56 protein-coding genes, 1 tRNA gene and 1 pseudogene (2 of these 58 cut by a window edge) are annotated in these 56,343 nt (G+C 68.7%); 37 read left to right on the top strand and 21 right to left on the bottom strand.

Annotation, left to right across the window (positions count from 1 at the left end; genetic code table 11):
- The 11 genes from OG381_RS34385 to OG381_RS34435 all read right to left on the bottom strand — a co-directional run.
- Positions 1–872: the 5' portion of a transglycosylase SLT domain-containing protein gene (locus tag OG381_RS34385; RefSeq protein ID WP_327719882.1), read on the bottom strand. The gene continues 424 nt to the left of window position 1, outside the view; the window shows 872 of its 1,296 coding nt (coding positions 1–872); its start codon is at positions 870–872; its stop codon lies off the left edge, out of view.
- Position 873: 1 nt separating this feature from the next.
- Positions 874–2,163: a C40 family peptidase gene (locus OG381_RS34390; protein WP_327719883.1), complete on the bottom strand. Its 1,290-nt coding sequence runs from the start codon at positions 2,161–2,163 to the stop codon at positions 874–876.
- Positions 2,164–2,166: 3 nt separating this feature from the next.
- Positions 2,167–3,033: a hypothetical protein gene (locus tag OG381_RS34395; protein ID WP_327719884.1), complete on the bottom strand. Its 867-nt coding sequence runs from the start codon at positions 3,031–3,033 to the stop codon at positions 2,167–2,169.
- Positions 3,034–3,041: 8 nt separating this feature from the next.
- Positions 3,042–7,937 (bottom strand): hypothetical protein, encoded by a 4,896-nt coding sequence (locus tag OG381_RS34400; RefSeq protein WP_327719885.1) that lies wholly within the window; start codon positions 7,935–7,937, stop codon positions 3,042–3,044.
- On the bottom strand, positions 7,937–8,128 hold the full coding sequence (locus tag OG381_RS34405) for a hypothetical protein (protein ID WP_327719886.1): 192 nt from the start codon (positions 8,126–8,128) through the stop codon (positions 7,937–7,939). The genes OG381_RS34400 and OG381_RS34405 overlap by 1 nt, the downstream gene beginning before the upstream one ends.
- 1 nt (position 8,129) lies before the next feature.
- Entirely contained in the window at positions 8,130–8,366 is a 237-nt protein-coding gene (locus OG381_RS34410; RefSeq protein ID WP_327719887.1) for a hypothetical protein, read from the bottom strand.
- Positions 8,367–8,582: 216 nt separating this feature from the next.
- Positions 8,583–8,810 (bottom strand): hypothetical protein, encoded by a 228-nt coding sequence (locus tag OG381_RS34415; RefSeq protein ID WP_327719888.1) that lies wholly within the window; start codon positions 8,808–8,810, stop codon positions 8,583–8,585.
- A complete protein-coding gene (locus OG381_RS34420) occupies positions 8,810–9,028 on the bottom strand; it encodes a hypothetical protein (RefSeq protein WP_327719889.1) in 219 nt (72 codons plus the stop codon). The genes OG381_RS34415 and OG381_RS34420 overlap by 1 nt, the downstream gene beginning before the upstream one ends.
- The gene (locus tag OG381_RS34425; RefSeq protein WP_327719890.1) at positions 9,025–10,854 is read right to left on the bottom strand and encodes a hypothetical protein; all 1,830 of its coding nucleotides are present in this window, start codon (positions 10,852–10,854) and stop codon (positions 9,025–9,027) included. The genes OG381_RS34420 and OG381_RS34425 overlap by 4 nt, the downstream gene beginning before the upstream one ends.
- 33 nt (positions 10,855–10,887) lie before the next feature.
- On the bottom strand, positions 10,888–11,595 hold the full coding sequence (locus OG381_RS34430) for a peptidoglycan recognition protein family protein (protein ID WP_443061956.1): 708 nt from the start codon (positions 11,593–11,595) through the stop codon (positions 10,888–10,890).
- A 10-nt stretch (positions 11,596–11,605) separates the two neighbouring features.
- Positions 11,606–13,540, bottom strand: a complete 1,935-nt coding sequence (locus OG381_RS34435) for a phage terminase large subunit family protein (protein WP_327719891.1) — start codon at positions 13,538–13,540, stop codon at positions 11,606–11,608.
- Between the two features lie 1,938 nt (positions 13,541–15,478).
- On the opposite strand from OG381_RS34435, the gene OG381_RS34440 reads away from it, so the two are divergent.
- The 23 genes and pseudogenes from OG381_RS34440 to OG381_RS34550 all read left to right on the top strand — a co-directional run.
- A complete protein-coding gene (locus tag OG381_RS34440; protein ID WP_327719892.1) occupies positions 15,479–15,724 on the top strand; it encodes a hypothetical protein in 246 nt (81 codons plus the stop codon).
- A gap of 3 nt (positions 15,725–15,727) precedes the next feature.
- The gene (locus OG381_RS34445) at positions 15,728–15,946 is read left to right on the top strand and encodes a hypothetical protein (protein ID WP_327719893.1); all 219 of its coding nucleotides are present in this window, start codon (positions 15,728–15,730) and stop codon (positions 15,944–15,946) included.
- A 130-nt stretch (positions 15,947–16,076) separates the two neighbouring features.
- On the top strand, positions 16,077–16,397 hold the full coding sequence (locus OG381_RS34450; RefSeq protein ID WP_327719894.1) for a hypothetical protein: 321 nt from the start codon (positions 16,077–16,079) through the stop codon (positions 16,395–16,397).
- A gap of 127 nt (positions 16,398–16,524) precedes the next feature.
- Positions 16,525–16,809: a hypothetical protein gene (locus OG381_RS34455; RefSeq protein WP_327719895.1), complete on the top strand. Its 285-nt coding sequence runs from the start codon at positions 16,525–16,527 to the stop codon at positions 16,807–16,809.
- Positions 16,809–16,955, top strand: coding sequence for a hypothetical protein (locus OG381_RS34460; protein ID WP_327719897.1), 147 nt, complete (start codon positions 16,809–16,811; stop codon positions 16,953–16,955). Before OG381_RS34455 ends, OG381_RS34460 begins: the two co-directional genes overlap by 1 nt.
- A gap of 143 nt (positions 16,956–17,098) precedes the next feature.
- A complete protein-coding gene (locus tag OG381_RS34465; RefSeq protein WP_327719898.1) occupies positions 17,099–17,608 on the top strand; it encodes a hypothetical protein in 510 nt (169 codons plus the stop codon).
- Positions 17,609–17,655: 47 nt separating this feature from the next.
- The gene (locus tag OG381_RS34470; RefSeq protein WP_327719899.1) at positions 17,656–17,895 is read left to right on the top strand and encodes a hypothetical protein; all 240 of its coding nucleotides are present in this window, start codon (positions 17,656–17,658) and stop codon (positions 17,893–17,895) included.
- Between the two features lie 2 nt (positions 17,896–17,897).
- Positions 17,898–18,122 carry a hypothetical protein gene (locus OG381_RS34475; protein WP_327719900.1) on the top strand — a complete coding sequence of 75 codons (225 nt, stop codon included), beginning with the start codon at positions 17,898–17,900 and terminating at the stop codon, positions 18,120–18,122.
- A gap of 2 nt (positions 18,123–18,124) precedes the next feature.
- Positions 18,125–18,316: a hypothetical protein gene (locus OG381_RS34480; RefSeq protein WP_327719901.1), complete on the top strand. Its 192-nt coding sequence runs from the start codon at positions 18,125–18,127 to the stop codon at positions 18,314–18,316.
- Positions 18,317–18,449: 133 nt separating this feature from the next.
- Positions 18,450–18,872 carry a hypothetical protein gene (locus OG381_RS34485; RefSeq protein WP_327719902.1) on the top strand — a complete coding sequence of 141 codons (423 nt, stop codon included), beginning with the start codon at positions 18,450–18,452 and terminating at the stop codon, positions 18,870–18,872.
- Between the two features lie 432 nt (positions 18,873–19,304).
- On the top strand, positions 19,305–20,888 hold the full coding sequence (locus OG381_RS34490; RefSeq protein WP_327719903.1) for an ATP-binding protein: 1,584 nt from the start codon (positions 19,305–19,307) through the stop codon (positions 20,886–20,888).
- A gap of 57 nt (positions 20,889–20,945) precedes the next feature.
- The gene (locus OG381_RS34495) at positions 20,946–21,188 is read left to right on the top strand and encodes a hypothetical protein (RefSeq protein ID WP_327719904.1); all 243 of its coding nucleotides are present in this window, start codon (positions 20,946–20,948) and stop codon (positions 21,186–21,188) included.
- 88 nt (positions 21,189–21,276) lie between these two features.
- Positions 21,277–21,531: a hypothetical protein gene (locus tag OG381_RS34500; RefSeq protein ID WP_327719905.1), complete on the top strand. Its 255-nt coding sequence runs from the start codon at positions 21,277–21,279 to the stop codon at positions 21,529–21,531.
- Between the two features lie 3 nt (positions 21,532–21,534).
- On the top strand, positions 21,535–21,861 hold the full coding sequence (locus tag OG381_RS34505) for a hypothetical protein (RefSeq protein WP_327719906.1): 327 nt from the start codon (positions 21,535–21,537) through the stop codon (positions 21,859–21,861).
- A 47-nt stretch (positions 21,862–21,908) separates the two neighbouring features.
- Entirely contained in the window at positions 21,909–22,139 is a 231-nt protein-coding gene (locus OG381_RS34510) for a hypothetical protein (RefSeq protein ID WP_327719908.1), read from the top strand.
- 210 nt (positions 22,140–22,349) lie between these two features.
- Positions 22,350–22,424: transfer RNA gene (locus tag OG381_RS34515), tRNA-OTHER, on the top strand.
- A gap of 24 nt (positions 22,425–22,448) precedes the next feature.
- Positions 22,449–22,676, top strand: a complete 228-nt coding sequence (locus OG381_RS34520) for a hypothetical protein (protein ID WP_327719909.1) — start codon at positions 22,449–22,451, stop codon at positions 22,674–22,676.
- Positions 22,648–23,580, top strand: a complete 933-nt coding sequence (locus OG381_RS34525; RefSeq protein ID WP_327719910.1) for a hypothetical protein — start codon at positions 22,648–22,650, stop codon at positions 23,578–23,580. Before OG381_RS34520 ends, OG381_RS34525 begins: the two co-directional genes overlap by 29 nt.
- Entirely contained in the window at positions 23,577–23,828 is a 252-nt protein-coding gene (locus tag OG381_RS34530; RefSeq protein WP_327719911.1) for a hypothetical protein, read from the top strand. The genes OG381_RS34525 and OG381_RS34530 overlap by 4 nt, the downstream gene beginning before the upstream one ends.
- A 311-nt stretch (positions 23,829–24,139) precedes the next feature.
- The gene (locus tag OG381_RS34535) at positions 24,140–24,415 is read left to right on the top strand and encodes a hypothetical protein (protein ID WP_327719912.1); all 276 of its coding nucleotides are present in this window, start codon (positions 24,140–24,142) and stop codon (positions 24,413–24,415) included.
- Positions 24,345–24,809 carry a hypothetical protein gene (locus OG381_RS34540; RefSeq protein ID WP_327719913.1) on the top strand — a complete coding sequence of 155 codons (465 nt, stop codon included), beginning with the start codon at positions 24,345–24,347 and terminating at the stop codon, positions 24,807–24,809. The genes OG381_RS34535 and OG381_RS34540 overlap by 71 nt, the downstream gene beginning before the upstream one ends.
- A gap of 317 nt (positions 24,810–25,126) precedes the next feature.
- Positions 25,127–27,199, top strand: a complete 2,073-nt coding sequence (locus OG381_RS34545; RefSeq protein ID WP_327719914.1) for a recombinase family protein — start codon at positions 25,127–25,129, stop codon at positions 27,197–27,199.
- Positions 27,100–27,450 (top strand): annotated as a pseudogene (locus tag OG381_RS34550) (LLM class F420-dependent oxidoreductase); the annotation flags it as partial. The gene OG381_RS34545 and the pseudogene OG381_RS34550, both read left to right, overlap by 100 nt.
- 79 nt (positions 27,451–27,529) lie before the next feature.
- Here the strand turns inward: OG381_RS34550 and OG381_RS34555 are convergent.
- A complete protein-coding gene (locus tag OG381_RS34555; protein ID WP_327719915.1) occupies positions 27,530–28,309 on the bottom strand; it encodes an SAM-dependent methyltransferase in 780 nt (259 codons plus the stop codon).
- 170 nt (positions 28,310–28,479) lie between these two features.
- Between OG381_RS34555 and OG381_RS34560 the strand changes: the two genes are divergently transcribed.
- Positions 28,480–29,967, top strand: a complete 1,488-nt coding sequence (locus tag OG381_RS34560; RefSeq protein WP_327719916.1) for a 3' terminal RNA ribose 2'-O-methyltransferase Hen1 — start codon at positions 28,480–28,482, stop codon at positions 29,965–29,967.
- A complete protein-coding gene (locus tag OG381_RS34565) occupies positions 29,964–32,507 on the top strand; it encodes a polynucleotide kinase-phosphatase (protein WP_327719917.1) in 2,544 nt (847 codons plus the stop codon). Before OG381_RS34560 ends, OG381_RS34565 begins: the two co-directional genes overlap by 4 nt.
- A 3-nt stretch (positions 32,508–32,510) precedes the next feature.
- Here OG381_RS34565 and OG381_RS34570 read toward each other — a convergent pair whose 3' ends face one another.
- Together OG381_RS34570 and OG381_RS34575 are read right to left on the bottom strand one after the other, a co-directional pair.
- Positions 32,511–33,401, bottom strand: coding sequence for a hypothetical protein (locus tag OG381_RS34570; RefSeq protein WP_327719918.1), 891 nt, complete (start codon positions 33,399–33,401; stop codon positions 32,511–32,513).
- Positions 33,398–34,402, bottom strand: coding sequence for an SPFH domain-containing protein (locus OG381_RS34575; protein WP_327719919.1), 1,005 nt, complete (start codon positions 34,400–34,402; stop codon positions 33,398–33,400). The genes OG381_RS34570 and OG381_RS34575 overlap by 4 nt, the downstream gene beginning before the upstream one ends.
- Before the next feature lie 118 nt (positions 34,403–34,520).
- Between OG381_RS34575 and OG381_RS34580 the strand changes: the two genes are divergently transcribed.
- Positions 34,521–35,744, top strand: coding sequence for an arginine deiminase (locus OG381_RS34580; protein ID WP_327719920.1), 1,224 nt, complete (start codon positions 34,521–34,523; stop codon positions 35,742–35,744).
- Positions 35,745–35,826: 82 nt separating this feature from the next.
- Positions 35,827–36,834 carry an ornithine carbamoyltransferase gene (argF, locus tag OG381_RS34585; protein ID WP_327719921.1) on the top strand — a complete coding sequence of 336 codons (1,008 nt, stop codon included), beginning with the start codon at positions 35,827–35,829 and terminating at the stop codon, positions 36,832–36,834.
- A gap of 3 nt (positions 36,835–36,837) precedes the next feature.
- Here argF and OG381_RS34590 read toward each other — a convergent pair whose 3' ends face one another.
- Positions 36,838–37,290 carry an ATP-binding protein gene (locus tag OG381_RS34590; protein ID WP_327719922.1) on the bottom strand — a complete coding sequence of 151 codons (453 nt, stop codon included), beginning with the start codon at positions 37,288–37,290 and terminating at the stop codon, positions 36,838–36,840.
- A gap of 287 nt (positions 37,291–37,577) precedes the next feature.
- Here OG381_RS34590 and OG381_RS34595 point away from each other — a divergent pair, with 287 nt between their 5' ends.
- Together OG381_RS34595 and OG381_RS34600 are read left to right on the top strand one after the other, a co-directional pair.
- A complete protein-coding gene (locus OG381_RS34595; RefSeq protein ID WP_327719923.1) occupies positions 37,578–38,405 on the top strand; it encodes an enoyl-CoA hydratase family protein in 828 nt (275 codons plus the stop codon).
- Complete coding sequence (locus OG381_RS34600) at positions 38,390–40,774, top strand: bifunctional salicylyl-CoA 5-hydroxylase/oxidoreductase (RefSeq protein WP_327719924.1); 2,385 nt, start codon at positions 38,390–38,392, stop codon at positions 40,772–40,774. The genes OG381_RS34595 and OG381_RS34600 overlap by 16 nt, the downstream gene beginning before the upstream one ends.
- A 246-nt stretch (positions 40,775–41,020) precedes the next feature.
- Here the strand turns inward: OG381_RS34600 and OG381_RS34610 are convergent, their stop codons facing one another.
- A complete protein-coding gene (locus OG381_RS34610) occupies positions 41,021–41,833 on the bottom strand; it encodes a PaaX family transcriptional regulator (protein ID WP_327719925.1) in 813 nt (270 codons plus the stop codon).
- 15 nt (positions 41,834–41,848) lie between these two features.
- On the bottom strand, positions 41,849–43,525 hold the full coding sequence (locus tag OG381_RS34615) for an AMP-binding protein (RefSeq protein ID WP_327722624.1): 1,677 nt from the start codon (positions 43,523–43,525) through the stop codon (positions 41,849–41,851).
- 51 nt (positions 43,526–43,576) lie between these two features.
- Between OG381_RS34615 and OG381_RS34620 the strand changes: the two genes are divergently transcribed.
- Together OG381_RS34620 and OG381_RS34625 are read left to right on the top strand one after the other, a co-directional pair.
- Positions 43,577–45,100 (top strand): acyl-CoA dehydrogenase family protein, encoded by a 1,524-nt coding sequence (locus tag OG381_RS34620; protein ID WP_327719927.1) that lies wholly within the window; start codon positions 43,577–43,579, stop codon positions 45,098–45,100.
- A complete protein-coding gene (locus OG381_RS34625) occupies positions 45,097–45,495 on the top strand; it encodes a RidA family protein (protein ID WP_327719928.1) in 399 nt (132 codons plus the stop codon). The genes OG381_RS34620 and OG381_RS34625 overlap by 4 nt, the downstream gene beginning before the upstream one ends.
- Before the next feature lie 10 nt (positions 45,496–45,505).
- Here OG381_RS34625 and OG381_RS34630 read toward each other — a convergent pair whose 3' ends face one another.
- Positions 45,506–45,688, bottom strand: coding sequence for a DUF5999 family protein (locus OG381_RS34630; protein ID WP_327719929.1), 183 nt, complete (start codon positions 45,686–45,688; stop codon positions 45,506–45,508).
- 236 nt (positions 45,689–45,924) lie between these two features.
- Here OG381_RS34630 and OG381_RS34635 point away from each other — a divergent pair, with 236 nt between their 5' ends.
- Positions 45,925–46,341 carry a DUF6299 family protein gene (locus OG381_RS34635; protein ID WP_327719930.1) on the top strand — a complete coding sequence of 139 codons (417 nt, stop codon included), beginning with the start codon at positions 45,925–45,927 and terminating at the stop codon, positions 46,339–46,341.
- Positions 46,342–46,573: 232 nt separating this feature from the next.
- Here OG381_RS34635 and OG381_RS34640 read toward each other — a convergent pair whose 3' ends face one another.
- The 3 genes from OG381_RS34640 to OG381_RS34650 form a co-directional block, all read right to left on the bottom strand.
- Positions 46,574–48,103, bottom strand: a complete 1,530-nt coding sequence (locus tag OG381_RS34640) for a helix-turn-helix domain-containing protein (RefSeq protein WP_266886956.1) — start codon at positions 48,101–48,103, stop codon at positions 46,574–46,576.
- A 73-nt stretch (positions 48,104–48,176) separates the two neighbouring features.
- Positions 48,177–48,377: a DUF4236 domain-containing protein gene (locus OG381_RS34645; protein WP_327719931.1), complete on the bottom strand. Its 201-nt coding sequence runs from the start codon at positions 48,375–48,377 to the stop codon at positions 48,177–48,179.
- A gap of 36 nt (positions 48,378–48,413) precedes the next feature.
- A complete protein-coding gene (locus OG381_RS34650; protein ID WP_327719932.1) occupies positions 48,414–49,196 on the bottom strand; it encodes a DUF6985 domain-containing protein in 783 nt (260 codons plus the stop codon).
- Positions 49,197–49,492: 296 nt separating this feature from the next.
- On the opposite strand from OG381_RS34650, the gene acnA reads away from it, so the two are divergent.
- The 5 genes from acnA to OG381_RS34675 form a co-directional block, all read left to right on the top strand.
- On the top strand, positions 49,493–52,207 hold the full coding sequence (acnA, locus tag OG381_RS34655) for an aconitate hydratase AcnA (protein ID WP_327719933.1): 2,715 nt from the start codon (positions 49,493–49,495) through the stop codon (positions 52,205–52,207).
- 153 nt (positions 52,208–52,360) lie between these two features.
- On the top strand, positions 52,361–53,086 hold the full coding sequence (locus OG381_RS34660) for a response regulator transcription factor (protein WP_327719934.1): 726 nt from the start codon (positions 52,361–52,363) through the stop codon (positions 53,084–53,086).
- Entirely contained in the window at positions 53,083–54,579 is a 1,497-nt protein-coding gene (locus OG381_RS34665) for a sensor histidine kinase (RefSeq protein ID WP_327719935.1), read from the top strand. Before OG381_RS34660 ends, OG381_RS34665 begins: the two co-directional genes overlap by 4 nt.
- Before the next feature lie 245 nt (positions 54,580–54,824).
- On the top strand, positions 54,825–55,907 hold the full coding sequence (locus OG381_RS34670; protein WP_443061957.1) for a lytic polysaccharide monooxygenase auxiliary activity family 9 protein: 1,083 nt from the start codon (positions 54,825–54,827) through the stop codon (positions 55,905–55,907).
- 155 nt (positions 55,908–56,062) lie between these two features.
- On the top strand, positions 56,063–56,343 hold the 5' portion of the coding sequence (locus OG381_RS34675) for a hypothetical protein (RefSeq protein ID WP_327719937.1). It continues 142 nt past the right edge of the window; only the first 281 of its 423 coding nucleotides appear in the window; its start codon is at positions 56,063–56,065; its stop codon lies beyond the right edge, outside the window.

The raw sequence follows: 56,343 nt of genomic DNA on the forward strand, positions 1-56,343 counted from the left end.
ATCTTGTCGAAGGCCTGGCCGGCCTCCCCCCACATGATCCCGCCATGGGTGGTGGCCTTCGTGCCCAACCAGTCCTTGATCCGCGCATCACTCCAGCCCAGCGCGAGCGAGTTGTAGATCGCGGCCTTCAGCAGCTTGCTGCTCTTGCCCTTGGAGATCTGGTTGCCCAGACCGACCGTGACCGCCAAGGCGTTCACCTTGTACTGGGCGGCACCCCAGTTCTGCTTGAAGGTCGCCGGGTCCGTCGCCCGGGTCGTGATGTACTTCCGCAGCGTGCTGCTCTGGCTCTTCCACCACTTGGAATTCTTCAGGCTGGCCTGGAACTTGGCGGCCGACCAGCCGCCGGACACCGCCTGATTGAAGAGCTTCTTAAGCTCCTTGGAGGAGTTGATCAGCGCGGCCGAAAGGCCGTACTGCTCCATCAGCTCGTCTTCGTCGAGCTTGGGCACCGCTGGCACCGTCCCTCCGCCGCTTCCACCGCCGCTGTAGGGCGTGCTCTGGCCCGAGTAGCCCCCGGCATGGCCCATCACGGACGACACGTACTTGTAGACCGGCGGGTTGCCGTACGTCTTGGACGGGTCCGGCTGGCCGGAGTACCACATGGCAGCGGCGCCCTGGGGGCCGTACTTGCTGTAGTAGCTCTGGAGCTGACCGCGGGCCACGGCCTCCTGGGCCTGCGGGTTGTTCAGGAACTGCTGTGCGGTCAAGGCCTTGCCGTAGTACTTCTTCGTCCAGGGCGCCACATTCGGGGCCAGGACTTGGTACTTGCCGTAGGCGTGCCCGTACTTGGTCTGCGGACCAACGGCCTTGTAGTTGCCGCCGGACTCCTGCGTGGCGATGGCCCAGAAGAAGGCCTCGAAGCTCACTGCCATCTCAGAACCCCAATCCCATGTCCGCCAGCACCTGGCGCCCAATGTTCATGGTCTTGTCCGCGACGCCCGGCTGACGCCTCCACTTGGGGTCGTTGCGCACCAGCTGCGTGAAGCTGTTCAGGTCCATCGGCTGGGGCTGCCCCTGCGCGTTGGACCTGTTCAACGCCTGTTTCACACGCGGGGAGAAGACGTTAACGTCCGTCTGCGGGAGCCCCAGTTCCTGTGAAACGACCTGGATATAGGGCTGCGCAAGGTCTTGGATGTCCGCTCCGGCCTTGATCTGCTCGGCGAACGCCGGGTACAGACCGGCGCTCTGTTCACGGATCGAGGCCTGGATCTGCTCCATCGTCGTCAGGCCGCGAACAAGGTATTGCGCGTTGTTCAACACGGACTGCTTGGTGACGGAGACGCCGTTCTTGTAGGCCTCTTCCTTGATGGCCCTGGCCGCCTGGCCGGCTGTGCCGCCCAGTGTCTCCTTCTCCCCGAACTTCACGTACTGGCCCAGGAAGTTCTGGACCTGAGCTTCCTGCCAGCCAAACCAGACCATGTTCTTGGCCAGCTTCTCCGCGTTCTTGTCGGAGAGGATCGCCCCGGACTGAACGGCCATCTGCTTGGCCGCCACCCGGGCGGCCTCCATCTGCGCCTTGTAGGTCGCCGGGTCCGTCTTCTGCAAGACCTGCGCCTGACGCACCGTCTCAGAGTTCTTCTTCCACCAGTTCGAGTTCTTCACCTCGGCCTGGAACTTCTGCGCGGTCCACTGGCCCTCAACGGCGCCGTTGAGCATTTTCCACAGCTCGGGCTGGCTCTTGAAGAACGCGTAGCTCATGCCGTACGTCTCCGCCAGCTCGTGTGCATCGAGCTGCGGGGCGACCTCTTCGGCGTACCCGCCACCGGAGGAGGCGTCAGCGGAGACGCCGGAGATCCGGCGCCCGCCCATCCACCGGTCCATGTAGTAGCCCTCGGCAAGGGACGAGATCTTCACGCCCTGCCCCGGCCGCGGGGCATGGATGAATTTGCCGCCCCCGATGTAGATGCCCACATGGTCCGGGCCGGACTGCTTGCGGTCCGTGTCGAAGTAGACCAGGTCGCCCGCGCGGAGCTTATTCGGCTGGACCGACGCACCCACGTTGATCATGTTGTAGGTGGTGCGGGGAAGGCTGATGCCGGCCTGGCCGAAAGCCCAGGTCACCAGCCCCGAGCAGTCGAAGCCGGACATGTTCTCGCCGCCCCAGACGTACTGCACGCCCAGGGCCTTCCGCGCCGTCTCCACGATGTCCTCACCACGCGCCATGGCTTACTCCGCAGCTCCGTAGATCAGGGACTCGAAAGCGTTCTGATAGGTGGTCACAGCCTGAGTGACCCCGTATTCCTTCTTCTTCTTGATCTGCTGCTCGCCGATGTAGGCCTTACCGTCCGCCGTCAGGCCGCCGGTCTGCGTGGTGTCGCTGCCCAGCTGCTGGCCGGTCTCCATGTCGTACTCAGTGGTGGTCGTGGAGACGACTGGCGAGTTCTGCTCCGCCTGGTGCAACGCATTGGCGAACGCGCCCAGCTCGCCCGCCCCAGGGTCGCGGCCCATCAGGTTCTGGAAGAGCTGCGTCGACAGGGCCCGCGCCGTATCCGGGTCCGTCAGGTCGATACGGGTGTCCGTCTGCTGCGCCTTGCCGCCGCCCAGGTAGGTACCGGGCCCGGTGTACTTGCGCTCACCGGTCTGCGTGTTGATCTGCCACACACCGGCCGACGTCCAGGCGTTGGCACCGCCGGAGGCCTGAACGTAGGAGGCCATCAAGTCGAAGGGGGACACCTTCTTCTTCAGCGCGCCGTACTTCGCGGCCTCCTTAACGAGCTTCTCCCAGAGCTTGGCCCCCTCCAGGGGGCCGTCCCCGAGCTTGAGCATCCCGGAGAGGATGCCTTGCGCCATGAAGTCGCTCTGCTTCTTCGTGTTCCAGTTGCGGAACTCCGCCTCTGCTTCTGCCTGCGAGACCCACAGGTCTTGCTTGCGCTTGCCCAGCGAGGCCTGGGCGGCCGGGCTCAGGTACTTGTCGTTCTTGCCGTACATGCCGGAGACCTGGCCCATGTAGACCTGGCCGCCCGCGGCGGCGCTGGCCCCGGCGAACGCCTCCAGCCCCGCCTGGTACGGGTCCGGCTTCGGGGTACCGCTCATGATGGCCATTACGCCTCCTCCTCCAGGCCCAGATCCACGCCCAGGTCCCTGGACAGGTAGCGCGACCACAGATCGCCGAACCGGGTGTCGGACTCCGTGAGGTCATCGACGATCCGGCCCCAGCCGGACGCCAGGTCGGCATTGCTCTTTGCGTTCAGTGAGGCGGAGCCTCCCGCCGCGTCCCGCTGCGCCAGGGTCTGTGTCAGCGCCTTGCGGTAGCCCAGGTATTGCTGGAGCACCCGTAGATCGCTGCGGTTCTTCAGCCGGGACAGCTCGCTGTGCGCCACCGCGGTCAGGCCCGGGATCAGCCGGTCATAGCGCTTGGGGTCGATCGTGTAGTAGTCCTTGCTCCACTGCTCGTTGTAGAGCTTGTTTTCGCTCCCATCGGGAAGCAGCGGGTCACCCAAGACCTTGGCGATAGCCGAGCGCATGTTCTTGAACTGCTCCGCGCCCGGGTCCTCGAAGGAGGTGAAGCCGGCCGAGTGCATCTGCGCCGTCACGGAGTTGTTGAGCTGCGTGAACTTCGCCCAGCCCAGGCGGCGCTGGTTCTCCGCCATCGCCTCGTCCGCGCTCAGGCGCGTGCGCTGCGCCTCCGCCCCGCCGGGGACGAGCGGGGAGGAGAGCTGATAGGCGTACGCCTCGGGCGAGAAGGGGCCGTTACCCTCGGGGCCGATGATGAGCGCGGCCAGCTCCGGGTTCGCCGCAAGGACGTCGGCGTACTTCTGCGTCAGCTCCACGGCTTTCACCGTGGCGGGCACGCCGCCCGTGTTCTCCGTGGTCGCCTGAGCGAACACGAAGTAGCTCTCGCCGAAGCGGTCAAGGAAGGCCTCGTCCGCGGTGAGCGGGTTCTTCCTGCGCAGGTTGTTGTACTGGTCCCGGAAGAACTGATACTCGTCCGTCCGCTGCGTCGCGAACGGCTGCGTCCAGGCCGTCGCCGCGGAGAAGAGCCAGTAGTTACGGGTGCGGTCCGCGATCTCCTGAGCAGTCGGCATGGGTGTGCCGAAGTTCGCATGCTCATACGCGGCCTTCTGCATGATCTGCAACTTGACGCGCTGGTAGCGCTCGTCCGAGGTGTCGAGGGCGGTCACGAAGTTCTTCGCGTAGGCGGGCAGGCCCTGCTGAAGGACGGTTTCCCCCAGGCCGCCGGGCGTGGGCCCGAAAGGCAAGACGCCGAGATGCCGCAGGATCTCCGCCTGCTTGGGCTTGTCCTTCACCAGGAGGGATGCCGGGATGCTCACCACAGGGCCCGTGCCGGGGTTGAACCACGGATCACCTTGGGTGATCAGGTTCATCGAGTCCTGCGAAATCTTCCAGTTCTTCAGCTGGTTGTCGACGCTGTCCAGGCCCCAGGACTTGCCGATGTCGGAGCCAACCACGAACTTCGGCACCCTAGCGATGATCATGCGCTCGCCCTTGGGGACGAAGCGCTGCACCATCTTGCCCGTCTCGTCGTCCACGACCGTGACGGTGCCATCCCGCTGCACCTTGTTGCCGTCGCGGTCCTGCATCCATCCCCACGACAGCGGGGCGTTGAAGAACTGCGAGGCGTAGCCGACCACCTGGGGGCGGTCGGCGATGATGCGCGCCCAGCGCTGCCACGCCTCCGTCGTCGCCGCGAAGAACGGCGACATGAAGCGGAGCATGTGCCCGGCGTCGGAGCGGTGCGCGATGTCGAAGACGAGCTTGCGCGTGTCCTTCAGCGCCAGGCGCCGGGCGGTCTCCGCCAGGCGGTCTGCATCGGACTGCGTCAGGTGCACGCCCTGCCGCATCTCCTGCGAGGCCAAGGAGCGTGCGTGCCCCTCGTAGAGCTGGTTGAACAGGGGGTGGCGGGACATGCGGTCGGCAGGCAGCGAGGCCGCCCACTTGTACCACCAGTCAATGACGCCGTCCGCGGCCCGGCTGGCCTGGTTGGAGCCGGCCAGGGCCTCACCCAACTGCGTGGAGTGCACATACTGCGGATAGACGCCGACCTTGGCCACCTCGGTCAGGTAGTCGATGTCTGCTTCGCCGCGGGCCACGGCCTCACGCAGGCCGGGGGCTGCGTCGGAGAGAGGTATGTACTCGTCGACCTCATGCCACACGGACTGAGCGATGCGCTCCGGGGTGTCGTAGGTGATGCCCAGACGCTTGCGGTACGCCCGCCCCTGCGGCGTGGTGCGCAGCCACCGCGCCATCTCGCCCGGCGTGGAGCCGTTGACCGCCATCCTCGCGAACGGATCTTGCATGATCTGATGGTTGATCGCCTTGTGCCAGGCCTCCACGAACCTCTCTTCGGTGCCCGGGTACGAAATCGGCGCCGCCGCCTTGGAGTTGTAGGAGCGCTGAAGGTTGGAGTGGATCAGCTGCTTGTTGCGCTGAAGCAGCGTCCTCAGGGAGTCGTCGGACGAAATGAGCTTCATGTAGTACTCGCCCTGCTCACCCGCCCCGGAGGCGGGCAGCCGCACGCCGGGGGCCACCTCCACCTGGCGGTCCAGCTGCGAGGACTGGCGGAACCCGCGGGCCCGCGCTTCCAGCGCGGTGCGCTCGGCCAGCTCCAGGCCCTCGCGGTGCCCGGCAAGCTCCTGCATACGGACTTCGAGGTCGTAGTCCACCCGGTTGGCGCCGCTGGCCAGGTAGGTGCGCTCACTGACCACCGCGTCCCGCTGCTGAGTCAGGCGCTGAATCAGCGTATCCATGGCCGCGGTCTGGCCGGGTGCGCCCTGGGCGCCCTGCGCTGACCGGCGGTACTGCATGTGCTGAAGACGCGCCTCGGCGCGCTCAAGGTCCGTAGCAAGGACGGCCAGGCGCGTGTCCCGCCTGGCGTTGCGCGCCTCGATGCGGGGTGCGATCTGGGCAATCTCCTCGTCCGCGTAGCGCATACCCTCCCGGGCCACCGCGGCAGCGCCCTCGTAGTGGGAGGCCGGGCGGTAGTGGAAGAGGTTCGTTGCCAGGTTCTTCACGCCGAAGCCCGCGCGTGCCGCCATGGTGGCGGCGCCCAGGCGGGCCGTCTGCCCCAAGAGGTCGTCCGAGAGGACGCGGGGGATGTAGCCCAGGCGGAAGAGTGTGGCAAATTTCCACAAATGTGACATGTAGTCCAGGCCGTCAACGATCCAGTCCGGGTTCCCGGCGCGGGCGGTACGGATCGCCGAAAGGGCGCTGGAGTGGCGGGCGAGCGTGGTGTCCAAGGCCTTGAGGTCGATCAAGATCTGGTCGTTCGCGAGCTTGGTCACCATGTTGGGGTGGATCTTCAGACGGCCATCGTGACCGGCGAAGATGTCCGCACTCTGGCGGGTCTCGCCCTCCACCATCGGGCGGTTGGCGCCGGAGTAGCGGCGCAGCTCCTCCTGCCCGCGGGTGATGTTGGAGCGGTACTCGCGGTACAGGGCCAGGCCCTCGTCATACGTGAGGCCGTGCTTCTGCGCCACGGCCGTGACGCCGTGGCCCTGGATCTGCTCCAGGGCCTCGATCCGCTGCCCCTCGGTCGTGGTCTTGAGGTAGTTGTTCAGATACTCCGCGCGGATCTCCGGGCCGATGCCGGGGATGCGGGAGATCAGGCCGCGCAGCTCGTCCACGCTCTCCGGGTGGATGTCGTCGATGGCGATCAGCCCATTGGGGTGCGCCTCGGCGAAGGAGCGGACGAAGGTGGCGGAGGAGCCGAACATGTCCGACGCATAGATGCGCGTCTTGCCGATCGCGTTGACCTCGCGGGAGGTCGACCCCATCGCGGGGCCGGTACGGAACAGCCGCTGGTTCGCCGTGCGGGCATACGCCCGACTGCCCGAGAGTCGGGTCAAGTTCAGGGCGTCCAGCTCCGCGTAATGGCCCAGCGTCGCGTCATAGCGGGCCACCAGGTCTTCATCCGCCGCGATACGCGTGCGCAGCTCGTCCATACGGTTCGTGACCATGGCCTCGGCCTGCGGATTCGCCTGCGCCTGGACGCGGGGGAGGGCCTCCACCTCCAGGTTCGCCAGGCGCGAGGTGTCCTGCTCCATCCGCATCGCCGCGGCAGCGTTCTGCGACTGGAGCTGTGCGCGCGCCTCGACGTCGCCCAGCGTCGTACGCAGGAAGAGAGCCACTTCGTCCGGGCTCTTGAGCTGGGAAATGATCCCGCCGGCCCGGGGCCCCAGGGCCGACTTCTTGAACATGCTCAGGTTGTTGATCAGGTCCGGCTGGGCCCGGTTGTTCCAGATGAATTCTTGGGCACGCGCCATGCGCGAAGAGGCCATCATCTGGTTCAGGTCACCGGCGCTCCAGCCCTCGCGCGGGCGCGGCGTGACCACGAATTCCTTGCGCGCGGCGCCGATCGCCTTACCGGCGAGAATCGTCGGGTCCAGCCACCAGCGCGCGGCGAAGTCCGCTGCGCCCGAGGCGTACTTGAAAAAGGTCGAATCCCGGCGCAGCTGCTCGACCGCCCTGTTGCCGACCACGGGCATGCCGCCACGCTTCAGCAAGTCCTGCTGCTCGTCCTCGGTCAGGTCGTCCCACCCGGGCGGGAGGTACGCCTTGGGCGGGGTGGCGTACAGCGGGCGGTCCTTGAGGATCTCTTCCACCTCACCGTGGTCCGCCCAGAAGGCCTGACCAGGGCTGACGTGGTTGGCGACCTGCCATGCTTTGCCCCATGCGGAGGCAGAGAGCAAGTCGCCCATGTTGCCGTTCTCCGCGTGCGTGCCCGCCAGGAGGAACGTACTCATCGGCTGGGATACGCCGTTGTCGTACGCCCAGGCCATGCCGTGGAGGATCTTCTCCAGAGGCCTGCCCGCGGGCTCCAGAACCTTCTTCTCGATGAAGCGGCCCGTCGCGGACTGGCCCACCTCTTCATCGTCGCCCAGCGCCCAGGTGAGGCCCTGGTTCGCGTACGTGCCGACGATCGGGACGGCGATCGAGCCGTCCCGCACGTTCTTCAGGAAGTCATCCCATCCGCCCATCAGGCCTCCGGCTCAGCGAAGGACATCTCAGAGGGGTAGACGTCGATCGGCGTACGCGCGGCCTGGAGGCCGAAGGCCAGGTCATAGCCGACGTGGCCCGGGTTCGGGCCGTTCACGGCCATGTCGAAAGCGAGCGCGGGCGTGTCGTCGAAGAACGCCAAGTAGTTCCCGAACTGAGTCCACCACCCCATGTCACGCCATCCCCTTCAGCATCCGCACCATGTTCCGCGCGGACTTGCTCGACCCCGGCTGATTCGCCATGTGCTCGAAATAGGGCAGGTACATCACGAGCCGGCGCATGTCCTGATCCACCTCGTTCGGCAGACCGAGGGCCTCAAGCCCCGGCCCTTCGCCCAGCGCCGCGCCCGCCGTTACCGGCGTGCCCGGCTCCTGCGTACCGGCATCGAGGCCCACCAGGCCCTCCGACACGTCCGCCACCTGCGGAGCCCCGACATCCCCGCCCGGGGATGCCGACACGGGGGCCGCCTGCTGGAGCTGATCCAGCTCCTGGCGCTCCCCGTACGCACCGCCCGAGGGTGTACGGATGGGCTGCGAGGGCCCGCCGTCAGTGCGCTTGGACAGCGCACCCGGCCCGCTGACGGGGGCCGGGCTGCCCGGCTGTCGATATCCGCCGCGGGCCACGGCTTAGTGAGCCTTGTTCTTGTCGTTGCTGCCAGTCGGCGCAGGCTTGGTGCCCAGGCTGGTGGTGTTCCAGCCCACGACGTTCGGCGTCACGGTGTTGCCGTCCGTGTCGCCGCTGTTCTCACCCTGCATCGGCTGCTGAGTGTTGGGCTGCTCCATGCCGCCCTTGAGGTGCTCCATGGGCTTGCTCCCGCCCTCGTGGTACGGGTCGCCGCCGAATCCGTCAGTCATCAGTTCTCCCTGTTCTTGGGGTCCTTGTGCGTCTCGCACCACTTGGCGCGAGGGCCCTTTGAGGCCTTCGGCTCCGAGCACCCGTCGTGCTCGCACAGCGAGCCCGCGAAGTCGGGCTCGACGAGGTTCCGCGCGTGGTCGCGCACCGCCTCTTCGCACCCGAGCCAATGCCCCTGGTGGTTGTTCTCGGCCTCGCGGCCACACGTCGGGCAGCTCATGCCGGAACGCTCCTCTTCACGGATGCGGATGCCGTAGGCCGTCCGCTACTGGTGAGCCCGGCGAGCAGGCTCATGACGTCGGGCTTGCCGCCGGGGCCCATCTGGGCCTGGCCCGGGGCGATGCCGCCCGGCATACCGGTGGACGGGTTCATGCCGAAGGGGACCCCGGCGTCGGCCCCAGGGCCAGACGCGCCTGGCGGGGCCCCCGGGGGAGCACCGGCCGGCTCCGGCTGGGGCTCCGGCTGGAAGGCCTTCAAGATGGCCTCGTGCATGGGCATGCGCTCACGAAGCTCGATCAGCTTCGCGGCCTGCATCAGGATCATCGTCGGGTCCATGCCCTGTTGGGCCATGATCCCCATGGAGCTGAGCAGGGAAAAGACTCCCTGCTTGAGGGCGTCTGTCGTCTGCTCCTTGTCCACCTCGGCCTGGAGCGAGGCCACATCCACATCCATCGGCAGCTGGCGCTGCACGAAGTCCCGGCTCACCAGCTGGTCGCCGCGGAGCTGGAGAAGGAAGATCAGCGCCTGGTTCGGGTTCATCCCCGACGCGAAGCCGTAGCTCACGCTGACGCGATAGTTGCCCTTGATGTCCTTGGAGGGGGTGTAGGTCTCCTCGAAGGGCGTGCCATTGATGACGCCAGAGATGGACTTCTTTGCGTCCGGCCAGTACTTCTCGTCCATCTCGAAGGCCAGCTCAAGGGCACGCTCCAGCGCGTCGCCGATGATGAGCTGACCCGTGGCCACCTGAATGTCGTAGCCCCCGTTGAGGGCATCGACTCCGCGGCCGGTGATGATCGAGGCGTCCACGTCACCGGTCGCACTGGCCGGGGTGCGGGTGCCCTTCATGACCTCCGCGGCCAGAAGCGCATCCTGCTGCCAGGCGGCCTGCGGCATGTCCGTGCCGACGCGGCGGATCTTCTCCGGCGAGTTGGTGCGGATGACCGCGTCATCCCCGAAGGGGATCTTCTGCACGTCGGTCGGGATGGCAAGCGGGGCCCGGACGGTCTGCTGTGTGGCCTGGAGGCCGAGCATCGCCACGCGGTTGCGGGCCAGCATCGGCCACACCACGTCATCGAACTGCCCGCGGTCCTGGTCGTCCCACGTGGGCTTCCTGGCGACGGCGACGGGAACCTTGCCGAAGCGGTTCTCGGTCTCCATCAGGACCAGGTTCTTGCGCTCCGGCATGTAGAGCACGTACGAGGTCTTGTCGCAGTACTTGACCAGCTCAAGTTCCGTGTCCCCGGTGACGTGCTGCCCGCCGCCGAAGGGCTGGTTCTTGCCCAGGATGGCGTCCGAGAACTCGGGGAACTTGGCGGCGAGCTGGCGGGCGCCCTCGCGCCAGACCTTGGTGTAGCTGATGACCTTGCCGCTCAAGTCGGTCTGCGCGTAGTGCTTCATGGGGTTGTCGATGCGCAGGCGCGGACGGCCGTTCTCGAAGTCCGGCTCCACGACGATCGGCATGGCGCCGTAGGTCAGGTACCAGTCACAGCCGGTCGGCATCTGCCGCTTGAGGCCAGAGTCCAGCACGTAGCTGTAAGCGATCTTCGTCTTGCGTGCGACGAAGCGCTTGCCGCGCTCGCTGGTTACCACGCCCGGCGCGCAGTTCAGGGACGGCAGCGGCGCCAGGTTCTCTGCCAGCTGGCGGGCGGAGGTGTCCAGGACGTTGGCCGTGATCGGGCGCGGCCACGCGTCCGGCATCGAGCCCGGCGCAATGCTGTCGATCTTCTGCGCACGCGCGTCGAAGACCGTCTGATGCCGCGCGTCCCGCTCCTGGGCGTCGCGGCGGAGCGCCTCCACGCGTGCAGCGATCCTGGCTATATCTGCCATGACACCTCCCTGACCTAACAATCTAAGGCAGAACTACCCGAAAACCTTCGCTTCGAGGCGAGCAAGACGCTGCTCCACCGTCAGCGGCGGGGGAGTCACCGACCCCGTCCACTTCCCGGCCGGCTTGGCCAGGCACGCGGCCACGTCAGCCCGGAAGCCCGCCATGTCGATCCCGCGAGGGTCGATCTTCTGGTTCGACCACTCCCGGTGGGCGATCACGCTCTTGGCGCCCCAGCCGTGGGCGCGGCAGATCGCAGCCTGGGCCTTGACCATGGCCACGTACTGAGCCTTCGGCCAACTCTCGTTGCCTGAACCGGAGTTGACGCACTCCCACCCGTAGAAGTGGCTGTTGCCGTCGACTGCGTCAGCGTCCCCCTGGCCGTAGCGCGGCGCAGGCGGGGCGGCCCCGTAGTCCTCTTCCGTGACCGCGGCGAGAACCCGCGCGTCTCCACCACCAGCATGGTTCGCACGGCCGTTGCCGATCAGGTAGACGGTGCCCGTCTTGCCGATCACGCCCGTGGCCAACGGCCCCGGCAGGGGAGTGCTGCCGTCAAAGCAGTACTCCAAGATCCCGGCTTCGGTGCTGTACGGCCCCGTGTGGTGGATCATCGTGCCGTTCACCGGCCCCCAAGCACCCTTGTGGTTGCGGTTGTTGTCCCGCCACCCCGGATGCCCCACGACCTTCACGCCCTCGGCCTTGAGGGCCTCCACCAGCTTGTCTGCGCTCAGCGGCGGTGCCATGCCTACTCCCTCACCACGTCAGGGCGCCGTTCCAGGCGCCCGAGCCCTGCTGCTGCAAGGCGAAGTCGACGTCCACGACCATCTGGCCGGCTGCGTCCCGCTCAGAGGTGAACTCGTTGTTGGCGACGTGCCAGCCGGAGAAGTCACTGACCATCAGCTCTCGCGCCCGGATCTCTGCGAACCACAGGGCCATGACGCAGTCGGTCAGGCCCTTGGTCTCCGGGAACCATGAGCAGAGCTGTTCGATCAGCGCGCGCACGCTCTCGCTCTGCGTCTGGCTCGGCAGCCGGATCAGGTTCTGGTCGGTGCGCCAGCCCTCGAAGAGCGGCGCCATGCTCGCCACGCCGAAGTCGGCGTCCCACTTGTTGCTGTTCGTGTGGTGCGGCGTGATCAGACAGCCGCGGGCGGAGAGGAACGTACGGATCAACTGGTCCTGCGTGATGCTGGCCTGATAGGCGTTCTTCTCGACCCGCCACTCAGATATCCCGTACCGCTCCGTGAGCCGCTCGATCTCCGAACGCATCTCGTGCGGCGGCATCCCCCGGCGGTTCACCACGTCCAGCACCCACCGCACACCGGTGCGGCGGTCCACCCCGACCACCACCATGGCCGTGCACCCGGCCGCCGCCGGGTCCAGGCCTGCCACGACGAGGAGGCCATCCATCCCGTAGCGGCGGTGGTCGGACTGGCCGTCCATCAGGCGGCCCGGATACCGGGCCCGGTCGACGCATCCCTGTACGTCTTCCATCTTGAAGACCGCGTCATCGGCGACTTGGTCTTGCATGTAGACCATGCTCCAGTTGCGCGGCGACATCTTCCGGCGCTTCTTCGCCAGCGCCTTGCCATCCCACATCGGCCAAAGGCCGTTCTCGTCCTGCGTGACGAGCTTGCGCGCGGCGATGGTCACCGGCGGGCGGTTGGTCCGCGGCCAGAGGGTCACCCAGTCCTCGGGGTCCTCGGCGAAGGAGAGGACGGCCGGCTGCGTGAGGTACGTCCAGGGAGAGGTGCCCTCCGCGTAGTACTGGGGCTTGAGGATCTCCGAGTACAGATCCACCGTCTCCATGCGGGTGCCGATCAGGAGCATCCGGCCGCCAGCGTCGGCCACACGGGAACCGACCTGGTTCTGAATCCAGGTGATCTGCTTCTCGAAGTTCTGGTGGTTCGTGTGGTCCACGCAGTCGTCCATGATCGCGAGATCACAGCGAGACCCGTAGATATGCCCACCAATGCCTACAGCTTGGACAGTTGGGTCTTTTTCACCCGCCGTGCGCCCGGCAACGTAGATCCGGTCGGCGGTCCAGGAGGCGGAGCCTTCCGAGAAGCCCCCCGGCGGGCCGAAGGCCTGCTGAAGGTCCAAGTACGCCTCGGACTCGGCCAAGCGCTCCTTGATGCTCAGGAGGAACTTCTTCGCCATGTCCTGTGTCTTGGAGATCAGCAGGATGCGGACGTTGGGGTCTTGGACGATCCTCCAAACCACATAGTTCACGGTCAGCGTCGTGGACTTGGCGTGCTCCGGCGGGGTGTTGACCAGGATCTGGTCCTCGTCGCCCTTCACGTACCGCTGGCGCGGGTGCAGGTCCCGCGGCTCTTTGCCCTCCAGCAGGTCGAACCACTGCAAGTGGTGCCAGAAGAGCTTGGTGTCCAAGTACCGCTCGCAGAAGGCCGGGAAGTCCGGGACGTCCGGGACCCCGTCGCGCGCCTTCTCGATCTGCGACTGAAGCGCCCGGTCGATCAGATCCCGGTAGTCCGCATCGGAGCGGCGGTAGTACTCGTGCGTCTTGCGCACCACGCCGGCCTGACGGCAGCCCTCGGCGATCGTGTGCCCCATGCGCACGGTCGCCAAGATGATCTGCTTGCGGTCCTTCGAGGAGGCCTTGGAGATCCGGCGGTCCCTGGGGGAGTTGTTCGCCAGCTTGCCGTCCTTGTTCACCGTCAGGCGAGCCACTGCCACCTCCCCGCCTCTGGGGCCCCCGAGGGGCCCGTCCGGGGCGGGAGGCTAAAGCCTGCTAGCACCTTTCTGCTAGCAGTTCAGAATTCAACCAAGAGGGGGGCTCGAAAAGTTTGGAGGAAAACACAAAGACGACGCGCCGATCCGTCTTGACTTTCCCATGATCACGCCAGCTAAGCTCGACCCAGCGAAGCTCGACCGGCAGGGAAAAGCCCCTCCCGCTCTCGCTTACAGCAGACGCCCGCCAGGGCGTCAGCCCAGCTCAGGGCCCCTCCCGGGGCCCTTCTGCATATGCGGCGCCAAGCGCCGCCGCCGGGCCTCGAAAGGCCCAGCCGGCCGCCAGACAAGGCGGCCCAGCCCTGGGGAGTTGGCCACAGAGACCTGGGCGGAGACCAGGGATCGGGGGCCTGAGGCGTTTTAACACCCCGGGGTCAAAGGGGTGTGAAAACGGGACAGATGGTGCCTCTTGAGGCACAGGAGGGGGCTCTTAGGCCCCCGATCAGCCGAGGCGGACACTCGTCCGCATCGCTCACGCGCTGCTCCTCGTGCCTCTCACATGCATAGCTGTGCCCACCAGGGCACATAGACAAGGGCCCTGCTGTGCACCCTGGTGGGTGCACCATGCGTGCCCCTTCGGGGCACAGCTGCGTGCATGCATGCGTGTGCTCCGGCCGGATGCCCAGGGGCCGGAGCACAGCTCCACGCGTACGCGTGTGCGTACGTGCGCACACCTGCGTGTGCGCCCCCTGCCCAGCTCTGGCCGCTTGCATGAACTCCCGTTCATGCATGCCTGTTCGCCCTGGTCACCGGCAGTACTCGCAGTGCTGCATTCCGCTTCCGTCACTCAAACCTCCACGCGTCACGCATTGTGACGGGTTTTACACCACAGGTTGACTGACCGGTTTCCCCTGGTAACCGCAGCGGCATATGCCGATGTCACCGCCTCACCTGCATTTATGCGAATCGCACCCCGTGTGCTACGTGCGCTCCGGGCGTGCGCCGGAGGGTATCGGCCACCTCTTCACATTCCCTTCACATGCCCCTTGATCACGCTCCGCTTACGGAAAGGCGAGCGTCAGCACCCCCGAAGAAAGATCTTGCCTAGCTCAGGCAACCCTTATGAGTGCAGGTGGAAGGCCCACAGAAAAGATCTTGGAAGGAATTTCGTGCAAGGGCTTGACTCGGAAAACCGAGCAATGGCAGTGTCTGCACTCCTACCCGGGGAGGACGCGCAAGCGGCCAAAGCGGGACAGGGACCGAGGCCGGATCAACCCGGCCACTTGAGAACTCGGACGCAGGGCATGCCGTGAGGCATCCCCGGGCGAACACGCCAGGCACAGCCGGGAGGCTGAGTAGGCGTAATGGGGTGGATCTGGCCGGGAGGTCAGGGAGTCCCGGAAAAGGCGGCCAGGGAGGCCGGAACATCCCTGGACAGTGCTGCGGAGAGCAGCGATGCGAGCGAGCACCACAGGTGGCCCGTCGAGCGTGGGGTGAGGGCATAGCCCCCCACAGGAAGCTCCGGGCGTCACCTAGACGCGACGACCATCAAGGCCCCAGCACTGTGACCGCGTAAGGGCCCTAGGCCCGGTGTGCGCGGCAGGAACGGAGCGGAGACCTAACGGAACTCCCCGCACCCCGCAAGGGGCAAGGGGCATTCGAAGCTGACAACTGCCGGTGCATCGGACCGCTACGGGCCCGCGAGAGACAGACAGGCTGGTGGGCCGATGTGCTGTCACTCGTCATGCGGGCAGGGGGAACGCGTTGTTGCACCCTGCCCGCTTGATGAGTCAGATGATCAACGGAGAGGCTGATCATGAAGTACGAAATCATGTACGGGCAGAACCTGACCCGTATCGACGTCTTCCACGCGAACGGTTGCTGGGCACGGACGGTCTACGTCCACCGTGCCGAGTACCGCTCTTGGGAGGCGTGATCATGAGCGTTGAACTGAGCAAGCACAAGGAACGTCGCTGCGTCACTGAGCAGGGCGAGTGCCGCACCCGTTGGGGCGCAACGCTCACCAACGGCAAGGGGCAGGTGCACCACACGTTCACGTGGGCAGAGACGCGCGAAGACGCGTGCAGGCGCATGGCGGAACTCATTGCGCAGTCCCCCGACTTGTGGCGTGACTGGACATACACAGTGGCCGACAAGCCTTCCGTGACCGTGCAGGAGGTCTGAGCCATGGAAAGGGCGCACCTGTACGCGACGGACGAGCGTCTGGCCATGGTCCGGGAGGCACTTGAGCCTCACCAGGACCACGAGATCAGCGTCAACGGCTACATCGGCACGGTGCCTCCCTTGGAGCACCGCACGGACAAGCAGCTCGGGTGGCGCTTCATGGGCCACTCGGTCCGCTGTCTGCGCTGCATGACGTCCATCTCGGACGCGTGGAACGACTGACCTGCCGGAGTATCGGGCGGTCCTGAGTGCCATCAGGACCGTCCCCTTGCTCTTACAGGAACCAGAGCACGTGTCGCCGGGGGTGCCACCCCGGAGGCATGCACCACATGATCACTTGGAGAGGCTGATCATGACTGAGAAGAAGAGCGGTCCCGAGTTGCTTGGGACCATCTGGGTCTGCATGGACTGCATGCTGCACCACGCCAACGGCGAGTGTGGCGGATGCCATGAGGGGCACGACGAAGAGCCTCTGAACCGCATCGAGGGCCCGCAACACGCGGCCATGGGTCTGGCATGGGACGAGCACGCGGAAGACTGCCAGAACCGCATCGAGCGGGAGTGGCGCGGCGAGTGCGACTGCGAGACGAACACCTTCAGCCGCTCACAGTGCGAAGGGTGCGGCTCGTACCTCCACGGCGAGCGTCACGCGATGACGCTCTTCAAGGGCTGATCATCCGCCGCAGCAACGGGGTCCGCACGCTGTGCGGGCCCTCTTGCTCTTACGGATGAGAGCACGTCCACCCCGGGGTGCCACCCGGGACGGACGCCACGTGATCACCACTGGAGAGGCAGTGATCATGAAGGACCTCAACACGGACAAGGTCATCCTGGCGAAGGTTGTCAGGCGCCATACGTTCGTCCTCGGCGCGTCCGTTGCGCTTGAGCGCATGCACGTGGCCGTGATGGATGACGGCACGACTCGCGTCATCACGGAGCGGCGCCCCGAACACTTCCTTCCGGACGCCCCCAGGGTCGTGACCTTCGTATCCCGCCGAGTGGCGGACGAAGAGGACTTCCGGCAGTGCGTGCAGCGCATCCGGGAAATGGAAGCTGCGTACACGACGCAAGAGGTTGCGGCCTGATGCGTCTCGTCTACGTGTACCGCTACAACGACCCCGAAGAGCGCCGGTACCTGTTCCGGCGCCCGCTGGTCTGGGCATGGCTCCTGAGCCATCTCAGGCCCGAGTACGACTACAAGCCGTTCTGGTGGCAGGGCAGTAGCTCCTGATCATCCGCCGGAGTTAGACGAGCGGCCCCCTGCTGTGAGGGGGGGGCCGCTTCCTTGCTCTTACGGACAAGAGCGCGCGGGCCCGGAGTGCCATCCGGGCCCGCGCTGGTCGGCGCAACCCATCTGGAGAGGCAGGCAGCGCCATGAGCGACAGTACCAAGATCGAGGACAAGGGCACGAGAGCGGTCACCGTGGAGCAGCTCACTGACGTTGAGCTGACCGCAGGCCAGTACGCGACCCTCATGCGTCTCACGGAGCCGAACGACTACCAGACGGAGCGCATGCACAATCTGCGCACTGTGCTGGAGAGCGCGATGGAGCTCAGGTCGGGCAAGTACGCGACGGAGCTCACGGACGAGATGATCGAGTCCGTGTCCTACGTCCTCAAGGTCTCGGCCCTCCGGGGTGGAGCAGCGGTCATGCAGTCCAACCGGTTCGAAACGGAGTACGCCCTCAAGGGGCTGACGCCCCGTGAACGGCTCTTCAAGGCCCGTGAGGCAGGCGCAGAGATCCGGGAGACGCGCACCAACACGTCCGTCACGTTCGGCCCCCAGGGGGACGACGACGGCACGCCATGGGTCGTGTTCTCGGCAGGCCTCGGGCAGTACTTCCGCCTGCCGGACAGCGACGTACACCCGGTTTGGGGCGAGTGACCATGGCGGACAACGACAAGCCTCGCAGCGCAGGGACCGAGTGGACCATGCGTAGCTGGTACACGACGACGGACGGCGACCGCGTCTCGCTGCTACAGCAGGGGGACGACGACCTGCCGGAGCGGACGGCAGTCCTGTACTCCTACGAGTGGCCGAACACGCCGCAGTTCATCGAGTACGAGGGACTGGTGGACGCCCTGTGGGTCTACGCCGAGAGTCTCAGACAGGCCACGACGCGTGGCCTGCTGGCCGAGGTTGGCACGAACCCGAAGACGGAGGGCGAGTGATCATGGCCTTCAAGGAGATCACTTATCTCGTCCTGGTCGGCGAGAAGCCGCAGGAGTATCCGCAGACAGCGGACCAGGCTTGCCAGGCGGTTGGCGTGCACTTCGTGACCGGCCTGCCCGTGCACCGCTACGACTTCCGGACACCGGCCGGTGACCCGTGTGTGGTCGTGGTGGTCTACGGCTCGAACGCGCTCTTCGGCGCGTACATCTTCACGGGGAGGATGTGACCATGCCGCACCTGGCTGACTGCGCCGCCTCCTGGAGGGCCGAGGACAAGGGCTGTTACGAGCGACCCGCGCTCGTCCTCACGGCCGAGGATGGCGCACAGACGCTGGCCTGTGAGGGCCATGCCGGGTGGCTGCTCTCCGAGGCTCTGGAGGGCCAGAAAGAGGCCACCGTCAAGGCGTACAGCGGCGACTGACCCTGTCACCCCAAATCGCCAGGCATCCCGCATCCCCCCGCGGGATGCCTGGTCTTTTGGCCTGACAGGCCACGCCCCGGCTGGAGTGCCATCTAGCCGAGGTGTCCAACTGCCCATGGAGAGGCGGCAGATGATGAGTGAGAACCAGAAGGTGACCGTGCAGTTTGCTGGCACGATCACGTACGACGCGGCGCCGGAGGACTCCGAAGGCACGCCCAGCCCGACCACCGTAGAGGGCCACACGAAGGCCATGGCCGGTGACGTGGCGAGCACGCTCAACGATCACCTGATGTACGGCGAGAGCGACTTGGAGCCGACTGACTACGTGCAGGCGATCCACGAACTCACGGTCACCGGCGTCACCCCGGCACAGATCGAGCGCCTGGCCCGGCTGGAAGCGCTCGTTGAGCGCGCCGCAACCCTCGTCCATGACCACGCCGTGAACACGGAGGGCGTCACGAACCTGGGGCGCCTTGACGACATCGAGAGCAACTACGAGAGCGACGCATGGACGCTCGTGCTGGAACTCGCCCCGCTCGCCAGGAAGGGGGAGTAAGTGTGTGTCAAGAGTGCGAGGCGGAGACGGTGGCGGCGTGGCAACTGCCGCTGAACCAGCGGCCGATACCTCCCGCCTCCGGCGAAGGGGCGATCTACTCGCCTGAGTACCTGGCACGCAAGGAAGGCAACGCCCGGGGCGCCTACCCCCCGGGGTGGCACCCCCTTGACGTGCCGGACAGCGGCTGACCCAAGCTCCGGCGCCCCTGGCTCCCACCAGGCGCCGGTAGGCGGCCCAAGCCCCCCTTGGGGCCGCCCGCAGCACCTCGGACCCCTCAACCCCCCCGATGGGTCCGAGGTGCTGCTCTTACGTGTCCCTGCGTTCGCAAGGCTGCACATCAGGCGCCGTGGAATCCACTGCCTCTCCCCCTGATGTGCCGCCCTGGGTCCGCACGGGCCACCAATTCCCCATGTCAACGGAGAGGTTGGTTTCATGGGTGGCAAGAATCCGTTCCAGGCGATTTCGCCGGAACAGCTCCTGGCGATGGTGCAGGACGCACACACTCAGCAAGCTACAGAGCTGAGCCAGGAAGAAGCCGTCCGCAAGGCCGCTATGGCCCTGCTCGCCCAGGTGGGCGGCAAGACGATCACGGAGAAAGACCTCGTCTTCGAGGGTGCAAAGTTCGTCCTTCCCGCGCAGTACGAAGGGAAGCTGCCCGAGGCGATCTCCTTTCTGGAGCGCTGGCAGGATCAGCAGAGCAAGACGCACGAGTACAACAAGGTGTTCCAGTACCGGCCCTACGACGTGGCGCACGCGCTCACGCTGGCCCTCACGGAAGTGTTCGGGACCAGCGGCATGGGCGAGTCGTGGCGCGACATGTTCGGCGGCGAGCACCACCCGCAGTTCATCGAGGTCGCCACCGGCGTGGGCCAGTCCGTACAGGTTCCGTGGGACCTGATGGCCCTTCCGATCCTGGGCCCCAACGCAAAGATCGAAGTGGGCTTCACTCGGGATCGTGAGCTGGGCATGATCGGCAAGCTTTCGATCCAGGCTCCACGGGGCGTCAAGGCGCAGGTCGAGGGCCTCTGGAAGGTCATCGAAAGGCACCTGGTCACGTCGTCGATCTACCGGGGCAAGGCCCTGGTGGGCGGCGACCAGATCATGCCTGCCTACCTGGACGTCAGGAAGGTCGACCCGAAGCAGGTCATCTACTCGGACGACGTCCTGACGCAGCTCCAGACGAACGTCTGGAGCCTGATCGAGCACACGGACCTCATGCGGGAGCTGGGCGAGTCCCTCAAGCGGGCAGTCCTGCTGGAAGGCCCGTACGGCACCGGCAAGTCCCTGGCCGCGTTCCTCACGGCCCAGAAGTGCCAGGCCAACGGCTGGACGTTCCTGTTCGTCAAGCCCGGCGACGACCTGGACGCAGCCATGCGCACGGCCCAGCTCTACAGCCCGGCCGTGGTCTTCTTCGAGGACATCGACGTCATCGGAGAAGCTGGCGACCCGGCCCGGGTCAGCAAGCTCCTGGACTCCTTCGACGGCATCGGCGCCAAGGGTGCCGAAGTGGTGGCGATCCTCACCACGAACCGCAAGGACCGCATCCACAAGGGCATGCTCCGCCCCGGCCGGCTGGATGCCGTGATCTCGATCAACCACCTGGACGAGTCCGGCGTGGAGAAGCTGATCAAGGCGCACGTCCCGGAAGACATGCTCCGGGTCATGGACTACGCCCGGGTCTTCGAGAGCTTCAAGGAGTTCACGCCCGCCTTCGCCAAGGAGGCGATCAGCCGCGCCAAGCGCTACGCGATCACGCGTGAGGGCGGCAAGCCGACCATGCTCACGACGAGCGACTTCGTCAACGCTGCCGCGTCTCTGGCGCCGCAGCTGGAGCTGATGCACGCGGCCCAGGAGGAGAAGACCCTCCCGACGCTCGACAAGGCGTTCATGGACCGCGTCGCGGACGTCGTGGACGCCATGCGCCCAGTCGACGAGGACGGCGACAAGGCGCAGATCTACGGCGGGGGAGAGAACGTGGAGGGCTTCGAGGTCGACCGCGAATCCCTGCCCGCCTGACCAACCCCACGGGGCCCTTCGGGGCCCCGTGGTCAACACCCCGAGAGGGGGTTACCCGTGTGCGACGACTGCAACAGGCGTGGCCTTGCGGCGCTGGAGGCTATCGCCAACGGTGAGGACATCCCGGAGTTCTCGGACGGCAGTCCGGAGGTCGAACTAGCGAAGTTCTCCCTGCCCTTCCCGCTGATGGTCCAGATCACTGACACCGGCATGGCCGCGATCGTCACAAGCGAGCTGGGCTGGAAGGCAATTCGAGGCTTCCTGGAGTCCATCGGCCGGGCGGTGGACGACAGCCCTTAGAACTCCCCGCTGCCCCGGGGTGAGTGACGGCCCCCGGGGTAGCAGGGCAGGATGTGCCCTACACACATGGTCTACGGAGAGGCAGCCCATGACGTACAAGGCAACTTTGGGCGGGGAACCGCTCGCTACAGGCACCATGCAGGAGATTCAACAGGCCTCCATGGAGGCGATCACCGAGGCGCTGGGCAAGGACCCCGAAGGGGTTGCCATGAGCGCTGCGCAGGCCAACCGGGACTTCCAGAGCAGCACCGTGGAAGCCACCGTGGCATCTGTCGGCGAATGGAAGTGCCCTATGTGGGTTCACGGTGACGCACTGACCCTGGTCGTCACCAAGGAGGGGTGAACGATGCGCTACGAAGTGGTTGTCAACGCCAGGAAGCGCGGGTTCTCCATCTTCGATCACAAGCTGTCCCCGCTCGCGTTACAGAAGAAGATGGAGCCAGTTCACTGCTCCCTGGACGGTGAGCACGAGTTGGTTTTCCCCCGCTTCGGCGAGGCGTGGCAATGGCTCGGCGCATGCGAGCGGGCCGGGCTGGACCTGGAGGCCGAAGTGGGGGACGTGGCCAGGGTGTACGTGGGCGCCGGGGGTAACGTCGTGGAACTGCGGATCTGCACCGGGGTGCCTGATGGCCCTGTCGTCCGCGAACTGCCCGCGTACTGGGCGGGTGAGTGATGCCGCCGGAAATCCAAGACCGCTACGAGGTCCGGCAGGTCGGGTCAGTGTTCGCAATCCGCGACATGGCCATGCGGGGCTTCTGCTCGCTGGACGGCGAGACCGTCTTGGAGTGGGGAGAGCGCGCCGACGCCATGGCCTGGCTCAGGCAGTGCTACAAGACGTGGGGCCACAACCCGAACGTCACCGACGACCCCAACGACGCAAAGGCGCAGGCGCGCAACCGGCGCTTCGACCCCGCCCAGTCCCCATGGGATGCGTCGTTCTACGACCGTTAGACCCTCACAGACCGAAGCCCCCTGGACCCCGCCGTTTCAGGGGGCTTTGTCATGCCCCGCCCTTGTGGGGCGGAGAGCGTCAGGCCTGGGGAGGCCGCCATGAGCCGGTATGGCACCACCGGTGACGCGAAACGGGCCGTCAAGGGCGGCGACGGGATTGATCACCCGCTTAGGGGTAAAGCCGGTTCGAATCCGGCCCCGCCCACTCATCCCCCCGTAGCCCAGCTGGCAGAGGCAGCCCCCTTAAAAGGGTTTCCAGCGCGGGTTCGAGCCCCGTCGGGGGGACGCACAACCGAAGGAGGGGGGCCAATGGCGAAGCTCTACAAGTACATGGACGGTCGCGGAGACCTCTTTGAGGTCGAAGAGGTCATGATCCCCGGCGTGGGGCTGGGGCTCTCTCTGCGCACCACGCACAGCGGCCCCTGCATCCCGATGGAGGAGATACCGCGGCTCATCAATGCCCTTAAGGAAGGGCTCCACGTCACCACCGGCACAAAGGAGAGGCAGCATGGCAAGGATCATTCAGAGGATTACTAAGCTGGCGCCGGCCGATGACCCGTACCCGCTCCCGAGCGAAGTACAGGTCATGGGCGTGTCCCCGGAGATGGCCTCTTCGTGGTCCTCCTACCGGAGCGGACACCCCAAGCTCCGCCACCTGTCCCCCGTAGTGGTGGGCAAGTACAAGGACCTGATCGAGGCGGGCGACTTCTGCGAGGCGACGCCCGAGGGGCTCGTCTTCGACACCGAGGGCTACATCATCTCCGCCCAGCACCGGCTGGCCGCTCTCGCCAACGCCGATCCGGCGAAGCTGATCGAGCACTACGGCCGTCCGTGGCTGAATCTCTGGATCTTCCCGAACCAGCCCCGGGACATCGCCCCCTATCTGGACCAGCCGCACCGGCGCACAGCCGCTCACCTGCTGGTCGGCACCGCCTACGCCAAGGACATCGGGGCCGGTAGCAAGATGCTGGCAGCCCTTGCTATCGGGGACCGCTTCGGTACCCCGTCCTTCAACTCGGTCTCCGTGCCCCAGACGGTAGCCAACGCCCGCGCGTGGCCGGAGCTGGAGCGGTACGCCGCCGAGGTCTACGGCATCTGGCGGGTGACGAGCATCCCCCGCGGGCACCACCTGGCGGTACTCGCGCAGGCTGCCCGCACGGAACACGCCGCTGCGATCCCCGCATGGTTGGAGGGGCTGCGCACCGGCGCCAACCTCACAGAGACCGATCCGCGGCTCTTGCTGCGAGGCAAGTTCCGTGGCGGGTTCGTGTCACAGGCGAAGGTCACCAAGCGGGATCAGCAGTACGCCGTGATCGTGAAGTGCTGGAACGCCTACCTCACTGGCGAAGTGATCAACCCGATCGGCCTGCGCTTCCGCGCGGGCGAAGTCATGCCCCTCGTGGAGGGCTACGGCGCCAACAGGGAAAGGGAGGCTGCGTGACCGCGTCTCGGCAGACAAAGAAGGCCTGGGGCAGGAAGCTGGAGGAGGCCTCGGACGCCGTCCAGAAGGCCAAGGACGACCTTCTGGTGACCATCTACCAGGCTCGCACCGAGGGCGGTCTGAGCCAGGGCGACGTGTCCTATCACGTCGCCGAGTGCTCACCCTCTGGGGTGAAAGCCAAGGAGGAGCGGGGCCGGGCGATCGTGGAGGCACGGAGGGGGAGTAAGCGGGTGGCCAGTACGCCGTGAGCGAATCCACCCCCCAGGGTAGGAGCGCCTGGTTAATCGCTCTGAATCGGGTACTCCTACGGCCTACCGGCAGTCATCGGATGCCCCGCCACAGACCCCGGTTTCGGGGGTGGTGGGGCCGGTGATCGGCTGTGTCTTACAACGATCGCCCGCACGGTCAATCGTGGCCACATTCGGTTAAGTTTTCGGCAAGGGTCTTACCTGTGGAGGCCAAAGCTTGAGCTGACCTCCACACTGGCCCCACAGCTGCCATGCCATGCCTGAACGACCGAAGGGACCGCAGGATCGTGCCACCACGGAAGAAGACAGTCTTGTCCGACGAGGTCAGAGACGCGCTGCGGGCGCGTCTTACCCGCGCAAAGGAGACCAAGGACCGAGCAGAGGAGGACTTCTATATCGACGTCTACCTCATGTTCCAGGCCGGTCTGACGTTCGACGAGATCACCCGGGAACTGGGCGCCAGTGTCGGCGCCGTCAACGACTGGAAGAAAAAGGGGGAGGAGGCATCCCGAAGGCGTGAGTCAGCGCGAGGTCACCGGCCTGACCAAGATCCTGTCAGATCCGGAGAACGAGAGTCGGTCAGCTGAAGAGATCGCCCAGCTCTGCATTGACGAGCTGGACGCCTTGCGTTCTGCATCTGACCGTCTCGCCGTCGTCGGCCAGCTGCGCTTTGGGCCCCAGGAAGACGTCCAGACAGTCGTCCTGGGGCCTTTCCGCGCCCCGCTGCTCCTGCGTGACGAGGAGCGCTTCGCCGACGTCGTACGGCGTCCCTGCACCCAAGCGAGGGACGCCGGCCAACACTTGGCTTGGGACTCTAAAACCGGCACCGGGAGCGGGAGATTCATGCTCGCCCCGGCTTTCATGAAGCCCAGGGATGCCTGGGACTTCTACCGGCCCGAGAAACGGCCGGACATCGAGCACATCACCAAGTCCATTGCGCGCTGGCGCCCCGGCCTGTGGGCCGAGGAGTTCAACGCATGACCCCGCCCTTGTGGGGCGGGAGGGAGTGGACATGCAAGACGAGAGCGCCATTCCGGCCGAGGAGGCCGGGGAGTGGCTGCGGGAACACGCCAGAGATCAGCCGGTCACGATCGACCTACGCTCCCCCGCCTCACCGGGGAGCACGCTGACCATCCACCGGCGGGAGTGGACCGAGGAGGAGAGTCGTCGCCTCGCACACATTCTGTTCGGTCCCATGCCTGACGCGTCGGATTCCCGCTAACGTTCCCCCGAAAGCGAGATGACCCCAGCTGGGATGTGGCCCGGCTGGGGTCTCGACAGTCTGCAAGGAGACCGTCATGCGTAAGTCAACCCTGCCCAGGCAGCGCGGCGCAACCCTGCGTATCGCCATCTACCTGCGAGTGTCCACCGTTAAGCAGCTGGACGGTTACGGGCTCTCGACGCAGGAAGACATGTGCCGGAGCGTCGTCCGCCTGAAGTTCGCAAGCGTTCCTCACGAGATTGTCGAGGTCTTCACAGACGGAGGCGTGTCGGGGAAGCTGCGTTCCCGGCCGGACTTCGACCGGATGAACCAAATGGTTGCCGAGGGTCTTGTGGACGTCGTGGTGGTGGCCAAGCTGGACCGCCTTGGCCGGACGATGGAGGACATCCACCGCTGGACGTTCGACACCACAGAGAAGGGCGTGCGGGTCGTCACGGCGGACGGCCGGCTGGACAGCAGCGACGACATGTTCAAGCTGATGTTGTCCATCCTGTCCTGGATGGCCGATATGGAGCACATCCTCATCAAGGAGCGCACCACATCGGGGCGCGAGGCAAAGCTTGCCGAGGGCAAGTGGGCCTTGGGCGTCGCCCCGTTCGGCTTCGCCCTGGAGGGAAAGGGTCGTGACGCCACACCAGTGGCTCACGAACAAGAGGCCCGCACCCTGGAACTTGCTGCGGAATGCCTGGTCGACCGGGGGATGAACCTGGCCGAGACGTGCGACGAGCTGAATCGGCTCGGCAGGCCGACCCGCAAGGGCGCCCCCTGGAACGCAACCTCCCTCCGCAAGATCCTCATGGGCAATGCCATTCAGGGGTTCGTCCGATACCGGGACCCCGAAAGCGGCCTGTCTGAGGCGCAGCGCGACGAAGCGGGGAACTTCGTCAACGGCGAGACGCAAGAGGTCAGGCTTCCGAGGGTTCTCCCGGAGGCGCGCGTGAGTGCGGTACGTACCGCCGTAGCGCGGCTGGCGCGGTACCGGTACACCCCGGAGAACCGTGAGTACCTCCTCACGGGGCGGATCATCGGCCAGTGCGGCAACGCATACATCGGCGGCCAGAACGCCACGGAGAGCCTTGCGGCCACCTATAAGTGCAGGGGGGCTGTCGGCCACGACACCCGAGGCAAGGCCAAGTGCGGGTGTTCGCAGATCCGCGCCGAAGAGGTCGAGCAGTTCGTGTGGGACGCCGTGGTCATCGGCCTGAAGGACAGGGAAAATCTCCGGGTCCTGGCGGGCCAGTGGCTTGGCGGCATCCCTGAGCGCTCGGAGTCCTACCGGCGGCGTATCGAGGAGCTGGAGACGGCCATTGCCAGGAAGCGCAAGAGCCGCAAGTCAAAGATCCTGACCATGCTGGCGCTCACGGAGGAGCTTGCCGACGAGGACGGCAGCGTGGATACGCAGATGGTCGAGGAGCTGAAGGACACCCTGATCCAGCAGGAACGGGGACTCGAAAAGGAACTCAACGACGTCCGTGGCTGGCTGGCCGAAGTCGAGACCGAAGAACAGCGCGTGGCGGACGTCCTTGCCCTGGCCGACCAGATCTCACCGCGCCTGGACGAGCTGCCTGTAAGGCAGCGTCGGGACGTGATTGACCTGTTCGACGTCAAGGTGGTCATCGAGGATCAGGCCTCTGGTGGAGTGCTGCGGCCCAGCGTGGTCGAGAAGTGGTTCAGCGAGAGCGGGAAGCTGATTCCCGGCCCGCTCACCGACGAGCAGTGGGAGCGGGTCTCCCCGCTCTTCCCGACGCCCCAGGGCGCCCGTGATGCGGCACGGTGGACGTCTCGCCGGATGGTGCTCGACGCCCTGTTCTACAAGGCTCGTCATGCGCTGCGCTGGACGGAGCTGCCCCAGGAGGTTCTGGGGACGACGAACCACAGGTACCTGAAAATGCTGGCCGTCGAACTGGTGGAGGGAGGGCATCTCGCCAAGGTCGTGGAGTTGCTGGGCGACTACTCCGGCACGCAGGTGCCGGGGCCGGTGAGGCTGCCGCGCCTGGACATCCGCATGGCGCTTGCCGAGCAGGGGACTTTGGATGAGTTGATCGCACCGACTTCAACATGCCCTTCGGCTCGGTCGAGGACAGCGAGCGCCAGTTCGCCCGGGTGCGCGCCGCCGCCGAGGAGGCCGGACGCAAGGGCGACGAGCTGACGTACTCCAACGCCCTCGTGGTCTGCGTCGGCAAGGACGACCAGGAGGTCGCCCGTCGTGCCGCCGCGATCGGCCGTGAGGTGCCCGAGCTGAAGAGCAACGGCCTCGCCGGGTCCCCGGCCGAGGTCGTCGACAAGATCGGTCGCTACGCCGAGATCGGCTCCCGCCGTATCTACCTCCAGGTCCTCGACCTCCACGACCTGGAACACCTGGAGCTCATCTCGGCGCAGGTGCAGTCGCAGCTGTCGTAACCCTGGAAAACGACCGACCGGCGGACCGCGCCGCACGGCCCGGTCCGCCGGATCGTCCGTCAGGACTTTCGTCCGCCCGTCAGGACTTGTGCCCGACCCCCACGTACAGGGGGATCTCCTCGCCGCCCTGCCGTGCGCCGAGCTCGGGATGCCACTGGGCCGCGAGCACGACACCCGGGTCCACCAGCTCCAGCCCGGTGAAGAACCCGGAGAACTCCTCGCGCGAACGCACCTGGGCCGCCGTACCGCCCTTGCGGTACACCTCCACGACCCGCTCCCAGGTCTCCGGGTCGAAGTCCCCGGTGGCGTGCGAGAGCGTCAAGTAGCTGCCGGGCGCCAGGGATTCGACCAGCTCCCGCACGATCCGCACCGGCTCGTCCTCGTCCCCGACCAGGTGCAGCAGGGCCACCAGGGACAGCGCGATCGGCTGAGTGAAGTCGAGGGTCTCCCGGGCCGCCGCCAGGATCCTGCCCGGTTCGCGCACATCGGCCTGGACGTAGGCGGTCTTCCCCTCCGGCGCGCTGTGCAGCAGGGCCTCGGCGTGCCGGAGGACGATCGGGTCGTTGTCCGCGTACACCACCCGCGCGTCGGGGGCCGTCGCCTGGACGATCTGGTGGAGGTTCGGCTCGGTCGGGATGCCGGTGCCGATGTCGAGGAACTGCCGCACGCCCCGCTCGGCCAGCAGCCGGGAGGCCCGGTGCATGAACGCGCGATTGGTCCGCGCCATCTGACTCACGGAGGGGAAGAGCGAGGTCACCTGCTCGGCCGCCGCCACGTCGACCGGGTAGTTGTCCTTCCCGCCGAGGAAGTAGTCGTACATGCGGGCCGAATGGGGCTTGCTGGTGTCGATCGTGCTCACAGTCGTGGATCCTCCCTCGAACGCCCGGTCGACCGGAGGCTAGCGAACATTGCCGACGGGCGATAAATCGAGAGTACGTACGGGGCGGCCCGAGGTACGTTGAGCGGGCCCCCCGCAGCTCAGAACGGCGAGAAGCCGCAGCTCAGAAGGATCCCAGAGGTGTAACCACCGTGTTCCTCACGATCAGTACCACCGGCACCCCCGAACGCCCCGCGACCGACCTCGGCTTCCTGCTCCACAAGCATCCCGAGAAATCGCAGGCGTTCTCCACGTCCTACGGCACGGCACACGTCCTCTACCCCGAGGCCGACGCCGAGCGCTGCACGGCGGCGCTGTTGCTGGAGGTCGACGCGGTGGCGCTGGTCCGGCGCGGCAAGGGCAAGGGCCGCGGTGGCGCTCCTGACGCGGCGCTCGCGCAGTACGTCAACGACCGGCCCTACGCCGCGTCCTCGCTGCTCGCCGTCGCGCTGAGCGCGGTCTTCTCCAGTGCCATGCGCGGGGTGTGCAACGCCCGCCCCGAGCGGGCCGCGCAGCCGCTGCCGCTGCGCATCGAGGTGCCCGCGCTGCCCGCGCGCGGCGGCTCCGACCTCGTACGGAAGCTCTTCGAGCCGCTCGGCTGGGCGGTCACCGTCGAACCGGTCGCGCTGGACGAACAGTTCCCGGAATGGGGCGACTCGCGGTACGTGCGGCTCGTGCTGGAGTCGCGGACCCTGACCCTCGCCCAAGCCCTGCGCCACCTCTACGTCCTGCTGCCCGTCCTCGACGACGCCAAGCACTACTGGGTCGCCTCCGACGAGGTCGACAAGCTGCTGCGGGCCGGTGAGGGCTGGCTGCCCGACCACCCCGAGCAGAAGCTGATCACCAGCCGGTATCTGTCGCGCCGCTGGTCGCTCACGCGCGCGGCGATGGAGCGCCTGGAGCTCGTACGGCTCGCCGAGGCCGACGACAGCGAGGTCGAGGAGATCGACAACGCCGTCGAGGCGGAGACCGAGGACGAACAGAAGCCGACCCCGCTCGCCGTGCAGCGCCGGGACGCCATCCTCGCCGCCCTCCAGGCGTCCGGCGCCGCCCGGGTGCTCGACCTCGGCTGCGGACAGGGCCAGTTGGTGCAGGCGCTGCTCAAGGACGTGCGGTTCACCGAGATCGTGGGCGTCGACGTGTCGATGCGCGCGCTCACCATCGCCTCCCGGCGGCTCAAGCTGGACCGCATGGGGGAGCGGCAGGCCTCCCGCGTCAAGCTCTTCCAGGGGTCGCTCGCCTACACGGACAAGCGCCTCAAGGGCTACGACGCCGCCGTGCTCAGCGAGGTCGTCGAGCACCTCGACCTGCCACGGCTGCCCGCCCTGGAGTACGCGGTCTTCGGCGCCGCCCGCCCGCGGACCGTCCTCGTGACGACCCCGAACGTCGAGTACAACGTGCGCTGGGAGACCCTCCCGGCCGGCCATGTCCGGCACGGCGACCACCGCTTCGAGTGGACGCGGGAGGAGTTCCGGACCTGGGCCCGGGCGGTGGCCGAACGGCACGGGTACGGCGTTGAGTTCGTACCCGTCGGGCCCGACGACCCCGAGGTCGGACCGCCGACCCAGATGGCCGTCTTCGAACTGAGCACAGCCGACGTCAAGACCGACGAGACCGAGAAGGAGGCGAAGGCGGCATGACCGAGAACCAGACCAAGGGGCGCGTGCTGCCCGTCACCGACCTCTCCCTCGTCGTCCTCGTCGGAGCCTCCGGCTCCGGCAAGTCCACGTTCGCCCACCGGCACTTCAAGTCCACCGAGATCATCTCCTCGGACTTCTGCCGCGGCCTGGTCTCCGACGACGAGAACGACCAGGGCGCGACGAAGGACGCCTTCGACGTGCTCCACTACATCGCGGGCAAGCGCCTCGCCGCCGGCCGCCGTACGGTCGTGGACGCGACCAGCGTGCAGTCGGACTCCCGGCGCCAGCTGATCGAGCTCGCCCGGCAGTACGACGTCCTGCCCATCGCGATCGTCCTCGACGTGCCGGAGAACGTGTGCGCCGAGCGCAACGCGGCCCGCTCCGACCGGGCGGACATGCCGGTCCGGGTCATCAAGCGCCACATCCGCGAACTCCGCCGTTCCATACGGCACCTGGAGCGCGAGGGGTTCCGCAAGGTGCACGTCCTGCGGGGCGTGGAGGACATCGAGAACGCCACCGTCCGCACCGAGAAGCGCTTCAACGACCTCACCCACCTCACCGGCCCGTTCGACATCGTCGGCGACATCCACGGCTGCGGCTCCGAACTGGAGTCGCTGCTGAGCAAGTTGGGCTACGTCGACGGGGTGCACCCCGAGGGCCGCACCGCGGTCTTCGTCGGCGACCTCGTCGACCGCGGCCCGGACAACCCGGGTGTGCTGCGCCGCGTGATGTCGATGGTGAAGTCCGGCAACGCGCTGTGCGTGCCCGGCAACCACGAGAACAAGTACGGCCGACACCTCAAGGGCCGCAAGGTCCAGCACACCCACGGACTCGCCGAGACCATCGAGCAGATGGAGGGGGCGTCCGAGGAGTTCCTCGCCGAGGTGCGGGAGTTCATCGACGGACTGGTCAGCCACTACGTCCTCGACGGCGGCAAGCTGGTCGTCTGCCACGCCGGTCTGCCGGAGAAGTACCACGGCCGCACCTCGGGCCGGGTCCGCTCGCACGCGCTGTACGGCGAAACCACCGGGGAGACCGACGAGTTCGGCCTGCCGGTGCGCTACCCGTGGGCCGAGGACTACCGGGGCCGGGCGGCCGTGGTCTACGGCCACACCCCCGTCCCGGAGGCGACCTGGCTCAACAACACCATCTGCCTGGACACCGGCGCCGTCTTCGGCGGCAAGCTCACCGCGCTGCGCTGGCCGGAGCGGGAGCTGGTCGACGTACCGGCGGAGAAGGTCTGGTACGAGCCGGTGAAGCCGCTGAAGTCGGAGGCACCCGGCGGACTTGACGGGCGGCCGCTCGACCTGGCGGACGTGCACGGCCGCCGTGCGGTGGAGACCCGGCACCAGGGCCGTGTCGCGATCCGCGAGGAGAACGCGGCCGCGGCCCTCGAGGTCATGAGCCGTTTCGCGGTGGACCCGCGACTGCTGCCGTACCTCCCGCCGACCATGGCTCCGACCGCGACCTCGCAGGTCGAGGGCTATCTGGAGCACCCGGAGGAGGCCTTCGCGCAGTACGCGGCGGACGGGGTCGCACGGGTCGTGTGCGAGGAGAAGCACATGGGCTCGCGGGCGGTGGCGCTGGTGTGCCGGGACGCGGAAGCGGCACGCAAGCGGTTCGGCGTGGACGGTCCGACCGGCTCGCTGTACACCCGCACAGGCCGCCCGTTCTTCGACGACGAGTCGGTGACGGAGGAGATCCTCGGGCGGCTGCGCGCCGCGGTCACCGAGGCCGGTCTGTGGGCCGAACTCGACACGGACTGGCTCCTGTTGGACGCCGAGCTGATGCCCTGGTCGCTGAAGGCGTCGGGGCTGCTGCGCTCGCAGTACGCGGCCGTCGGTGCCGCGTCCGGGGCGGTGTTCCCGGGTGCGCTGGCCGCGCTGGAGGGGGCGGCGGAGCGGGGCGTCGACGTCACGGACCTGCTGGGGCGCCAGCGGGAACGGGCCTCGAACGCGGCCGCGTTCACCGAGGCGTACCGGCGCTACTGCTGGCCGACGCAGGGCCTGGACGGCGTACGCCTGGCCCCGTTCCAGATCCTGGCCGTGCAGGGCCGCAACCTGGCGTCCCTGCCGCACGACGAGCAACTGGCGCTGCTGGACCGCCTCGTGGAGCACGACGGCACGGGTCTGCTCCAGACCACCCGGCGCCTCTACGTCGACACGGCTGACCCCGAGTCGGTGCAGGCGGGCGTCGACTGGTGGCTGGAGATGACCGGCCGCGGCGGCGAGGGCATGGTGGTCAAGCCGCTGGGGGCGGTGGTGCGCACCGAGGAGGGGCGCCTGGTGCAGCCCGGCATCAAGTGCCGCGGCCGCGAGTACCTCCGGATCATCTACGGCCCGGAATACACCCGCCCCGACAACCTGACCCGGCTGCGCGGCCGCTTCCTCAACCACAAGCGCTCGCTCGCGATCCGCGAGTACGCACTCGGCCTGGAGGCACTGGACCGTCTGGCCGAGGGTGAGCCGCTGTGGCGGGTGCACGAGGCGGTGTTCGGGGTGCTGGCACTGGAGTCGGAGCCGGTGGACCCGCGGTTGTGACGGTCAGCCGACCAGCCTCAGCCGCTCCGCGTACACCCCCACGCGGACGCTCTGGCCCCAGGTCAGCTCCAGGGCGTCCGACTCCATCCCGTCCCCGAACGCGATCAGCCGTTCGGACTCGACGGTGAGGTGCAGGGCGGCCGACGCCGGCAGTTCGCCGGCCACCAGTGACGTACCGGTGGCCGGCGAGGGCCAGGCCTCGCGGACGAACCAGAGCAGGCGGTCCTCGGTGGGGCGGGGCAGCGGCAGGTCGCTGCCCCGTTCCTGCCACACCGACCGCACCCACCCCGTCGCGCCCGTCCCCGTGCCCACCAGCACTCCGGAGGAGGCCTGGGCCTCGGCGGCACCCCCGTGGTCGTCGAGGCCCAGGCGGTAGCGGGCGGTCTGATGGCCCGGGGCGCCCACGTAGATCTCGTTGAGGGCGACCAGGCGCTGGCTGTCGTCGGCGACCGCCTCGACCATGGTGAGTTCGTCGACGGCAGGGGCGCCGGCCGTCAGGAGTTTCGCCGCGTCCCGGGGGCGGTGGCGCACCAGCACACCCGGGTTGCGGCCGGGGTCGGTGTCGATGCCCACCACCGGTTGCCCGGAGAGGTACTTCGCCGCGTTCGCCACCAGCCCGTCCTGGCCGACCACGACCACCACGTCCTCGGGGGCGAACAGGAAGCGGTCCAAGTCACCGCGCTCCACGCGTGACTGACGCCAGGTCAGGGGGATCGCCGCCGTCACCTCCGCGAGCGCGCGGCGCGTACGGCGGTGGCGCTCGGCCACCTCCTCGATGTCCCGGCCCCGGGAGGAGAGGAAGAACGCGGCCTGGCCGTGCGTGCCGTGGTGGGCCACCAACTCCTCGTACTCCGTGGTGCGGTGGACGAGGACGACCCGCGGGGCGAGGCTCACGTCCGGTCCTGCGTGCCCAGCCTGGCCAGCAGCCCGGTCAGGACGTCCGGCGACACCGTCACGCTGTCGATGCGGGGGAAGTTCTCCGCCAGCCGGGTCGCGGTGAGCGCGTGCAGGACGGCCACGTCCACCTCCGTGTGCACCTGGAGCCACGCAGCCTGCGCCTGGGCCCGTGCCGCGCCCACCGTCTGCGCGCCCTCGGCCTCGGCGCGGGCCAGCCTGACCGAGCGTGCCGCCTCCGCCTCGGCCCGTACCGCGTCCGCCGCCGCGTGCTCCTCCGCCTCCCGCCGGGCGTTCGTGCCGCGCTGCTCCACCAACTGCTCCTCGCGCCGGGCGAGTTCGATCTGGCTCGCCAGCTCGTTCTCGGCGATCGTCCGCTCCCGCTCGACCGCCACCGCCCGTCGCTCGTACGTCGCCCGGTCCGCCTCCTGCTGGATCTGCTCGCGGGCCGGGGTGCGCAGCGCCCGCTCCACCTCCGGCTCGGGCCGCAGCGCGACCACCCGGACGGCCACCACCTCGATCCCGGTGGCCGGCAGCCGCGGTTCCGTCGCCAGCCCCGCCGTCACCCGCTCCCGTACCGCCGCCACACCGTCCATCAGCGCCGCCGCCAACGGCGTACGGGCCAGCACGTCCAGCGCGTGCTGCTGTGCCGTCTCCGTGAGCAGCGTGCCCAGCTGCTCCAGCGGGGTGCCGCGCCACGCGCCCGTGTCCGGGTCGATCGAGAAGTCCAGGCGGGCCGCGGCGAGCGCCGGGTCGCTGATCCGGTAGGTCACGGTCGCCTGCACCGCCACGTCCTGGAAGTCGGCGGTGCGGGCGTGGAAGGTCATCGCCAACTCCCGGTCGTCGACCGGTACTTCGGAGAGCGCCGCGGTCAGGGCGCGGAACCAGAAGCTCAGCCCCGGACCGTCGTGCAGGAGCTTTCCGCCGCGGTGGTGCCGCACATGCGCGGTCGGTGCGCCACGCAGATGGCGCCAGCCCAGGCGCCGGGTGATGTCTGCCACGAGACCCTCTTTTCGTCTTGACGACGATAACCCTCCGCGGCGGTTGTCGTCAAGGAGACGAGAAAGGGAAGTGGTCAAGCGGGGGGTGAAGACGGTCGCCGGTGGTCAGGATGGACTCATGGGATTCCATGTCGACTCCGAGGCCGGGCGGCTGCGCCGCGTCATCCTGCACCGGCCGGATCTCGAGCTCAAAAGGCTCACCCCCGGCAACAAGGACGCTCTCCTCTTCGACGACGTGCTGTGGGTGCGCCGGGCGCGCGCCGAGCACGACGGCTTCGCGGACGTGCTGCGCGACCGCGGGGTCACCGTCCACCTCTTCGGCGACCTGCTCACCGAGGCCCTGGCGATCCCGGAGGCCCGCACCCTCGTCCTGGGCCGGGTCTTCGACGAGAAGGAGTACGGCGTCCTGGCCACGGACCACCTCCGTGCCGCCTTCGAGTCGCTGCCCGCGGCCGAGCTGGCCGAGGCGCTCGTCGGCGGCATGACCAAGAGGGAGTTCCTGGACGCGCACGAGGAGCCGGTCTCCGTCCGCTTCCATGTGATGGACCTCGACGACTTCCTCCTCGCCCCCCTGCCCAACCACCTCTTCACCCGCGACACCTCCGCCTGGATCTACGACGGCGTCTGCGTCAACGCCATGCGCTGGCCGGCCCGGCAGCGCGAGACGGTCCACTTCGAGGCGATCTACCGGCACCACCCCCTCTTCCGCGACGAGACGTTCCGCGTGTGGAGCGAGGGCCAGGCCGACTACCCGTCCACCATCGAGGGCGGGGACGTCCTCGTCATCGGCAACGGCGCCGTCCTCATCGGCATGAGCGAGCGGACCACGCCCCAGGCCGTGGAGATGCTCGCGCACAAGCTGTTCGCCGCCGGGTCCGCGCAGACGATCGTGGCGCTCGACATGCCCAAGCGGCGGGCCTTCATGCACCTCGACACCGTGATGACGATGGTCGACGGCGACACCTTCACCCAGTACGCCGGGCTCGGCATGCTCCGCTCGTACACCATCGAACCCGGCGTCGGCGACAAGGAGCTCAAGGTCACCGACCATCCGCCGGAGCACATGCACCGCGCGATCGCGGCCGCCCTCGGGCTCAGCGAGATCCGCGTGCTGACCGCGACCCAGGACGTGCATGCCGCCGCGCGCGAGCAGTGGGACGACGGCTGCAACGTCCTCGCCGTCGAACCGGGAGTCGTCGTCGCCTACGAGCGCAACGCCACCACCAACACCCATCTGCGCAAGCAGGGCATCGAGGTCATCGAGATCCCGGGCAGCGAGCTGGGCCGGGGGAGGGGCGGACCGCGCTGCATGAGCTGCCCGGTCGAACGGGCGGCCGTATAGACGTACAGGGCATCGCATAGAAATGCCGAGTGTCGTATAGACTTCCAAAGGTCCGTGTCACTCGTATCCCTGGAGCGCCCCCATGGCGACCGTCCCGACCGCCCTTGCCGGGCGCCACTTCCTCAAGGAGCTCGACTTCACCGGGCAGGAGTTCCTCGGTCTGATCGAACTGGCCGCCGAGCTGAAGGCGGCCAAGAAGGCGGGGACCGAGACGCAGTACCTGCGAGGGAAGAACATCGCGCTGATCTTTGAGAAGTCCTCGACGCGCACGCGCTGCTCCTTCGAGGTCGCGGCGGCCGACCAGGGCGCCTCCACGACGTACATCGACCCCTCGGGCTCGCACATCGGCAAGAAGGAGTCCACGAAGGACACCGCGCGCGTGCTGGGGCGGCTCTTCGACGCGATCCAGTTCCGCGGCGACGCCCAGGACACCGTCGAGACACTCGCCGCGTTCGCCGGCGTCCCCGTCTACAACGGCCTCACCGACGACTGGCACCCCACCCAGATGCTCGCCGACGTGCTCACGATGACCGAGCACACCAGCAAGCCGGTCGGGGAGATCGCCTTCGCCTACCTCGGTGACGCCCGCTTCAACATGGGCAACTCCTACCTGATCACCGGCGCCCTGCTCGGCATGGACGTCCGGATCGTCGCCCCGAAGACCTACTGGCCCGCCCAGGGCATCGTGGACCGGGCTCGTCGGATCGCCGTCGACAGCGGGGCGCGCATCACCCTCACCGAGTCCCTGGACGAGGGTGTCGTGGGCGCCGACTTCGTCGCCACGGACGTCTGGGTCTCCATGGGTGAGCCCAAGGAGGTCTGGGACGAGCGGATCACGTCCCTCGCGCCGTACGCCGTGACCATGGACGTCCTGCGGGCCACCGGCAACCCGGACGTCAAGTTCCTGCACTGCCTCCCGGCCTTCCACGACCTCGGCACCAAGGTCGGGCAGGAGATATACGACTCCCACGGCCTGGACTCCCTCGAGGTGACCGACGAGGTCTTCGAGTCGGCCCACTCGGTCGTCTTCGACGAGGCGGAGAACCGCCTGCACACGATCAAGGCCGTACTGGTCGCGACGCTGGCCTGACGGCTACGCGGGCCGCCACTGCGGCGGCACCGCCGGCAGCCTGAACCACACCGCCTTGCCGGACTCGGTCGGGCGGTGCCCGCAGGACGAGCTCAGGGCGCGGATCAGCAGCAGGCCGCGCCCGTGCTCCTGCCAGGGGTCCGGCTCGGTGTCCACGGGACGGGTGAGATTGCCGGGCGGCGCCGGGTCCGGGTCGTGCACCTCGACCTGGCAGCCGCTGGGCAGCAGCTCCACGACGAGCTCTATCGGGGCGTCCCCGGCGGTGTGCTCCACGGCGTTCGCGACCAGCTCGGCCGTCAGCAGCTCAGCGGTGTCGCTGTCGGCCCCGTGCTTCAGCTCGGCCAGCGCCGTACGCACCAGCGCGCGGGCGACGGGTACGGCAGCCGCGGAGTGCGGCAGCGCGATGCGCCAGGAGGCGGAGGCTGAGGGGCGATCTTGCAAGGCGGTTCCGTTCATGAGCAGGCTGTCCTGCTTTCAACCTTATGAATGGTACGGCGCCGACCGGCAGAGGCATCCGACGGGCACCGAACGGGACCTTCGACCCCGTTACCGGGCGGCTTACCCCTCACAACGCCCTCCCTCGCACGGCTGCTCCCGCCGTAGCGGCTCTGTCGACGAGCCGTGACAGATGTGACCGGTCCAGGTCACATCCGTACGGTGTTATCGCGCACTCGTGACGACAGTCAAAGATGGGTGATAGCTTCGAAGGGTAGAGCGCACCTCGTCTGGGGAGGCCGCACCGCATGAGTCCCTTCACCGGCTCCGCCGCCCGCACCACCCGCTGGGAACATCTGCGCGTGGAGGTCGCCTCCGGCGTCGCCACCGTGACCCTCGCCCGCCCCGACAAACTCAACGCGCTCACCTTCGGCGCCTACGCCGACCTGCGCGACCTGCTCGCCGAGCTGTCCCGGGAGCGGTCGGTACGCGCCCTGGTGCTGGCCGGCGAGGGCCGCGGCTTCTGCTCCGGCGGCGACGTGGACGAGATCATCGGCGCGACCCTGTCGATGGACACGGCCCAGCTCCTCGACTTCAACCGGATGACCGGGCAGGTCGTGCGGGCGGTACGGGAGTGCCCGTTCCCGGTGATCGCGGCCGTGCACGGCGTAGCGGCGGGCGCGGGGGCGGTACTGGCCCTGGCGGCGGACTTCAGGGTGGCGGACCCCACGGCCCGGTTCGCCTTCCTCTTCACCCGGGTGGGACTGTCCGGCGGCGACATGGGCGCGGCGTACCTGCTGCCCCGGGTGGTGGGCCTCGGCCACGCCACCCGCCTGCTGATGCTCGGCGAACCGGTGCGGGCCCCCGAGGCCGAGCGCATCGGCCTGATCAGCGAACTGACGGACGAGGGCGCGGTGGACGAGGCCGCCCAGACCCTGGCCCGCCGCCTGGCCGACGGCCCAGCACTGGCGTACGCCCAGACCAAGGCCCTGCTGACGGCGGAACTGGACATGCCGCTGGCGGCGGCGGTGGAACTCGACGCGTCGACCCAGGCCTTGCTGATGAACGGCGAGGACTACGCGGAGTTCCACAAGGCGTTCACGGAAAAGAGGCCACCGAAATGGCAAGGACGGTGACTGTGGCTAGCCCAGGGGCGCGGGGCTGTGTTGAATCTGCGGCTACCGCCGCGCGGGCGCGACCAGCCACCGCGAGCCCGCAGTCGCCGACGACGACCAGCCACCCCCTACGCGTCGCGATCATCGGCGGCGGCCCCGGCGGCCTCTACGCGGCGGCGCTGCTGAAACGCCTCGACCCGGCCCGCGAAATCACCGTCTGGGAACGCAACGCCCCCGACGACACCTTCGGCTTCGGGGTAGTCCTCTCCGACGAGACCCTGGGCGGCATCGAGCACGCCGACCCAGAGGTCTACACAGCCCTGCAACAGGACTTCACCCGCTGGGACGACATCGACATCGTCCACCGCGGCACCCGCCACACCTCCGGCGGCCACGGCTTCGCCGCCCTCGGCAGAAAACGCCTCCTCGACATCCTGCACACCCGCTGCCACGACCTCGGCGTCGACCTCCGCTTCCGCACCGAGGCCCCACCCGACCTCGCGACCACCCACGACCTCGTCATCGCCGCCGACGGAGTCAACAGCACCACCCGCGAGACCCACGCCCACGCGTTCCGCCCGCAGGTGACCACCCACCACTGCCGCTACATCTGGCTCGCCGCCGACTTCGCCTTCGACGCCTTCCGCTTCGAGATCGCCGAGACGGAACACGGCGTGATGCAACTGCACGGCTACCCGTACGCGGCAGACGCCTCGACGGTGATCATCGAGATGCGTGAGGAGGTCTGGCAGGCGGCCGGTTTCGCGGACCTGGGCGAACAGGAGTCGGTCGAACGCTGCGCCAAGATCTTCGCGGACGCGCTCGGCGGCAGGCCGCTGCGCTCCAACAAGTCCGCGTGGACCACCTTCCGTACGGTCGTCAACGACCACTGGTCCCACGGCAACACCGTCCTCCTCGGCGACGCCGCCCACACCGCGCACTTCTCGATCGGCTCGGGCACCAAGCTCGCGGTGGAGGACGCTCTCGCCCTGGCCGCCTGCCTGGAGGAGCAGCCGTCACTGGAGCAGGCGTTGACCGCCTACGAGACGGAACGCAAACCCGTCGTCGCCTCCACACAGCGTGCCGCCCGCGCCAGCCTGGAGTGGTTCGAGAACCTCGGACGCTATCTCGACCAGCCGCCCCGCCAGTTCGCCTTCAACCTGCTCACCCGCAGCCGCCGGGTCACCCACGACAACCTGCGGCTGCGCGACGCCCGCTTCACCGGAGCCGTGGAGCGCGAGTTCGGCTGCCCGCCCGGTACGCCCCCGATGTTCACCCCGTTCCGGCTGCGCGGCCTGACCCTGCGCAACCGGGTCGTGGTGTCGCCCATGGACATGTACTCGGCGACCGACGGCCTCCCCGGCGACTTCCACCTCGTCCACCTGGGGGCGAGGGCGCTCGGCGGCGCGGGGCTGGTGATGACCGAGATGGTGTGTGTCAGCGCGGAGGGCCGTATCACTCCCGGCTGCACCGGCCTCTACACCGGCAAGCAGGTCGAGGCCTGGAAACGGATCACCGACTTCGTGCACGCCCAGGCGCCCGACACCGCGATCGGCGTCCAGCTCGGTCACAGCGGTCGCAAGGGCTCGACCAAGCTGATGTGGGAGGGCATCGACGAGCCGCTGCCCGACGGCAACTGGCCCGTCGTGGCCGCCTCCCCGATCCCGTACGGGCCCGGCAACCAGACCCCGCACGAGCTCACCCGGGCCCAACTCACCGACCTGCGCGAACAGTTCACCGCCGCCGCCTGGCGAGCCGCCCGGGCCGGTTTCGACCTGCTCGAACTGCACTGCGCGCACGGCTATCTGCTGTCCGGATTCCTCTCCCCGCTCACCAACCGCCGCACCGACGCCTACGGCGGCACCCTCGCGAAGCGGCTCCGGTTCCCCCTCGAAGTCTTCGACGCCATAAGGGGCGTGTGGCCTGAGGAACGGCCCATGACGGTCCGGATCTCCGCCACCGACTGGGCACAGGGCGGTACGTCCGCCGAGGACGCCGTCGAGATCGCCCGCGCCTTCGCCGCGCACGGCGTCGACGCGGTCGACGTGTCGACCGGGCAGGTGGTCGCGGACGAACGGCCCGCGTACGGGCGGTCGTACCAGACGCCCTTCGCGGACCGTATCCGCCATGAGACCGGCGTCCCGGTGATCGCGGTCGGCGCGATCTCCTCCTGGGACGACGTCAACTCCCTGATCCTGGCCGGGCGTACGGATCTGTGCGCCCTCGCCCGCCCGCACCTCTACGACCCGCACTGGACGCTGCACGCCGCCGCCGAGCAGGGGTACGAAGGGCCCGGCGTCGACTGGCCGGCCCCGTACCGGGCAGGCAGCCGGCGCCCGCAGACGGGACGCACGGACGCCCCCAAGCCCCGCCTGACACTGGGGACTTGAGGACCCAGGAGAGGGCGAAGTCCTTCTCGGTGGTCGCGGTACTCACACCAGCCCCCCGCTCCGCCGGCACCGCGTACAGCGCGCCCGCCGCCTGGCTGGCGTACAGGCCCTTGGCGCGGGAGAAGCCCAGGCCCGCGGAGAGGAAACGGCGTATCTCGTCGCCGTCGAGGATCTCCGGACGATGGTCGTCCTGCCCGCGCCAGACAGCCCGGTGAGCCACACCGTGGCTCCCTGAGCCCTGTGAGGTCACACCCCGGCGAAGTCGGCCCCCGCGTCCCGCAGTCGCCGGTGCAGTCCCCGGAACACCGCCGCCGAGTGGCTGCCCGGCCAGTCCTCCGGGAGCAGCCGGGCGGGCAGTCCGGGATCGGCGTAGGGGAGGTGGCGCCAGGAGTCCAGGGCGAGGAGATAGTCGCGGTAGGCCTCCTCGGGCGGAGTGTCCTCGCGCTGCTCCCAGTCCCGCAGCACGCGCGCGTGACGGTTGAGGAAGTCCTCGTGCTCCTTGGCGATCGCCGCGAGATCCCACCAACGGGCCACGGACTCGGCGGTCGGGGCGTAGCCGAGGTGTTCGCCGCGGAAGAAGTCGACGTACGGGTCGAGGCGGAGCCGCTGGAGCACGTGCCGGGCCTCCTCGTACAGCCGCGCGGGCGCGATCCAGACGCCCGGTGCCGCGGTGCCGAAGCCGAGACCGGCCAGCCGTGAGCGCAGCACATGCCGCTTCTGCCGCTCCGACTCCGGCACGGAGAACACGGCCAGCACCCAGCCCTCGTCCTCAGGCGGTTCGACGGCGTAGATGCGCCGGTCGCCGTCCTCCATCAACTGGCGGGCGTCCGGCGACAGTTCGTACCCCGCCGCGCCCTGCGCCGTACGGGCCGGCACGAGCAGCCCGCGCCGTTTGAGTCTGGACACGGACGAACGTACCGAGGGGGCGTCCACGCCCACCGCCGCGAGCAGCCGGATGAGCTCGGCGACCGGTACCGGGCCGGGCACGAAGCGGCCGTAGGCGCCGTAGAGCGTGACGATGAGAGACCGTGGTGCATGCTGGTCGGACACGTTGATCATCTTAGGTCGTCGGCATCACTGCTGGTCACCCCCGGTGCGCAACCTGAACCTCTGGAGCTTGCCGGTCGCCGTGCGGGGCAGCGCGTCCAGGAAGACGATCTCGCGGGGACACTTGTACGGCGCCAACTCCGCCTTCACGAACGCGCGCAGCGCCTCGGCGTCCCGCTCGGCGCCCTCCTTGACCACGGCGTACGCCACCACGACCTGCCCGCGCGCCTCGTCCGCCCGCCCCACGACCGCGGCCTCCACGACGTCGGGGTGGCGCAGCAGCGCGTCCTCGACCTCGGGGCCCGCGATGTTGTACCCGGCCGAGATGATCATGTCGTCCGCGCGGGCGACATAGCGGAAGTAGCCGTCGCTCTCCCGGACGTAGGTGTCCCCGGTGATGTTCCAGCCGCCGCGCACGTACTCCCGCTGCCGCGGATCGGCGAGATAGCGGCAGCCGACGGGCCCGCGCACGGCGAGCAGCCCGGGCTCCCCGTCGGGCCTGTCCCGGCCGTCCTCGTCGACCACGCGCGCGTGCCAGCCCGGTACGGGCACCCCGGTGGTCCCCGGCCTGATCTGCTCGTCGGCGGCCGAGATGAAGATGTGCAGCAGCTCGGTCGCGCCGATGCCGTTGATGATCCGCAGCCCCGTCCGCTCGTGCCAGGCCCGCCAGGTGGCCGCGGGAAGGTTCTCGCCCGCGGAGACACAGCGGCGCAGGGAGGTGGTGTCGTACGCGTCCAGCTCGTCGAGCATCGCGCGGTACGCGGTCGGCGCGGTGAACACGACGGAGACCCGGTGTTCGGCGATCGCGGGCAACAGCTGCCTGGGACCGGCCTGTTCGAGCAGCAGCGCGCTGGCACCGGCCCGCATCGGGAAGACGACGAGCCCGCCGAGGCCGAAAGTGAACCCGAGCGGGGGACTGCCCGCGAAAACGTCATCCGCCTGTGGGCGCAGCACATGCCGCGAGAAGGTGTCGGCTATCGCGAGCACGTCCCGGTGGAAGTGCATGCACCCTTTGGGGCGCCCGGTGGTGCCGGAGGTGAAGGCGATCAGCGCCACGTCGTCGGCGGCGGTCTCCACGGCGGGGTACGGCGTGTCCGGCGCCGTCCGGTTCAGCAAGTCGTCGGGCGCGTCACCGCCGTAGGCCGTGATCCTGAGCCCCGGTATCTCGGCCTTCGCGAGGTCGTCGACCGCCCGGATGTCGCACAGCGCGTGCCTGACCTGCGCGATCTCACACATGGTCGCCAGCTCGTGCGGCCGCTGCTGCGCCAGCACGGTCACCGCGACCGCGCCCGCCTTCAGCACCGCCAGCCAGCAGGCCGCGAGCCAGGGCGAGGTCGGTCCGCGCAGGAGCACACGATTGCCGGGTACGACGCCGAGCTCCCCGGTGAGGAGGTGCGCGAGCCGGTCGACGCGGGCGCGCAGGGTGCCGTACGTCCACGTGTCCTCGGTGGGGCTGTGGAACACCGGGTTGTCGTCGGGCGGGCCGGTCAGCAGCTCGGCCGCACAGTTCAGCCGATCGGGGTACCGCAGCTCCGGCAGATCGAAATGGAGTTCGGGCCACTGGTCCGGGGGCGGGAGATGGTCGCGCGCGAAGGTGTCGACGTGCGCCGAGAGGTTCATGGCGGTTCGCCCCCTGCCTGATGGCTGCCTTGTGGGCGTGGTGAGTGCGCTCGCGCAACGAGCGTATCGCCTTGGTGACGACAGTCAATGGAACGCGATATCGTCGAAGGGTCCAGTGGAGAGAGGGGACCGGCAATGCCCGCATTCTCGCTCGATCCGGTACAAACCGCCTGGTGTGCGGAGCTGCGGGCCATGGCCGCGGAGCGGCTGCGCCCGCTGGCGGAGAAGGGCGAGCCGGGGCACGTGAACCGGCCGCTGGTCGCCGAACTCGGCCAACTGGGCCTGTTGCGGCGGCTGTTCACCGCCGGTGCGCTCGACCTGTGCCTGATGCGGGAGTCCCTCGCCTATGCCTGCACCGAGGCGGAGACCGCGCTCGCGCTACAGGGGCTGGGCGCCCATCCCGTGCACGCGTACGGGACACCGGCGCAACGGGAACGCTGGCTGACCCCGGTGAGCGAGGGCCGCGCGGTGGCCGCGTTCGCGCTGAGCGAGCCGGGCGCCGGCTCGGACGCGGCGGCGCTGGCGCTGCGAGCGGAACGGGACGGGGCGCCTGACGGCGGGGCGGGCGTGAGTGCCCTTGGCGACGGCGTGCGGCGTGCGGGCGCTTCTGCCGGCGAGACGCGCGCGAGGCCTCTCGGTGAGGGGCTGCCCGCGGGGGGTTCCGGTGGGGAGTCGGGCTCGGATGTCGTGGCGGGCGGCCGCTGGGTGGATTCCGCGGGCGCCGGGACACATCGGGACACCCCCGCCGCCGAGGCACGCGCGGACGCCTGCCGTGGTGAAGCGCTCGGAAAGGTCCCCGAAGGCGGCCCGCGCGTGGATGTCCCCGGTGCGTGGCCGCCCCCGGACGCCCCCGGCGTCGAGGCGGCTCTCGGTGCCGAGCCGGAAGGGGGAGCACTGGGCGCCGAGTCCGACGGTTGCTCCCGCTGGCGTCTCACCGGTGAGAAGTGCTGGATCTCCAACGCGCCCGAGGCCGACTTCTACACCGTCTTCGCCCGCACCACCCCCGGTGCCGGAGCCCGCGGTGTGACCGCCTTCCTCGTCCCCGCCGACCGTCCCGGACTCACCGGCACCGCCCTCGACATGCTCTCCCCGCACCCCATCGGCGCCCTCGCCTTCGACGCCGTACCGGTCACCGCCGACGACGTCCTCGGCGAGCCCGACCGCGGCTTCCGCGTGGCGATGGGCACCCTCAACCTGTTCCGCCCCAGCGTCGGCGCCTTCGCGGTCGGCATGGCGCAGGCGGCCCTGGACGCGACCCTCGCCCACACCGCGCAACGGGACGCGTTCGGCGGCAAGTTGAAGGACCTCCAGACGGTCGCCCACCGGGTCGCCGAGCTCGCCCTGCGCACCGACGCGGCCCGCCTGATGGTGTACGCGGCGGCGACGGCGTACGACGAGGACGCCCCCGACGTCCCCAAGCGCGCCGCGATGGCGAAGCTGCTCGCCACCGAGACCGCGCAGTACGTCGTCGACGCCGCCGTCCAACTGCACGGCGCCCGCGCCCTGCAACGCGGCCACCTCCTCGAACACCTCTACCGAGAGGTGCGCGCCCCACGCATCTACGAGGGCGCGAGTGAGGTCCAACGCGGCATCATCGCCAAGGAGTTGTACAAGGAGTCGTGCAAGGAGCCGGCCGTGGAGACGGAGGCACTCCGGTGAGCACCGAGCGCGTGAACCCGCCCCAGCTCTCCCCGCCCGCCGGCTTCTCCCACGCCGTCGTCGCCACCGGCACCCGCGTGGTCTTCCTGGCCGGCCAGACCGCCCTCGACACCGACGGGAAAGTCGTGGGGGAGGGGCTCGTGGAGCAGTTCGAGAGGGCGCTCACCAATCTGCTGGGAGCGTTGACAGCGGCCGGCGGCACCCCCGCCGACCTCGCCCGCGTCACCGTCTACGCCACGGATGTCGCCGACTACCGCACCCGAGCCGCCGAACTCGGGGGTGTCTGGCGGAGGTTGGCGGGCCGGAACTATCCCGCGATGGCCGTCGTCCAGGTCGTACGCCTGTGGGACGAGGAGGCGCTGGTGGAACTGGACGGCTTCGCGGTCCTGCCCTAGGTCCCGGGAATCAGGCCGCCATGGCCAGTCGCTCGACCGGCCCCACGGCACTTCCGTCCGGCCGCAGCTCACCGGTGTCGTCGAAGACGATCGCCCCGTCGCACAACAGGCTCCACCCCTGCTCGGGATGGGCGGCCACGACGTGCGACGCGGCGGTGTCGAAGGAAGGGCACGAAGTCTGGTGGGAACACATGTCGCACCTCCACGTCGGAGGACGATCCGTACGGTCGTCCCTATGGACAGACCATGCTCCCGCCGGGGACTCATCGGAACGGCCTGACGCCAACCGTGACAACACGCGGACAACACCAGGACCGATCCACGAAGACCGCCGCGGACTCGCCACCGAAGGAGTGACGATCACCCTCTTCCGGGCGCCTGACCGGTACGAGTGGGGGATCCTGTTCCGCTCATTCGGAAGGCATCCCCATGCCCGTACGCCCCGCCCTCGTCCTCGCCGCGCTGCTCCTTCTGGCCGCTGCCCCCACCGCCACCGCCGACCCCTACGAGACGGTCACCGTCGACCCGGCCGGCAGCATCGCCGCCGACGGCACGGTCACCCTCTCCGGCACCTACCGCTGTCTCGGCAACTCGGGCCCGGTCTTCGTGAGCTCCTCCGTGGGGCAGAAGTCCCCGTCCGTCCGCCACGGCATCGGCGGCACCCAGGCCGTCTGCGACGGCGTCGAGCACCGCTGGCAGAACACGGGCAAGCCCTCGCCCGGAGCGCTCGAGCCGGGCACGGCCCACGTCGAGGCCACCGTCATGGAACTCGCCCCGCAGGGCGGCCTGCCCCTGCCCCGCTTCCACGCGTCCCGGCAACAGGACGTCACGCTGACGCAGGGCTGACCGTGGGCCGTCGAGACGGCGGCCGTGGTCCAGGTACGTCGGCCGTGAGGCGGGGCAGGCCCTCCCGGCCCTGCCCCGGGCCGAGATGGCCGGCACGCGCAGTTGGGGCGAGGGAGCGGCCGGCGTGACCGCCGCCAGGGCGCCCGCGGGCCGGCAGGCGGGGAAGGCGGCCAGGACACGAGAACGGCCCCGCACGCGGGGCCGTTCAGTGGTTTCGTCGGTGCCGGTGGGCTCAGATGTCGCGGAAGATCTCGATCTGCGCGCCGACCGAGTTGAGGCGCTCGGCGAGGTCCTCGTAACCGCGGTTGATGACGTACACGTTGCGCAGCACGGACGTGCCCTCCGCGGCCATCATCGCCAGCAGCACGACCACGGCGGGCCGCAGGGCCGGCGGGCACATCATCTCGGCGGCGCGCCAGCGGGTCGGGCCCTCGACCAGGACGCGGTGCGGGTCCAGCAACTGGAGGCGGCCGCCGAGGCGGTTGAGGTCGGTGAGATAGATCGCGCGGTTGTCGTAGACCCAGTCGTGGATCAGCGTCTTGCCCTGCGCGGAGGCCGCGATGGCCGCGAAGAACGGGACGTTGTCGATGTTCAGTCCCGGGAACGGCATCGGGTGGATCTTGTCGATCGGCGCCTCCAGCTTGGAGGGCCGGACGGTGAGGTCCACCAGGCGCGTACGGCCGTTGTCCGCGACGTACTCGGGCGTACGGTCGTGGTCGAGGCCCATCTCCTCCAGGACCGCCAGCTCGATCTCCAGGAACTCGATCGGCACCCGGCGCACGGTCAGCTCCGACTCCGTCACGACCGCCGCGGCCAGCAGGCTCATCGCCTCGACCGGGTCCTCGGAGGGGGAGTAGTCCACGTCGACGTCGATGGTCGGCATGCCGTGCACGGTGAGCGTGGTGGTGCCGATGCCCTCGACCTTGACGCCGAGCGCCTCCAGGAAGAAGCACAGGTCCTGGACCATGTAGTTGGAGGACGCGTTGCGGATGACGGTGACGCCGTCGTGGCGGGCGGCGGCCAGCAGCGCGTTCTCGGTCACGGTGTCGCCGCGCTCGGTGAGCACGATGGGGCGGTCGGGGGAGATCGAGTGGTCCACCTGTGCGTGGTACAGGCCCTCGGTCGCGGCGATGTCGAGACCGAACCGGCGCAGCGCGATCATGTGCGGCTCGATGGTCCTCGTACCGAGGTCGCAGCCACCGGCGTACGGCAGCTTGAAGTTGTCCATGCGGTGCAGCAGCGGGCCGAGGAACATGATGATCGAGCGGGTGCGGCGGGCCGCGTCCGCGTCGATGGCGCCCATGTCCAGCTCGGCGGGCGGCACGATCTCCAGGTCGACGCCCTCGTTGATCCAGCGGGTGCGCACCCCGATGGAGTTGAGCACCTCCAGAAGGCGGTAGACCTCCTCGATGCGGGCGACGCGACGCAGCACCGTGCGCCCCTTGTTGAGCAGCGAGGCGCACAGCAGTGCCACGCACGCGTTCTTGCTCGTCTTGACGTCGATGGCGCCGGAGAGCCGGCGGCCGCCGACGACCCGCAGATGCATCGGCCCCGCGTAGCCCAGGGAGACGATCTCGCTCTCCAGGGCCTCACCGATCCGAGCGATCATCTCAAGGCTGATGTTCTGGTTGCCACGCTCGATGCGGTTCACAGCGCTCTGACTGGTACCGAGAGCTTCTGCCAGCTGCGACTGTGTCCAGCCCCGGTGTTGCCGGGCGTCACGGATGAGCTTGCCGATGCGTACGAGGTAATCGTCTGCCATGGGGCGAGGCTATCTCAGATATGAGATGGCGCATTCCGAGGGGGTCCGTCCGGGTGACGGATCTGATGGTGCGTCAATGCCGCCCGGCCTTGCGGGTGCGGCGCCATCCGAAAGGTCCGGGCAAATCAACCGATGTCGTACGACGTCCCGTGCTGCTGTGGGTGTGCTTCGGGCCGTGGCTGCCGCCGCCGGTGGTGATGGACCAGGAGCGCCGGTTGATGTTGAGTCGTACGCCGGGAAGGATCCGGAAGCTCTTGCGGAACGTGAGGGGCATCTGTGTCTCCCGTCTGAATCGCGGAATACCCCTCGGTTACCCCGACTTGGCGAACTGATGGCCGAACTCGACGGGCTCTTCGAAGCTGACCGAGGTCACCGGTGCCGTGGTGACGGCGTACCGGTGCCGTGACACGAGACCGTCCTCGTCCCGCAACTCCAGCACTCCCGCGTCCGGGCACCGCCAGGTGAGCCGGGTGACGTGCTCCCCGGCGGGATGGGCGAGCAGGCTCCACCCCGTCCCGTCGGCGCGCAGCTCGAACTCGGACGTCTCCATCACGCCGTACGCGAAGGGGGAGGTGTCCCAGTGGCCGAGCAGCGCTTCGTCCAGGCCGGTGCGGGGGTTCGCGGCGTCCCGTTCGGCGATCCGGAGGAGGAACGCGGTGTCGGCGCCGCCGATGTCGACGACGCGGGTGCCGTGCAGCAGCACCCCCAGGTCGTGCTCCGCGTCCCACGGGCACGAGAACTCGATGCCGATGTAGGGGATGCGGTCACGCGCGACCTGGTGGACGTACACGGCGCTGACGCGCACGACGTCGTCGAGCGCGGAGGCGGCCGCCAGGTCCTGCGGCTCGAGCGTGCGGACGGCATGGGCGTGGACCGTGCGCCGGGCGGCGGTCAGCAGGGCGGGGAGGTGTTCGGCCGCCCAGGTCGCCGACGCGAGCTCGGCGTGGTCCAGGGGGTGGTCCTCGCGGCCCTCGGGGGCGTAATACAGGGGGACGGGCGCGGCTGTGGCGGCGGCCCAGGTGCCCGGCGGCAGGGTGATGGGTGCCGTCCAGGCGAATGCGTCCTCGTCCCAGAAGAAGTCGGGCCCGTTCACGCGGCGCCCGCGGTCGTGAGGGTCCTGCCCGCGCCGAAGGCCGGGTTCGGCCGGATAATCACCCAGTGACCCTAGCCGTGGGGGACATCACAAACGGAGGCGGGGCATGACCATCCCGCGCCCGTGTACTAGAGTTATCTCGACATCGAGATATCTGCCCAAGGCGCACCGCAGCCGCCCGCATCGCCGCTCCAGCGGTAAGGGTTACCTAACTTAGCCTGACCTTAGCGGATCGGCCAAGATGCCGTGGCGGCAGGATCGTGGTGAGTACGCGCACATCAATGAAGGAGACTGTCGTGTCGGCGAACAGCTTCGACGCCCGTGCCACGCTGAGCGTGGGCGACGAGTCGTACGAGATCTTCCGGCTGGACCAGGTGGAAGGCTCGGCTCGCCTTCCGTACAGCCTCAAGGTTCTGCTCGAGAACCTGCTCCGTACCGAGGACGGCGCGAACATCACCGCCGACCACATCCGCGCCCTCGGCAACTGGGACTCCCAGGCCCAGCCGTCGCAGGAGATCCAGTTCACGCCCGCCCGCGTGATCATGCAGGACTTCACCGGCGTGCCCTGTGTCGTGGACCTCGCCACCATGCGCGAGGCCGTCAAGGCGCTCGGCGGCGACCCGGCCAAGGTCAACCCGCTCTCCCCGGCCGAGATGGTCATCGACCACTCCGTCATCGCCGACAAGTTCGGCACCAACGACGCCTTCAAGCAGAACGTCGACCTGGAGTACGGCCGCAACAAGGAGCGCTACCAGTTCCTGCGCTGGGGCCAGACCGCCTTCGACGACTTCAAGGTCGTCCCCCCGGGCACCGGCATCGTCCACCAGGTCAACATCGAGCACCTGGCCCGCACGGTCATGGTCCGCAACGGCCAGGCGTACCCCGACACCCTCGTCGGCACCGACTCGCACACCACCATGGTCAACGGCCTCGGTGTGCTCGGCTGGGGCGTCGGCGGCATCGAGGCCGAGGCCGCGATGCTCGGCCAGCCGGTCTCGATGCTCATCCCGCGCGTCGTCGGCTTCAAGCTGACCGGTGAGCTCACCCCCGGCACCACCGCCACCGACCTCGTGCTCACCATCACCGAGATGCTCCGCAAGCACGGTGTGGTCGGCAAGTTCGTCGAGTTCTACGGCGAGGGCGTCGCCGCGACCTCCCTCGCGAACCGCGCCACCATCGGCAACATGTCGCCGGAGTTCGGTTCCACCGCCGCGGTCTTCCCGATCGACGGCGAGACCATCAAGTACCTCAAGCTCACCGGCCGCTCCCCGCAGCAGCTCGCGCTCGTCGAGGCGTACGCCAAGGAGCAGGGCCTCTGGCTGGACCCGCAGGCCGAGCCGGACTTCTCCGAGAAGCTGGAGCTCGACCTCTCGACGGTCGTCCCCTCCATCGCCGGCCCCAAGCGCCCGCAGGACCGTATCGTCCTCGCGAACGCCGCCGAGCAGTTCAAGCAGGACGTCCGCAACTACGTCGACAGCGTGGACGAGGCGGGCATGGAGTCCTTCCCGGCCTCCGACGCCCCGGCTGCCGTCAACGGCGTACCGACCAGCCCGGTCACCGTCACCGCCCCCGACGGCTCGACCTACGAGATCGACCACGGTGCGGTGACGGTCGCGGCCATCACCTCTTGCACCAACACCTCGAACCCGTACGTCATGGTCGCCGCCGCGCTCGTCGCGAAGAAGGCCGTGGAGAAGGGCCTGACCCGCAAGCCGTGGGTCAAGACCACCCTCGCGCCCGGCTCCAAGGTCGTCACCGACTACTTCGACAAGGCGGGGCTCACCCCCTACCTCGACAAGGTCGGCTTCAACCTCGTCGGCTACGGCTGCACCACCTGCATCGGCAACTCCGGCCCGCTGCCGGAGGAGGTCTCCAAGGCCGTCAACGACCACGACCTCGCGGTCACCTCGGTCCTCTCCGGCAACCGGAACTTCGAGGGCCGTATCAACCCCGACGTCAAGATGAACTACCTGGCCTCCCCGCCGCTGGTCGTCGCGTACGCCCTCGCGGGCTCCATGAAGGTGGACATCACCAAGGACGCCCTCGGTGTCGACCAGGACGGCAAGCCCGTCTACCTGACCGACATCTGGCCGACCGAGGCCGAGGTCAACGACGTGGTGGCGAACGCCATCGGCGAGGACATGTTCAACAAGTCCTACCAGGACGTCTTCGCGGGCGACGCCCAGTGGCAGGCGCTGTCGATCCCGACCGGCGACACCTTCGAGTGGGACCCGCAGTCGACCTACGTCCGCAAGCCCCCGTACTTCGACGGCATGACGATGGAGACCACCCCGGTCTCCGACATCTCCGGCGCCCGCGTCCTGGCCAAGCTCGGCGACTCGGTCACCACCGACCACATCTCGCCCGCCGGTGCCATCAAGGCCGACACCCCGGCCGGCAAGTACCTCACCGAGCACGGTGTGGAGCGTCGTGACTTCAACTCCTACGGCGCCCGCCGAGGCAACCACGAGGTCATGATCCGCGGCACGTTCGCGAACATCCGCCTGCGCAACCAGATCGCGCCGGGCACCGAGGGCGGCTACACCCGCGACTTCACCCAGGCCGACGCGCCGGTGTCGTTCATCTACGACGCCTCGCGCAACTACATCGAGCAGGGCATCCCGCTGGTCATCCTGGGCGGCAAGGAGTACGGCTCCGGCTCGTCCCGCGACTGGGCCGCCAAGGGCACCGCGCTCCTCGGCGTCAAGGCCGTCATCACCGAGTCGTACGAGCGCATCCACCGCTCGAACCTCATCGGCATGGGCGTCCTGCCGCTCCAGTACCCGGAGGGCCAGAACGCCGAGACCCTCGGCCTGACCGGCGAGGAGACCTTCGACTTCACCGGTGTCGAGGAGCTCAACAACGGCACCACGCCGCGCACGGTGAAGGTCACCACCGACACGGGCGTCGAGTTCGACGCGGTCGTCCGCATCGACACCCCCGGTGAGGCCGACTACTACCGCAACGGCGGCATCATGCAGTACGTGCTGCGCTCGCTGATCCGCCAGTAAGCGGACCGGCAGGCCGGCCGAAGGCCGTCGAGGGCCGCATCCCTGTCACCGGGGGTGCGGCCCTCCGCCGTACCCGCGCACGGACCTCCAGGTCATCACCGACCCACAGGCTGAACACAGGATTCCGCCAGCCCACGGGGACAGGATCGGGACATGACTGGCAGCGCTGGGTACCGAAACGGCCGCGTCCGCGTGCTCATCGTCGACGACGAGCCCGCACTCACCGACGTGCTCTCCGTGGCCGTCGAGGAGGCGGGCTGGCGCGCCTATCCGGCCCTGGACGGACAGAGCGCGCTGCGGACCGCACGCGGCTGCGCCCCGCACGCCGTCGTCCTGGACGGGATGCTGCCCGACCTGGACGGCCTCCAGGTGCTGCGCCGGCTGCGCTACGAGACCCCGAAGCTGCCCGTCCTCATGCTCACCGCCCGCGACGCCCTGGAACACCGGCTCGACGGCCTGGAGGCGGGCGCCGACGACTACGTCACCAAGCCCTTCTCCCTGGAGGAGGTCGTGCTGCGACTGCGCGCCCTGCTGCGCCGGGCCGGGGCCGAACACGCCCGCGCCGACGAGTCCGTACGCGTCCTCGGCGACCTCGTGCTGACCGCGGAGACCCGCGAGGTGCACCGCGCGGGGACCCCGGTCCGGCTCACCGCCAAAGAGTTCGACCTGCTCAGCCTGATGCTGGACCACCCGCGCCAGGTGCTCAGCAAGGCACAGATCCTCGGCCACGTCTGGAGCACCTCCTTCGACGGCGGCGGCAACCTCGTCGAGGTCTACATCTCCAACCTCCGCCGGAAGATCGACAAGGGCCGGACGCCGATGATCCACACCGTGCGCGGCCTCGGCTACGCCATCCGCTCGGAGGAGGACGGCAGATGACCGCCCGCCGACGCCTGCGCTCCCTGCGCACCCGCCTGCTCGTCTTCATCGGCGTCACCCTGGCCGTCGTCTGCGCGGCGATGGCGCTGACCACGGTCCTCGTCCAACGCGCCTATCTGCTGGGCAACCTGGACGACCGCGTCGACAACGCCGCCCAGCGCAGCCTCGGCGGCGCCCGGCTCCGCCCCGAGCAGGAGAACAGCCTCGCCTTCCTCATGGAGAGCGGCCACCCGGCCGGCATGCTCGCCGCCCGCCTCGACGACGAAGGCGGCCTCCTCAGCGCCGAGGTGGTCGGCCAGGACGCCGTGCCGACGGCCCTGACCGACACCCAGCGCACCGCCCTCGACGGCATCGCGACGGACGGCTCGACACACACCGCGACGGTGCCGGGCCTCGGGACCTACCGGATCACCGCGGCCGGCAGCGACGGAGTGCGGGTCCTCGTCGGCCTCCCCATGGACGACGTCCGGCAGCTGATCAACGGCCTGGTCGCCGTCGAAGCGGTCGTGGCGGCGGCGGGCCTCACCGTGGCGGGCTGCGTCTGCACCGTGGTGATCCGCCGTCAGCTGCGCCCCCTCGGCCGGGTCGCCGCCACCGCGGTCGAGGTCTCCCGCGCACCCCTGGACCGCGGCGAGGTCACCGCCCTCACCCGGGTCCCGGCCTCGGACACCGACCCCGGCAGCGAGGCGGGCCAGGTGGGCGCCGCGCTGAACCGGATGATCGACCACGTGGAGTCCTCGCTCTCGCAGCGCCGGCGCACCGAGGAACGCATGCGCCGCTTCCTCTCCGACGCCAGCCATGAGCTGCGTACGCCGCTCGCCTCCATCGCGGGCTACGCGGAACTGATGAACCGCGGCACGGACCGGATCGAACCGGTACTGGCCTGGCGCCGGGTCTCCGCCGAGTCGGCGCGGATGACGGGCCTCGTCGAGGACCTGCTCCTGCTGGCCCGACTGGACGAGGGCCGCCCCCTGCAGTCGGACGAGGTCGACATGGCGGCCCTGGTCGCCGAAGCGGTCTGGGACGCGCGCGCCGCGGGCGACGACCACGACTGGCAGCTGGAACTGCGCCTCGACGCACCTGCGCTGGTCATCGGCGACGGGGCCCGGCTCCATCAGGTGGTCGCCAATCTGCTGGGCAACGCGCGGGTGCACACGCCGGCGGGGACAACTGTCGTGGCCACGGTGGAGACACGGGACGCCACCTGCGTCGTACGCGTCCGTGACGACGGCCCCGGCATCCCGCCCGCCCTCCTGCCGACGGTGTTCGAACGCTTCACCCGCGCCGACGTCTCCCGCACCCGCGCCGGAGGCCTGGCGGGCGGATCCGGGCTGGGCCTCGCCATCGTCGCCGCGATCACCGGGGCCCACGGCGGGCACATCGGGGTGCGAAGCGAACCTGGCCGCACGGAATTCACCCTGGAACTACCGCTCGCCGACAGCGTGAGCGGCACGTTGTGCGACGCCAACTCGCCAAGAGGCGTGAGTACTTGATCCGGGGGTGGGGCGATCCGGCCGGGAGCCCGTGTCGGCGCTGGTACCACCCCCCTGACGGCCACCTCTCGCGCGCCACCCGTTTACAGCCGCCCCCGTTCGCGCTAACTTCCGCAACAGGCGGGGTGGGAGCGCTCCCATATGGCGGACCGGAACCTGCCCCAGGGAATCCCCCCACCCCGCTCATCCGCACGCACGCATCCGCACGGCCCGTACCTCAAGGAACGGACTGGACTGTCATGATCATGACACGATCAGCGGCGTCCCCAGGTCGCCGATTAACGCTCCCCACCCGCGCCAGAGCCCTCTTCCTCGTCCTGGTCTCCCTGCTCGCCACGATCCCGGCCATCACGCTGGTGATGTCGACCGGCGGTCCGGCTGAGGCCCACGGCACCCCGATGAAGCCCGCCAGCCGCACCTTCCTGTGCTGGCAGGACGGACTGACCGACACCGGCGAGATCAAACCGGTCAACCCGGCCTGCAAGAACGCACAGGCGGTCAGCGGCACCACGCCGTTCTACAACTGGTTCTCCGTACTGCGCTCGGACGGCGCCGGACGCACCCGCGGCTTCGTGCCGGACGGCGAACTGTGCAGCGGCGGCAACACCAACTTCACCGGCTTCAACGCCGCCCGCACCGACTGGCCGCTGACCCATCTCACCTCGGGCGCGACCGTCGACTTCTCCTACAACGCCTGGGCCGCGCACCCGGGTTGGTTCTACGTCTACGTCACCAAGGACGGCTTCGACGCGTCCCAGACCCTCACCTGGGACGACATCGAGGACCGGCCCTTCCTCTCCGTCGACCACCCGCCGCTCAACGGCAGCCCGGGCACGGTCGAGGCCAACTACGCATGGTCCGGGCAGCTTCCGGCGAACAAGTCGGGCCGCCACATCATCTACATGGTCTGGCAGCGCTCGGACAGCGCGGAGACCTTCTACTCCTGCTCCGACGTCGTCTTCGACGGCGGCAACGGCGAGGTAACCGGCATCCACGAGCCGGGCAACCCGAGCGAGCCGGTGCCGGGCGCCTGCACCGCGACCCGCAGGACCACCGGCAGTTGGAGCGGCGGCTACCAGTCCGAGGTGACCGTCACCAACTCCGGCGACGTCCCGATGCTGGGCTGGATGGTCGACTGGACGCTGCCCGGCGGCCAGAAGGTGAACAGCCTCTGGAACGGCAACGCGACGTACACCGGCCAGGCGGTGATGGTTCACAACGCCAACTGGAACGGCTCCCTCGCTCCAGGCGCGAGCACCACGTTCGGCTACGTCGTCGAAGGCGGCGGCGCCGACACGGCAACGACCCTCCCCTGCCGGGTGGGTTGAGCCGAAGCGGACCCGGCGGGCGTGGGCCGCCGGCCGCCGGGTCCGCGCACCGGCCCATTCCCTGGGGGGAATTGTCGGTCTCCGCGGCACAGCGCAGGATCTGGTCGAAGCGACCCGCGCGACCTGCGCGACTGCCGGCAAGGAGACAGACGTACATGACCGAGATCGACCCCCAGGACCTGGCCCGCGCCTACATCGCCCAGTGGAACGTCCCGGACGCCGCCGAACGTCGCGCGGCCATCGAGCGGCTCTGGGCCGAGGACGGCACGCACATCCTTCAACCACCCGTGGAGATACGGGAGATCGCGGCGGGCCTCGGCTTCGACCGCACCACCCTGGAGGCCCAGGGGTACGACGCCATCGAGACCCGGGTGACGCGCAGCTACGAGGAGTTCGTCGAGCAGAAGGGGTACACCTTCCGGTCCCGCGCCGACGC

This window comes from Streptomyces sp. NBC_00490, from assembly GCF_036013645.1.
Taxonomy (GTDB): domain Bacteria; phylum Actinomycetota; class Actinomycetes; order Streptomycetales; family Streptomycetaceae; genus Streptomyces; species Streptomyces canus_F.

What these genes read in the sequence shown, in the direction of transcription:
- OG381_RS34390 (WP_327719883.1), bottom strand. Translation starts at nt 2,163, where the DNA reads ATGGCGCGTGGTGAGGACATCGTGGAGACGGCGCGGAAGGCCCTGGGC.
- OG381_RS34395 (WP_327719884.1), bottom strand. Translation starts at nt 3,033, where the DNA reads ATGAGCGGTACCCCGAAGCCGGACCCGTACCAGGCGGGGCTGGAGGCG.
- OG381_RS34400 (WP_327719885.1), bottom strand. Translation starts at nt 7,937, where the DNA reads ATGGGCGGATGGGATGACTTCCTGAAGAACGTGCGGGACGGCTCGATC.
- OG381_RS34405 (WP_327719886.1), bottom strand. Translation starts at nt 8,128, where the DNA reads ATGGGGTGGTGGACTCAGTTCGGGAACTACTTGGCGTTCTTCGACGAC.
- OG381_RS34415 (WP_327719888.1), bottom strand. Translation starts at nt 8,810, where the DNA reads ATGACTGACGGATTCGGCGGCGACCCGTACCACGAGGGCGGGAGCAAG.
- OG381_RS34420 (WP_327719889.1), bottom strand. Translation starts at nt 9,028, where the DNA reads ATGAGCTGCCCGACGTGTGGCCGCGAGGCCGAGAACAACCACCAGGGG.
- OG381_RS34425 (WP_327719890.1), bottom strand. Translation starts at nt 10,854, where the DNA reads ATGGCAGATATAGCCAGGATCGCTGCACGCGTGGAGGCGCTCCGCCGC.
- OG381_RS34430 (WP_443061956.1), bottom strand. Translation starts at nt 11,595, where the DNA reads ATGGCACCGCCGCTGAGCGCAGACAAGCTGGTGGAGGCCCTCAAGGCC.
- OG381_RS34440 (WP_327719892.1), top strand. Translation starts at nt 15,479, where the DNA reads ATGAGCGTTGAACTGAGCAAGCACAAGGAACGTCGCTGCGTCACTGAG.
- OG381_RS34445 (WP_327719893.1), top strand. Translation starts at nt 15,728, where the DNA reads ATGGAAAGGGCGCACCTGTACGCGACGGACGAGCGTCTGGCCATGGTC.
- OG381_RS34450 (WP_327719894.1), top strand. Translation starts at nt 16,077, where the DNA reads ATGACTGAGAAGAAGAGCGGTCCCGAGTTGCTTGGGACCATCTGGGTC.
- OG381_RS34455 (WP_327719895.1), top strand. Translation starts at nt 16,525, where the DNA reads ATGAAGGACCTCAACACGGACAAGGTCATCCTGGCGAAGGTTGTCAGG.
- OG381_RS34460 (WP_327719897.1), top strand. Translation starts at nt 16,809, where the DNA reads ATGCGTCTCGTCTACGTGTACCGCTACAACGACCCCGAAGAGCGCCGG.
- OG381_RS34465 (WP_327719898.1), top strand. Translation starts at nt 17,099, where the DNA reads ATGAGCGACAGTACCAAGATCGAGGACAAGGGCACGAGAGCGGTCACC.
- OG381_RS34470 (WP_327719899.1), top strand. Translation starts at nt 17,656, where the DNA reads ATGCGTAGCTGGTACACGACGACGGACGGCGACCGCGTCTCGCTGCTA.
- OG381_RS34475 (WP_327719900.1), top strand. Translation starts at nt 17,898, where the DNA reads ATGGCCTTCAAGGAGATCACTTATCTCGTCCTGGTCGGCGAGAAGCCG.
- OG381_RS34480 (WP_327719901.1), top strand. Translation starts at nt 18,125, where the DNA reads ATGCCGCACCTGGCTGACTGCGCCGCCTCCTGGAGGGCCGAGGACAAG.
- OG381_RS34485 (WP_327719902.1), top strand. Translation starts at nt 18,450, where the DNA reads ATGAGTGAGAACCAGAAGGTGACCGTGCAGTTTGCTGGCACGATCACG.
- OG381_RS34490 (WP_327719903.1), top strand. Translation starts at nt 19,305, where the DNA reads ATGGGTGGCAAGAATCCGTTCCAGGCGATTTCGCCGGAACAGCTCCTG.
- OG381_RS34500 (WP_327719905.1), top strand. Translation starts at nt 21,277, where the DNA reads ATGACGTACAAGGCAACTTTGGGCGGGGAACCGCTCGCTACAGGCACC.
- OG381_RS34505 (WP_327719906.1), top strand. Translation starts at nt 21,535, where the DNA reads ATGCGCTACGAAGTGGTTGTCAACGCCAGGAAGCGCGGGTTCTCCATC.
- OG381_RS34520 (WP_327719909.1), top strand. Translation starts at nt 22,449, where the DNA reads ATGGCGAAGCTCTACAAGTACATGGACGGTCGCGGAGACCTCTTTGAG.
- OG381_RS34525 (WP_327719910.1), top strand. Translation starts at nt 22,648, where the DNA reads ATGGCAAGGATCATTCAGAGGATTACTAAGCTGGCGCCGGCCGATGAC.
- OG381_RS34545 (WP_327719914.1), top strand. Translation starts at nt 25,127, where the DNA reads ATGCGTAAGTCAACCCTGCCCAGGCAGCGCGGCGCAACCCTGCGTATC.
- OG381_RS34565 (WP_327719917.1), top strand. Translation starts at nt 29,964, where the DNA reads ATGACCGAGAACCAGACCAAGGGGCGCGTGCTGCCCGTCACCGACCTC.
- OG381_RS34580 (WP_327719920.1), top strand. Translation starts at nt 34,521, where the DNA reads ATGGGATTCCATGTCGACTCCGAGGCCGGGCGGCTGCGCCGCGTCATC.
- argF (WP_327719921.1), top strand. Translation starts at nt 35,827, where the DNA reads ATGGCGACCGTCCCGACCGCCCTTGCCGGGCGCCACTTCCTCAAGGAG.
- OG381_RS34590 (WP_327719922.1), bottom strand. Translation starts at nt 37,290, where the DNA reads ATGAACGGAACCGCCTTGCAAGATCGCCCCTCAGCCTCCGCCTCCTGG.
- OG381_RS34595 (WP_327719923.1), top strand. Translation starts at nt 37,578, where the DNA reads ATGAGTCCCTTCACCGGCTCCGCCGCCCGCACCACCCGCTGGGAACAT.
- OG381_RS34600 (WP_327719924.1), top strand. Translation starts at nt 38,390, where the DNA reads ATGGCAAGGACGGTGACTGTGGCTAGCCCAGGGGCGCGGGGCTGTGTT.
- OG381_RS34610 (WP_327719925.1), bottom strand. Translation starts at nt 41,833, where the DNA reads ATGATCAACGTGTCCGACCAGCATGCACCACGGTCTCTCATCGTCACG.
- OG381_RS34620 (WP_327719927.1), top strand. Translation starts at nt 43,577, where the DNA reads ATGCCCGCATTCTCGCTCGATCCGGTACAAACCGCCTGGTGTGCGGAG.
- OG381_RS34630 (WP_327719929.1), bottom strand. Translation starts at nt 45,688, where the DNA reads ATGTGTTCCCACCAGACTTCGTGCCCTTCCTTCGACACCGCCGCGTCG.
- OG381_RS34635 (WP_327719930.1), top strand. Translation starts at nt 45,925, where the DNA reads ATGCCCGTACGCCCCGCCCTCGTCCTCGCCGCGCTGCTCCTTCTGGCC.
- OG381_RS34640 (WP_266886956.1), bottom strand. Translation starts at nt 48,103, where the DNA reads ATGGCAGACGATTACCTCGTACGCATCGGCAAGCTCATCCGTGACGCC.
- OG381_RS34645 (WP_327719931.1), bottom strand. Translation starts at nt 48,377, where the DNA reads ATGCCCCTCACGTTCCGCAAGAGCTTCCGGATCCTTCCCGGCGTACGA.
- OG381_RS34660 (WP_327719934.1), top strand. Translation starts at nt 52,361, where the DNA reads ATGACTGGCAGCGCTGGGTACCGAAACGGCCGCGTCCGCGTGCTCATC.
- OG381_RS34665 (WP_327719935.1), top strand. Translation starts at nt 53,083, where the DNA reads ATGACCGCCCGCCGACGCCTGCGCTCCCTGCGCACCCGCCTGCTCGTC.
- OG381_RS34670 (WP_443061957.1), top strand. Translation starts at nt 54,825, where the DNA reads ATGACACGATCAGCGGCGTCCCCAGGTCGCCGATTAACGCTCCCCACC.